The following is a 55,513-nucleotide window of genomic DNA, read 5'->3' on the forward strand; positions in this document are numbered from 1 at the left end:
TGATCTCGTAGCCGTACGCGGGGCGCGCGGCGATGATCGCGAGCACGATCCCCTCGAGCACGCCCTTGAGCATCTCCGTCATCTGCCGGACCACCGCACCTCCACTACTCACTGTCACTGATTACCACTACACAGTAACACTGAGTAGTGGTAGTGAGCAACACTGAATACCGCGCCGGCCGAAACCTCCGGAAACGCAACAGGCGCCCGGGGAGCATCCCCGGGCGCCTGTCACGAGAGGCGACGAGTCGATCAGCGCGCGGCGCTGCCGTCGGTTCACGCAGACCGCTCGCGGTCTGCGACAGAAAACGCAGTCGTTCCGACTACACCGACGGCACCCCCGACGAGTCGATCAGCGCGCGGCGCTGCCGTCGGTTCACGCAGACCGCTCGCGGTCTGCGACAGAAAACGCAGTCGTTCCGACTACACCGACGGCACCCCCGACGAGTTGATCAGCGGGCGGCGCTGCCGTCGGTGTAGTCGTCGTCGGACTGCTGCCACGCGAAGAGCTTGCGCAGCTCGACGCCGGTCTTCTCGATCGGGTGCTGCTCCTCCTTGGCGCGCAGCTCCTGGAACTCGACGCCGCCGTTGTCCTGGTCCTCGATGAAGCGCTTGGCGAACGCGCCCGACTGGATGTCGGCGAGCACGCCCTGCATGCGCTCCTTGACGCCCGCGTCGATCACCCGGGGGCCCGACACGTAGTCGCCGTACTCGGCGGTGTCGGAGATGCTCCAGCGCTGCTTGGCGATGCCGCCCTCCCACATGAGGTCGACGATGAGCTTGAGCTCGTGCAGCACCTCGAAGTAGGCGATCTCGGGCTGGTAGCCGGCCTCGGTGAGGGTCTCGAACCCGGCCTGCACGAGGTGGCTCATGCCACCGCAGAGCACGGCCTGCTCGCCGAAGAGGTCCGTCTCGGTCTCCTCGGTGAAGGTGGTCTTGATGACGCCGGCGCGTGTACCGCCGATCGCCTTCGCGTAGGAGATCGCGGTCTGCCAGGCGGTGCCCGAAGCGTCGACCTCGACGGCGATGATGTCGGGGATACCGCGGCCGGCCTCGAACTCGCGGCGCACGGTGTGGCCGGGAGCCTTGGGGGCGACGAGGATCACGTCGACGCCCTCGGGCGCCTCGATGTAGCCGAAACGGATGTTGAAGCCGTGCGCAAACGCCAGGGTCTTGCCCGGGGTCAGCTTGTCCGCGATCGACTCGGTGTAGATGGCGCGCTGGTGCTGGTCGGGCGCGAGGATCATGATGAGGTCGGCCCACTCGGCGGCGTCGGCCACGGTCTTGACCTCGAAGCCCGCCTCCTCGGCCTTCTGGATCGACTTCGAGCCCTCCTTGAGGGCGATGACGACCTCGACACCCGAGTCGCGCAGGTTCATGGCGTGCGCGTGGCCCTGGGAGCCGTAGCCCACCACGGCCACCTTCTTGCCCTGGATGATCGAGAGGTCGGCGTCGGCGTCGTAGTACATCTCTGCCACTGGGTTCTCCTTGTGTTGTGCGGTTCGTTGGTTCTCGGTGTCTGATGCGTCCGCCGATTGAGCGGAGCCGAAATCGGGGCGGCTGTCTCGCGGTCTCGACTCGCTTCGCTCACCGGGCGGGGCGACTATTCGGTTGTGTTCTGGATCGGGATCCTGCGATCCGCTTCGCGGCCGCAGGATGACTACTGGCTTCGCGGCCGCAGGATGACTACTGGCTTCGCCGGCCGCAGGATGACTACTGGCTTCGCGGCCGCAGGATGACAACCGGCTTCGCCGGCCGTCAGTTCTTGAAGACGCGCTCGGTGATCGACTTCGAGCCGCGCCCCATGGCGATGAGGCCGGACTGCGCGATCTCCTTGATGCCGTATTGGTCGAGCACCTTGAGGAAGGCGTCGATCTTGCCGCTGTCGCCCGTGACCTCGATCGTGAGCGCTTCGGGCACGACGTCCACGACGCGGGCGCGGAAGAGCGTCACGGCCTCCAGCACGTGCGAGCGCGACTGGTTGTCGGCCCGTACCTTGATGAGCACGTGCTCGCGCTGCACCGAGGTCGACTCGTCGAGCTCGACGATCTTGATCACATTGACGAGCTTGTTCAACTGCTTCGTGACCTGCTCGAGCAGCACCTCATCCTCGTCGACGACCACCGTGATGCGCGACAGCCCGCGCATCTCGGTCGGCCCCACGGCGAGCGACTCGATGTTGAACCCGCGGCGCGCGAAGAGCCCCGCGACCCGCGTCAGCAGGCCGGGCTTGTCCTCGACGAGGAGGCTGAGTACGTGGCGGCTCATGATTACTCCTCTCCCCACTCGGGGCTGTGCTCGAGGGCGTACTGGATGTCGCTGTTGGAGGTGCCCTGACGCACCATCGGCCATACCATCGCGTCGGCGCTCACGACGAAGTCGATGACGACGGGGCGATCGTTGGTCTCGAGCGCGAGCTTGATCGCGTCGTCGACCTGGTCCTCGCGCTCGACGCGGATCGAGAGGCAGCCGTATGCTTCGCCCAGCTTGACGAAGTCGGGCACCCGGCGCGAGCCGTGACCGGTGTTGAGCTCGGTGTTGGAGTACCGGCCGTCGTAGATGAGCGTCTGCCACTGGCGCACCATGCCCAGCGACGAGTTGTTGATCACCGCCACCTTGATGGGGATGTCGTTCACCACGCAGGTGGCGAGCTCCTGGTTGGTCATCTGGAAGCAGCCGTCGCCGTCGATCGCCCACACGGTGCGCTCGGGCTCGGCGACCTTCGCGCCCATCGCGGCGGGCACCGCGTATCCCATGGTGCCGGCGCCGCCGGAGTTCAGCCACGCGTTGGGGCGCTCGTACTTGATGAACTGGGCGGCCCACATCTGGTGCTGCCCCACGCCCGCGGCGTAGACGCCCTCCGGCCCCGTGAGCTCGCCGATGCGCTGGATCACGTACTGGGGCGAGAGCAGGCCGTCGCTCGTCTCCTGGTAGCCCAGCGGGAAGCGATCCTGCAGCAGACGCAGGCGCTCCCACCACGCGCTGAGATCGGCGAATTCGCGGCCGAGCCTGGCGGTCGACACCGCGGCGATCAGGTCCGAGATCACCTCTGCGGCGTCGCCCACGATCGGCACGTCGGCCGTGCGGATCTTGCCGATCTCGGCGGGATCGATGTCGGCGTGGATGACCTTCGCATCGGGCGCGAACAGCGCCGCGCGGCCGGTGACCCGGTCGTCGAAGCGCGCACCGAGGGTGATGAGCAGATCGGACTCCTGCAGCGCGAGCACCGCGGGGACGGTGCCGTGCATGCCGGGCATGCCGAGGTGCTGCGGGTGCGAGTCGGGGAAGACGCCGCGGGCCATGAGCGTCGTCACGACGGGCGCGCCCACGAGTTCGGCGAGCTGCAGCAGTTCGTCCGATGCGCCGGCGCGGCCCACGCCGCCGCCCACGTAGAACACGGGTCGCTCGGCGGAGGCGATGAGGTCTGCCGCAGCCTGGATCTGCTTGCTGTTCGCCTTCGTGATGGGACGATAGCCCGCGAGCTCGACGCGGGGATCCCACACGAAGTCGAACTCGCCCTCCTGGGCGTCCTTCGTGATGTCGACGAGCACGGGCCCCGGGCGACCGGTCGACGCCAGGTGGTAGGCGGCCGCGATCGCGCCCGGCACGTCCTCGGGGCGCTTCACGAGGAAGGAGTGCTTCGTGATCGGCATCGTGATGCCCACGATGTCGGCTTCCTGGAAGGCGTCCGTCCCCATGAGGTGGGAGAAGACCTGCCCCGTGATGGCGAGCATCGGCACGCTGTCCATGTAGGCATCGGCAATCGCCGTGACGAGGTTCGTGGCGCCGGGGCCCGAGGTGGCGATGCAGACGCCGACCTTGCCGCCGGCGGCCGCGAAGCCCTCGGCGGCGTGGCCGCCGCCCTGCTCATGGCGCACGAGCACGTGGCGCAGCGATCCGGCATCCATGAGGGTGTCGTAGAGGGGCAGCACCGCGCCGCCCGGCAGCCCGAAGACGTCGCCGACGCCGAGCGCCTCGAGGCTGCGCACGACCGCCTGGGCGCCGGTGATCCGTTCACCGCGAGGAGTTGCGGAGGCCGGTGAGGGTGTTGCACTCGAATCCGAGGTCATTGCTTGCTTTCTCACTAGAGGTTTCGGGCGATGGGACGGGGTGCCGGCGAACGGCGGCGGGATCCGTGCGGGGCGCGGCATCGATCCGGATCCTCGCCGCAGCGAGCGATCCCGATCGAACCCGACCGGGCCGGATCAACCGGTGACGGCACCCTCGGAGGCCGAGCGCACGAGCTTCGCGTACTTCGCCAGAACACCGCGCGTGTATCGCGGGGGAAGCGGGGCCCAGCGGTCTCGTCGGGCCTCGAGCTCAGCGGGATCTACCAGCAGATCGAGCGTTCGTGCGACGATATCGACCCGAATCAGGTCTCCGTCGCGGACCAGGGCGATCGGACCGCCGTCCGTCGCCTCGGGTGCGATGTGGCCGATGCAGAGGCCGGTTGTGCCGCCCGAGAATCGTCCGTCCGTCAATAGTAGTACATCTTTTCCGAGCCCCGCGCCCTTGATGGCCGCCGTGATCGCGAGCATCTCGCGCATCCCCGGCCCGCCCTTCGGGCCTTCGTAGCGGATCACCACGATGTCGCCCTTCTGGATGCGCCCCTGCTCGAGGGCGTCCATGGCCGCTCGCTCGCGCTCGAAGACCCGCGCCGGGCCCTCGAACCGCTCCGCGTCGAAGCCCGCCGTCTTCACGACCGCACCCTCGGGGGCCAGCGATCCGCTGAGGATCGTGAGGCCGCCGTTCGCGTGCAGCGGATCGTCGAGCGTGCGGATGACCTTGCCGTCGAGCGTCGAGTCGACGTCTGCGAGGTTCTCGGCCACGGTCCGACCGGTCACGGTGAGCGCATCGCCGTGCAGCAGCCCGGCGTCGAGCAGCGCCTTCATGATCACGGGCATACCGCCCACTCGGTCGAAGTCCTCGGCCACGTACTGACCGAAGGGCTTCATGTCGGCGAGGTGAGGCGTCTTCGCACCGATGCGTGTGAAGTCGTCCAGCGTCAGCTCGACCTCGGCCTCCCGCGCGATGGCGAGCAGGTGCAGCACGGCGTTCGTCGAGCCCCCGAGCACCATGGCGACGGTGATCGCGTTCTCGAACGCCTGCTTCGTCAGGATGTCGCGAGTGGTGATGCCCTGGCGCAGCATGTTGACCACGGCCTCCCCCGAGCGATGCGCGTAGTAGTCGCGACGGCGGTCGGCGCTCGGCGGCGCCGCCGAGCCGGGGAGGCTCATGCCGAGCGCCTCGGCGACGCAGGCCATCGTGTTGGCCGTGTACATGCCGCCGCAGGCGCCCTCGCCCGGAGCGATCGCGCACTCGACCCGCTTCAAGTCCTCTTCGCTGAGCGTGCCGGCGACGCAGGCACCGACGGCCTCGAACGCGTCGATGATCGTGACCTGCTTCTCGGTACCGTCAGAGAGCTTGACCCAGCCCGGCGCGATCGATCCCGCGTACAGGAACACCGACGCCAGATCGAGGCGGGCGGCCGCCATGAGCATGCCCGGCAGCGACTTGTCGCAGCCCGCGAGCACGACCGTGCCGTCGAGACGCTCGGCCATGACGACCGTCTCGACCGAGTCGGCAATGACCTCGCGGGAGACGAGGGAGAAGTGCATGCCCTCGTGCCCCATCGAGATGCCGTCGGAGACCGAGATCGTGCCGAACTGCAGCGGGTAGCCGCCACCGGCGTGCACGCCTTCCTTCGCCCCCTGGGCGAGACGATCGAGGCTGAGGTTGCACGGCGTGATCTCGTTCCACGAGCTCGCGATGCCGATCTGGGGCTTATCCCAGTCCTCGTCCCCCATGCCGACGGCTCGGAGCATGCCCCGAGCCGCGGCCTTCTCGATCCCGTCGGTGACGTCGCGGCTCCGCGGCTTCATATCGATCTCTGACATGGCCCCCAGTCTATGCCCTCGCCCATGCGGCACGGGCGCGCGCGACCGCGATATCCCATGTCGGGCCGTGCGGCCACCCCTCCCCCGCCGTCGCCCCACCCGGTAGGCTGTCGACATGTCGATCGGCAAGTACGTCACGAATCCCGGCGTCATCGGCGCGGCCCTGGGCGCCGTCAGCACGGCGCGCCGCACGCAGTCCATGCGCCAGGATTGGCGGCGGTGGCTCGTCTGGGGCGCGTGGCTCGCGGGCCTCGCCCTCGCGATCGCCTCCGTCGCCATGCACGAGCAGGATGCGGAGTTCGATTCCGCCCAGAATGCCGAACGGGAGCTCGCCAAACGGCGCAAGAAGCAGCGCGGACGCTAGCCGCGCTCCGTCTCCGTACTCCCGGAGGCGCGCAACACCGCCGCCACGCCCGGGCAGGATGCCCTGATTTCTCACGCCGGGCCGAGCCGTGTTAGAGTATTCTTCGTTGCTCAGCGAGCAGCAGGCGCCTTTAGCTCAGTTGGTAGAGCAGCTGACTCTTAATCAGCGGGTCCACGGTTCGAGCCCGTGAGGGCGCACGCACTGCGAAAGGCCCGACACCTCGTGTCGGGCCTTTCGCGTACCCGGCGGTGCCGTTCACCTCCGGTTCAGTTCCGACTCGAGGAAGCCGAGGCCGATGACCCAGCCGCCGCCCACCCCCTCCGCAGACCTCGCCTTCGCGCTGCGGCTCGCCGACGCGGCCGACGCCGTCTCGCTCCCCCGCTTCCGCTCGGCCGACCTCGCGATCGAGACCAAGCCGGACCGCACGTTCGTGACCGACGCCGATCGGGACGTCGAGGCCGAGATCCGCTCGCGCATCGCGGCCGAACGACCCGATGACGGCTTCTTCGGCGAGGAATCGGGCAGGGAGGATCGGGGCGCGCGCCGCTGGATCGTCGACCCCATCGACGGCACCGCGAACTTCCTGCGCGGCGTGCCGAACTGGGCCACGCTCATCGCGCTCGAGGTGGACGGCACGCCCACGGTCGGCGTGGTGTCGGCCCCGGCGTTCGGCGCCCGATGGTGGGCCGAGACCGGCGGCGGATCCTGGGGACAGCGGGCGGGCGAGCCGGCGCGGCGCCTCCGGGTCTCCGGGGTGCAGCAGCTCGAGCACGCCTCGCTCAGCTTCCAGAGCATCGAGCAGTGGGATCAGGCGGGCCATCTCGAGCCGCTCATCGCACTGACCCGAGCGGTGTGGCGCGACCGCGCCTACGGCGACATGTGGTCGTACATGCTGCTGGCAGAGGGCCTCGTCGACATCGTCGCCGAGTTCGACGTGAAGGCCTACGACCTCGCCGCGCTGATCCCGATCGTGCGCGAGGCCGGCGGCCGCTTCACCGACATCGCCGGCTCGGAGAGCGCGTGGAACGGCAGCTCGCTCGCCACGAACGGCGCGCTGCACGATGCGGTGCGGGAGACGATCGCCGCGTCGCGGGGGCACTGAGATGCCCGGCGCACCGCTGCGCCGCGCGCGCCCGGCGACGATCGCGTTCGCCGCGGTGTGCGACGCGCTGCTCGTGACCCTGTTCGCGGGCATCGGCCGCAGCGAGCACGAGCGCGCGGCGACGCTCGCGGGCCTCCTCGAGACGGCCTGGCCGTTTCTCGCGGGCCTCGCGATCGCGTGGTGCGCGACGTTTGCGTGGCGGCGGCCGCTCAGTGTGATGCGCACGGGCATCCCCCTCTGGATCGGCTCCGTGGCCATCGGCATGGTGCTGCGAGCGCTCACCGGCGCGGGCACCGCACTCCCATTCGTGATCGTGGCGACGCTGACGCTGGGCGCCTTCCTGCTCGGCTGGCGCGCCCTCGCAGCCCTGATCGCGAGGCTCCGCCGCGCGTAGCGCGAACGCGCGGCGGAGCCTCGCCGCCGGGGTCAGCTCGCGAGCTTCGCGAGCATCTGGGCGGCTCGATTCGAGAAGCCCCACTCGTTGTCGTACCAGGCCACGACCTTCACGTAGCGCCCGTCGACCTGCGTGAGGTCGGAGTCGAAGATCGACGAGTACGGGTTGCCGACGATGTCGGACGACACCAGCGGATCCTCCGAGTACTGCAGCACCCCCGCGAGCGGACCCTCGGCCGCTGCGTCGCGATAGGCTGCGAGCACCTCGTCGAGGGTCACCTCGCGCGACACGGTCGCGTTGAGCTCGACGATGGATCCGACGGGCACGGGGACCCGGATCGACGTGCCCTCGAGCTTGCCGTCAAGCTGCGGCAGCACGAGACCGATCGCCTTCGCGGCTCCGGTCGTGGTCGGCACGATGTTGAGCGCGGCCGCCCGCGCGCGGCGCGGGTCGCCGTGCGGCCCGTCGATGAGGTTCTGATCCTGCGTGTACGCGTGCACGGTGGTCATGAAGCCGTGCTCCACTCCCGCGAGCCTGTCGAGCACGTCGGCGAGCGGCGCGAACGCGTTCGTGGTGCACGAGGCGTTCGAGACGATGACGTGCTGCTCGGGATCGTAGAGATCGTCGTTGACGCCGTAGACGACGGTGAGGTCGGCACCGGTCGCCGGCGCGCTGATGAGCACGCGCCGCGCGCCCGCCTCGACGTGCTTGCGGGCCCCCTCGGCCCGGGTGAAGCGTCCCGTCGACTCGAGCACCACGTCGACGCCGAGCTCGCCCCAGGGCAACTGGGCCGGATCGGCGGAGGCGAACACCTTGATGCGACGGTCGTCGACCCGCAGCTCGCCGTCCGCGAAGGAGATCTCGCGTCCCAGGCGCCCGTAGACGCTGTCCCACTCCAGTAGGTGCGCGAGCGTGGCACCGTCGGTGAGATCGTTGATGGCGACGACCTCGAGGTCGCTCCTCTCCGCGAGGAGGGCGCGGAGCACGCCGCGTCCGATGCGTCCGAAGCCATTGATTGCTACACGACCGGTCATGAATTCAGGGTCCCTTTCAGAAGCGCGTTCAGAGGTGTCGGAGTCCAGACTGGCGCACTCCTGCGCGCACGACCAGTGGCTGTAATGCCATAGTTCGAATGGATCACGCCAAAGTCGCCGGAGCCCGGCTCACGACTCCGAGAAGGTGCGCCGGTACTCCGTCGGGGTGGTCCCGAGCACGCGCCGGAAGTAGCGCCGCAGATTGGTCGCGGTGCCGAGACCGACCGTCGCGGCGATCTCCTCGATCGCGAGATCCGTCTCCTCGAGCAGCTCGCGGGCCCGGTCGACGCGCGCCCGCATGATCCACTGCATCGGCGTATAGCCGGTCTCATCGCGGAATCGGCGGGAGAAGGTGCGTGGAGACACGCTCGCATGCCCCGCGAGGCGCTCGATCGTCAGGGGCTCGCCGAGGCGGCGCAGGGCCCACTCCCGCGTGCGCGTGAAACGCTCCCCGTGCGACTCCGGGACGCTCTGGGGCACGTACTGGGCCTGGCCGCCGCTGCGATACGGCGCGGCGACAAGGCGCCGGGCCGCATGATTCGCGCCGGCCACCCCCGCCTCCTTGCGCAGGATGTGCAGGCAGAGATCGATCCCCGACGCCGCCCCGGCCGAGGTGAGCACGGATCCCTCGTCGACGAAGAGCACGCGGTCGTCCACCTGCACCTGCGGGTAGCGCTCCGCGAGGCTCCGGGCGTAGTGCCAGTGCGTCGTGGCGCGGCGGCCGTCGAGCAGTCCCGTCTCGGCGAGCGCGAAGGCGCCGGTCGAGATCGCGGCGAGCCGTGCCCCGCGCTCATGCGCGCGCTGCAGCGCGCGGGTGAGCGCCTCCGGCGGACGCTCGCGATCCGGATACCGGTATCCCGGCACGAACACGAGGTCCGCCTCCTCCAGCGCCTCGAGCCCGTGCGCGACGTGATATGACAGGCCGTCGCCGCCGGCGATGAGCCCGGGCCGTACCCCGCAGACGTCGACGGAGTAGGGCATGCTGGCACGGGTCGTGAAGACCTGGGCCGGGATGCCGACGTCGAGAGGCTTCGCCCCCTCGAGCACGACGACTGCGACTCGCCTCATGGTGCCTCAGTGTATCGGGGCGCTCCTCCGCCCTCGTAAGATGGGGCCATGCCCGCACAGATGCCCATCGGCACTCGACTCGCCAGCGCCGATGCCGAACCGCTCGTCGACACCGGGGAGCCGGCCGCACTGCACGCGCCGCGCCTCAACCGCCACACGTTCTGGTGCGGGCAGAGCGGCTCCGGCAAGACCTACGCCCTGGGCGTGCTGCTCGAGCAGGTGCTGCTGCACACGCGACTCCCGATCGTGGTGCTCGATCCCAACTCCGATTTCGTCCACCTGGGCAGTGTGCACGAGGGCACCTCTGAAGAGGCTGCGGCGGAGCTCGCGCAGCGCGATATCCGGGTGCTGCACTCGGCACCGCCGCGCGACGGCGACGGCGACCGGCTGCGCGTGCGCTTCGTCGACATGGACGTGAGATCCCGCGCTGCGGTGCTGCAGATGGATCCCGTGCGCGACGCCGACGACTTCAACGCGGTGCTGCGCGTCGAGGCCGACTTGCTCAACCACCTCGACCGCCCGCTCGTCGAGTGGCTGCGCGAGAGCGGCGACCCTTCGGCGGATCGGATCGCAACGCTGCTCGAGAATCTCGGCATCTCCGACTGGGATCTCTGGGCCTACGGCGAGCGCGACGTCACCGACGTGATCAACGACCGGGCCGATGCGACGGTGGTCGACCTCGGCCGCTTCTCGTCGGCGGAGCAGATGCGCACGGCCGCGCTCGCCGTGCTCGACCGGCTGTGGGCGCAGCGCGAGGAGCGCGTCGGGCGCCTCATCGTGATCGACGAGGCGCACAATCTCTGCTCCCCCGACGCCGCAACGCCGCTCGAGCGCCTGCTCGCGGAACGCATCATCCAGATCGCGGCCGAGGGCCGCAAGTACGGCATCTGGCTGCTGCTGTCGACGCAGCGCCCGTCGAAGCTCCACCCGAACGTCATCTCGCAGTGCGACAACCTCGCACTCATGAAGATGAGCTCGGCGAGGGATCTCGCGGAACTGGCTCAGATCTTCGGGTTCGCGCCCCAGGATCTGCTGGAGCGCGCCCCGTCGTTCGCGCAGGGCCAAGCGCTCTTCGCCGGCGGCTTCTCACCCGAGCCGCAGCTCGTGCAGATGGGGGCCCGCCTCACGCGGGAGGGCGGCTCGGACGTGCCGATCGAACTCCGCTGAACCGGACGGCGCGTCGGGCCGCGGCAGGGCCGTGAGCGGCTGCGCACATCGGGGGCGCGAATGCGCTACGGGTGCAATGGACGGATGAGCCGATGCCCGACCGCACGCCGACGCTCCGCGGACCAGAGCGCGATGCGCAGATCGACGGCGCCCATCGGCGACAGCGGATCCCGACCGCTCAGCTCGCGAATGCGCTTCAGCCTGTGCCGCACCGTGTTGACGTGCACGAACAACCGATCCGCGGTCTCCTGCAGGCGCTGATCCGAGGCGAGGAAGGCCGCGAGAGTCTTCACGAGGTCCCCGCGTCCGAGCTCATCGGCCTCGACGATCGGGGTCATCAACTGCTCGATGAAGGGGTCGAGCCGCTCGCTGGGCTGCTGTTCGAGGAGCGCCCCGAGCGATGCCAGCTGACTGGGCCCGGCCACGCCTCCCCGGCTTCGCGCGAGCCGCAGCGCCGACCTCGACTCGTTGAGGGCGCGCCGCAGTTCACCGATCTCCACCACGGAGCTGAATCCGCACACGAGTCCGAGTTCACGCAACGAGGTCTCGGATCCCGGTGCGTCGATCACCAGGACCTCGTGCGCGGTGACCCCGATGAGCGCGCCCTGCCAGCGACGCCCGAGCGCCCCCTCGCTTCCGCTCGGCCAGCTGGAGACCCGCAGCCGCTCCTGATCGAGCCCCCGCGACAGGATCTCCGGCAGGATCGCCGCCGGAAGCGCCAGTCCTCCGGCGATCAGATCGAGCAGCTGCCCCAGGCGCAGCTGCTGCTCGGACGACTCCCGCGCGTGCTCCAGACCGGAGAACTCGAGCACGCTCTGCAGCTGCTCGACGAACTCATCCGACACGCCGCCCGGCTCGCCCAGCCACTCGAGACCGCGATCGGATCCGGCCCGACTCAGGCGACCGCCGAGCGCTTCCCCGGCTTCCCGCAGCAGATCGTCTTCGCTCGCCCCCTCCCTGGCCGTTGCCAGGAGGCGGGAGAGCAGCGCGGTCTCCCGCTTCCTCGCCTCGCCCTCGATCTCACTCCGTCGCCTCAACACCGTGTCGTTCACCGCCAGGAACGGCACGCCGTGATCGAGCAGCAGCAGCGGCATGCCCGCTCGCTCGCACGCCGCGACGAGCTCGCCCGGAGGTGCGAGGTGCACCTCCCCGAGTCCCAAGGCGATCCCGGCGACGCGCGCCTCCGACAGGGCTGCGACGAACGTCTCGGCAGAGCGGGGACGCACGAGCGCACTGCCCAGCGTGCAGACGAGCTCGTGGCGGCGAAGATGCGGTCTCGGATCGATCTGTTCGGTCGCGTGCACCCAGGAGATCCGGCGCGCTGCTGCCCCCTCCGGCAGGACAGCCGCCGTGATCTCGAGCGTGCCGTCCGTGATCAGGTCGCCTATCGTGACGAGCGCGCCAGACGCCGCAGCATCGAGGATCATGGATAGATTGTACCTTCATACAACCATTTCGGCGCAAGTTAGAGGTACTTCCCCTTGTAGTCACACCAAGAGTGGAGAAGTGCATAATGATTGCGTTCGCCTCGTCCTGGCCAAAGGAGACCATCTTGACTACGAGCACCGCTCGCCCGGCAGCGGGCACGAACACGCTGCGCAGAGAGTTCAGCTTCGGCGCCGCATTCGCCTTCGCGTTCGCATTCATCTCCCCGATCGTTGCGCTCTACGGCATCTTCGGTCTCGCCATCGCCACCGCGGGGCCCTCGTTCTGGTGGGGCTTCCTGATCGTCTTCGCCGGGCAGTTCCTCGTGGCGCTGGTCTTCGCGATGCTGGTCTCGAAGTGGCCGCTCGAGGGGTCGATCTACCAGTGGGCCAACCGTCTGCTGGGCGCAGGATTCGGCTGGTTCGCGGGCTGGTTCTACATCTGGACACTGGTGATCGCCATGGCCACGGTCGCGCTGGGAGCCGCGGGGTTCATCGCGAACATCATCGGCATGCACGGCGCGAGCGGCACCCAGATCGCACTGATCGCGTTCATCGTCCTGGTGCTCGGCACCGTGATCAATCTCTCGGGTCGCGGGATCCTCAAGGGGTTCATGATCGCGAGCATCATTGCGGAAGTCATCGGCTCCATCGGGCTGGGAATCTGGCTGCTCATCGCGCACCGCGAGCACGACCTCTCGATCCTGTTCGACGGAGGAGCGAGCATCGGCGCGTCGGAGGGGTTCTTCTCGCTCGGAGGCCCGTTCCTGCTCGCGATCGTGTTCATCGGATTCTCCTTCGTCGGATTCGAGAGCGCAGGGTCGATCGCCGAGGAGGTCCACGAGCCCCGCCGCAATCTGCCGAAGGCCGTGCTCTTCTCGATCAGCTTCATCGCCGCGGTCGTCATGTTCTCGAGCCTCGCGATCATCCTCGCAACGCCGGAGAACGCCACCGAGCTCCCCGACTACGACGTGGATCCGGTATACGCCGTGCTCACCGCGCAGCTGGGCTCGCACCTCGCGATCCCCATCCAGGCGCTCTTCGCCATCGGTTTCGTGGCCAGCTTCCTCGCCCTCCAGACCTCCGCCTCCCGCCTCATCTGGGCCAAGGCGCGAGATCGCGCACTGCCGTTCTCGAACGCGCTGTCGCGGCTCAGCCGCACGCAGCGCCAGCCCGTGGGCCCGATCCTCATCACCACGGCGATCGGCACCGCCCTCTTCCTCCTGAGCAACGTCGCCGAGAACCTGTACACGATGATGGTGAACTTCACCTCGGGCGGCTTCTACCTGAGCTTCCTCTTCCCCGTGTTCGCGTTCGCCGTCGCCGTGGTGCGCCGGCGCTGGCGCCCCGGGCCGTTCTCGATCGGCCGGTGGACCGGAGTCGTCGCGATCGCCGCACTGGTGTGGGTGGTGCTCGAGCTCGTGAACATCGCCTGGCCCCGCGCGGTCAACGGCAACACCTGGCTCGACTGGTCGGTGATCCTGGGCGCAGCGGCGCTCACGATCGTGGGCGGGGTGATCTATGCGCGCGTACGCGGTCGGATCGAGAATGTCGAGACGTCAGCGGTGGTCGTCGATGCAGATGCGGGCGATGCGGCGCGGGATCTCGAGGAGCCGCGATGAGCCGGGTCGCAGTGGTGACGGGCGCCGCAGGGGGCGTGGGATCCGCCGTATCGCGACGACTGCGCGGCGCCGGGTGGCTGGTCGCCGGCGTGGATCGCGCACCGGCCCCCGGCGCCGATCTCTCGCTGCCGTTCGACGTGTCGGATCACCGCGAATTCGCGGCCGCCGTCGTATCGGTCGAGCGAGAGCTCGGCCCGGTCGACGCGCTGGTGAGCGCCGCGGGGCACTATGAGAGCATTCCCTTCGCTGAAGTGACCGATGACCAGGCCGAGCGGATGCTGCGGGTGCACCTGGGCGGGTTCTTCGCGGGATCCCGCGCGGTGCTGCCCGCGATGCTCGAACGCGGTACCGGCGCCATCGTCGCGATCGCGAGCGAGCTGGCGGTCGGGGGCGGCGCGCGGGATTCGCACTACGCCGCGGCGAAGGGAGCGGTGCTCGGCGCGGCGAAGAGCCTCGCCGCCGAGGTCGCCCCCGCGGGGATCCGCGTGAACGCGGTGGCGCCCGGGCCGACCGACACCCCCATGCTGCCACCGGATTCCCCCTGGCGCGACACGGCCTACCTCTCGACGCTGCCCGCCCGTGCGCTCGCCCATCCCGACGAGGTCGCACTGTGCGTTCACTACCTGCTCGACTCGGCCGATTTCGTCACCGGTGAGACGCTGCACCCCAATTCGGGGGCGGTGATCTGATGGCGCCGCTCTCCACCTCACCGTCCTCCATTCTGCAGGGATCGAGCGCACTGGTCACGGGCGCCGCCGGCGGCCTCGGAGCGGCCCAGACGGCTGCGCTCGCCTCCGCGGGCGCCCGCGTGCTCGCCCACGCCCGGTCGCGTGGAGCAGCGCTGCAGGCCGTTCTCGAAGCGACCGGCGCGACCGGTCTCACGAAGGATCTGAGCACGCCCGAGGCGTGCCGCGAGCTGATCCGGGACGCCGTCGCCGCAGCAGGACGACTCGACGTCCTGGTCGCCAACCACGCCACCATGACGATGGGTCCGCTCGTGGACGCGGATCCCGCGGACTGGTGGCGCGTCGCGCACACCAATCTCCTCGGGACGTTCGCCATGATCCAAGAGGCCGTTCGTGTCATGCGGGAGCAGGGCAGCGGCGGGCGGATCATCGTCATCTCGAGCGAATGGGGCGTCATCGGCTGGCCCGAGGCCACCGCCTACGCGGCGTCGAAGGCCGGACTCATCTCACTCGTGAAGTGCCTCGGGCACGAACTCGCCCCGGAGGGCATCATCGTCAACGCGATCGCGCCGGGGGTGATCGATACCCCGCAGCTGAACGTCGACGCCGACGCCGCGGGCATCCCGCTCGGAGAGATGCACGATCGGTACGCCGAAGGCATCCCGCTCGGCCGCATCGGTCGCGCCGACGAAGTGGCCGCTGCGGTGGCATTCCTCGCCGACCCCGCGCTGCGCACCATGGTCGGGCAGACCATCCAGGTGAACGGCGGCTCGACCCGCAGCCGGGTCTGACGTCGATAGACTGCATCAAGAGAACAGGATCCTCCAGTGACCACCAGCTCCCCCGCCCCCGTCCCTCCGATCGACGGACAGAGGTCTCCGCGCTACGCGGGCTTCACGACCTTCGCCAGACTGCCCCGGATCGGAGACGCACCGCAGCACGACGTCGCGGTCGTCGGGGTGCCGTTCGACACCGGCGTCACCTTCCGCCCGGGCGCTCGATTCGGTCCGGGCGCCATCCGCGAGGCGTCCCGCCTGCTCCGCCCCTACAACCCGGCGCTCGACGTCGCTCCGTTCGACTCGGTGCAGGTCGTGGACGCGGGTGATGTCGACTGCAATCCGTTCGACATCACCACGGCGCTCCGCGAGATCGAGGCAGGCGTCGCGGCGCTGACCGAGGGGGGTCGCCCGGTCGTGGTGCTGGGCGGAGACCACACCATCGCGCTCGCCTCGCTCCGCGCCCTGCACCGCGAGCACGGACCGATGGCGCTCGTGCATTTCGATGCGCACCTCGACACCTGGGGGCCGTACTTCGACACGCCGGTCACGCACGGCACCCCGTTCCGGGTGGCCATCGAAGAGGGGCTGCTGCTCAAGGAGCACTCCGCGCACGTGGGGATCCGCGGTTCGCTCTACAGCGCGGAGGACCTCACCGACGATGCCGAACTCGGCTTCACCATCGTGCACGCGCGCGAGTTCCACACGACGCCGTTCACCGAGATCATCGAGCGCATCAGCAGCCGGGTCGGCGACGCTCCGCTCTACATCTCCATCGACATCGACGTGCTGGATCCCGCCCACGCCCCGGGCACCGGAACGCCGGAGGCCGGAGGGCTGACCAGTCGCGAGCTCCTCGAGCTGCTCCGCGGCCTGCGCGACAAGCACCTCGTGGGAGCGGACGTGGTCGAGGTGGCGCCGGCCTACGATCATGCGAGCATCACGGCGGTCGCAGCGGCCCACTGCGCCTACGACCTGGTGTCGATCATGAGCGGTCGTGTGAGCGCATGACCCGACTCGCGGCGACCGGGTCGCCGGACCCGCCGATCGGCTGGCCCGGCACTGCGCGTTGCGCGGCCTCCTTCTCGTTCGACGTCGACGGCGAGTCGGCCGCTCTCGCTGCGGCGCCGGCCACCGCCCGGAGCATGAGCGCGATGACGCATCAGGCGTACGGACCTCGCGTCGGCGTGCGCCGGATCCTCGACATCCTCGAGCGAACGGGCGTGCGCAGCACCTTCTTCGTTCCGGGGCTGACCGCCGATCTGCATCCCCGCGCCGTGCGCGACATCGCGGCTGCCGGGCACGAGATCGCCCACCACGGCTACCATCATCTGAAGCCGAGCGGTCTGAGTCCTGTCGAACAGGCCGAGCAGTTGGATCGCGGCAGCGATGCGCTGGAGCGCCTCACCGGCGAACGACCGGTCGGATATCGCGCACCGATGTGGGATCTCTCGTGGGAGATGCCCGAGCTGCTCGCGGAACGCGGCTTCCGCTACGACTCCAGCCTGATGGACGACGACTCCCCCTACGTCCTCTCGACGGCGGGCGTGCGAGGCTCGGCGGAGGCCGAGGGCCCCGCCGAGCAGACGATCGTCGAGATCCCGATCCAGTGGTCGCTCGACGACTGGGAGCAGTACTGCTTCCTGCCTGAGGTCACTGAGCTCGGCCCCATTCAGACCCCGGCGCACGCGATCGAGCTCTGGCGCAGCGAGCTCGAGGGGGTACGTCGCTTCGGCGGATGCTGGGTGCTCACCAACCACCCGTTCCTCTCGGGGCGGCCGGGCCGCGCCGCCGCACTCGAGGACCTCATCGCGGAGGTGGCGGGACTGCAGGACGTGTGGCTGGCGTCGCTGCTCGAGATCGCCGAGCACGTGGAATCGCTGGCCCCGGCACCCCGGACGATCGATCGGAGCACGCCTCGCCGATCTGAGACGGGCGGCGGCAGGCCCTCGCCGATGTGATCGGCGAGCCGCGCCGGGCCGCGGGCACTCCCGAAGCCCGGATCCCCCATCGAGGCGACGCGGTCCTGCTTCCCGCCCTCGGGGCGGCTGCTCACAGCGCGTGATGCGAATGCTCTGGTGGAGCCGCGGGGAATCGAACCCCGGTCCACTTCGACGATTCCGTGCCTTCTACGAGCGTAGTTCGTGCAGACGTTCTGCTCGGCCCCATCCTTTGCCACGAACACCTAGGATGACAGGCCCAGCCTCAGTGAAAGTCCCGGTGCGCCCTGAGACGCGACGCACCAGCAAGCCCCCTTGATGACGCCAGGAAACCGGGGCGGAGGCCCACCCGACCTGACGGACTCGGTCTTACTGCTTAGGCAGCGAGAGCGAAGTCGGTGCGCTTAGCGTTGGCACCTATGGTTTGCGAAGGGCGTTTACGAGATAACTCCGCGTCCTCGGCCCGCTTCTCACAGTCTCAAATCGACGTGTCGAAACCGATCGGCCCCGTGCGATGCGCCTCGTCGGCGCAGTCTGGGGGCATTCGCATCACGCGCTGTGGAATTGTCAACCCGGGATCGCTCCCGGCCTTACAGGATAGCAGTTCCGGAGGGCGAAGTGAAGGCTCCGGCGGCGCACCCCTCATCCGGGCTGCGACGAGATCCCGATTCTTGTCGTCGAGCCGCCGCGGGAGCGACAGGAATCGGGATCTCGGCAAGGTGATGGGGCGTGCGGGAGCCCGTTCGCGTGCGCTGGGATCAGAGCCGGCTGCGCACCGCGGCGCGCAGCTCCCCCGCCTCGAGTCCGAGAGCCCACGCGCAGACGTCGACGACGAACCGCTTGTAAGCCTCGTGTTCGAACGGCGTAGTGTTGTTCGCGTACGTGCCGAATCCATCGACCGCCATGAAGATGCGCACACAGGCGCCGAGCACATCGTCGACCACGAACGCGCCCTCGGCCGCCCCGTCCTCGATCAGCTCGGTCAACAGAGCACGGTCGAGGGCCTCCTGCCGCTCGATGGCGTCGACGAGGGCCGGCATGAAGCGGGCGAGGTGGCGCGCGTTGAGCCAGAGCCTCGCGAGCTCGACCGCCTCCTCCGACTCGACCCGGCGCACGAATCCGATCAGTCGCTCCATCGCGGTGCCGCGAGCGCTGAAGAGCCACTCGCGCTCCGTCGTGATGGCGAGCTCGAACGCCGCGATCACGAGATCCTCCGCGGCGGGGAAATAGTGACTGATCAGCCCCGGTCTCACCCCGAGGCGCTCGGCGACCGCGCGCAGCGTGATCCGCTCGAGACCGTCCTCGAGGGCGATCCGCGCCGCCTCGGCGAGGATCTCCGCGCGACGCTCCTCGGGCGGTTTGCGCACCCTCGGAGCCTTCCGGCTTGACACCGCATCCATCTTCATATTGTATAGGTGCCCAATAGCCCATTGGTCCCATGACCAATAGCAGAGTTGCTCCGCCTGGCCCGGCAACGACGCTCGAGGCTTTGCGAGAGGAAGTCCCCCGTGCGCAAGACCCCCGCCACTGCCGACGAGGCCTTCGTCGATGTCGCCACGCAGCCCGAGACCCGAGGCATCGAGCTCATCTCCGAATCAGAGCGCCACGGGCGCCCGCGAGAGCTCTTCGGCGTCTGGGCGGCGCCGATGGTCAGCGTGCTCAACTTCACCATCGGCGCGTCCCTCACGGTCCTCCTCGGGCTCGAGATCTGGCAGGCGATCCTCGTCATCGCGCTCTCGAATCTGCTCTGGGTGCTGCCGGGGATCGTCGCGATCAGCGGCCCGGCGGCCGGCACCTCGGGTTCCGTCATCACGCGCGCGATCTACGGCGTGATCGGCAACAAGATCTACATCGCCTTCTACGGCTGGTTCATCTCCGGTGTCTTCCTCGCCCTCAACTGGGTGGCCTCGTCGTTCATGGGCGCCGAGCTCCTCGCGCAGATGGGCGTCGACAAGGATCTCGCGCTCGTCCTCGTCACCATCGGCGTCGCAGCGATCACCGTGCTCGTGGCGGTCTACGGCCACGCGCTGATCCTGAAGGCCTACGCGGCGCTCACCGTGGCGCTGCTCGTGATATTCCTGGCCGTCACCGCGTTCATTCTGCCGACCGTCGACTGGTCCTTCCAGCAGCCCGAGCCCCTCGGGGGCATCGAGCTGTGGTCGAGCCTCACCATCAGCTTCGCGATCCTCGCCTCGACGCCGCTCTCCTTCTCGAACAGCGCCGACATGGCCCGGTACCTGCCCGCCGACACGAAGCCCTCCCGCATCGTCGCGGCCACGGCCCTCGGCGGCGCTCTGCCCACATTCTTCTTCACCTCGATCGGCGCGCTGCTCGGAAGCGTGGTCTCGGCCGATGCGCTCGAGTTCGGCATCGAGTTCGCTCTGCTCGACATGCTCCCGGTCTGGCTCGTGCCCATCTTCGTGATCGGCGTCATCGTCAACACCGTCGCCCTCAACGGCATGACCACCTACACCGCCAGCATGGCGTTCCAGTCGATCGGCATCCCGATCCGGCGCATCCCCTCGGCCATCATCATCGGCGTGCTCGGCACCCTCTTCACCGTCTATCTGGTCATGTCGACCAGCCTGCTCGACGCCGTGAACCTCATGCTGCAGGTACTGATCCTCATCTCCGCCCCGGGCATCACCGTCTACTGCATGGACATCTGGCTGCGCCGCAACCGATACGATGGCCTCGATCTCTTCGACGAGCGTCCGGGCGCGAAGTACTGGTACACCGGCGGCTTCAGCGTTCCCGGGCTCGCCGCGGGGATCATCGGCGGCGCTGCCGCCTCGCTCTTCCTCACCACCGACTTCTGGAGCGGCGCGGTCGCCGAGGCCATGGGCTACATCGATCTCTCCGCTCCCGTCGCAATGATTGTCAGTGGTGGGCTGTACCTTCTCTTCACCCGCCGCGGATACACCTTCGGAGACGCTCGATGAACACACCCGCCACCGGCCCCCACCCCGCCCGCTACCCCGGCGCCGCCGCCGGAGAGCCGACGCTCGACGGCTGGCAGGAGGCTCCGCACAACCGCTGGGCCTTCGCCCACCTGAGCGAGATGGTGCCCACGGCGGCGGTCTCCCGGCGCGACCCGGCAACGCCCGCGGAGCCCGTCGTGCGGCTCGACGCGCTCGCGGCGCAGCTCCCCGATCTCGAGCGGCGCCTCGAAGAGACGTACACGGACGCGCTCCTGGTGCTGCGCGGCTCCGAGGTGCTCGCGGAGTACTATCGGCCGGGCTTCGCACCCGACGACCGCCACCTGCTGATGAGCGTCTCGAAGTCGCTGTGCGGCACCGTCGTCGGCGCGCTCGTCGACGACGGGCGAATCGACCCCGCACGACCCGTCACCCACTACGTGCCCGAGCTCGGGGGCTCCGCCTACGACGGGCCCACCGTGCAGCAGGTGCTCGACATGCAGGTCGCCATCGACTACAACGAGGACTACGTCGACCCCGCCTCGGAGGTGCAGACCCACGATCGCTCGGCGGGCTGGCGCTCGCGCCGCGACGGCGATCCCGCCGACACCTACGCCTTCCTCGCGACGCTGCGCGGCAGCGGCCGCACCGGTGAGTTCCAGTACTGCTCGGCGAATACCGACGTGCTCGCCTGGATCGTCGAGCGGGTCACGGGCATGCGCTACGCCGAAGCGCTCTCCACGCATCTGTGGGCGAAGCTCGACGCCGATCTCGACGCGACCATCACGGTCGACACCGCGGGATTCGGCTTCGCGAACGGCGGCGTCTCGTGCACGGCGCGGGATCTCGCGCGCGTGGGCCGCATGATGCTCGACGGCGGCATCGCGCCCGGCGGTCGCGTGGTCTCCGGGGACTGGGTGCGCAGCGTGCTTTCGGGCGGATCGCGCGAGGCCATGACCGACAAGGACTTCACGGGCGCGTTCCCCGGCGGCAGCTACACCCGCCAGTGGTGGTGCACCGGCAACGAACGCGGCAACGTGAGCGGCATCGGCATCCACGGGCAGAACCTCTGGCTCGACCCGCCGACGGACTCCGTCATCGTGAAGCTCTCGTCGTGGCCCGACCCCGATACCGAGCACTGGCACCGCCTGCAGCAGGCGGTGCTGCTCGACATCAGCCACGCGCTCGATACGCTGTAGCCGCGGCGCGCCCCAGCAGGCGATCGACGCTCAGGAGGACAAGAACTGCGGAATCGTCTTCCTGGGCATCGATCGCCTGTCCGGGATCTCCAGCCACCCGGACAGCACCGTGCCGCGGAGCTACTCCCCCATGCGGTTGCGGGTGCGCATCGCGCGCTCGGCCTCCCGCTTGTCCTGCCGCTCGCGCAGCGTCTGCCGCTTGTCGTACTCCTTCTTGCCCTTGGCGAGGGCGATCTCGACCTTCGCGCGGCCGTCGAGGAAGTACAGTCGCAGCGGCACGATCGTCATGCCGCCCTCCCTGGTCTTCTGGTAGAGCTTGTCGATCTCCTGCCGGTGGAGCAGCAGCTTGCGCTTGCGGCGCGGCGCGTGGTTGGTCCAGGAGCCGTTGAGGTACTCGGGAATGTACGCGGCGTCGAGCCAGGCCTCGCCGCGCTCGATGAAGACGTAGCCGTCGACCAGCGAAGCCCGTCCCATGCGCAGCGACTTCACCTCGCTGCCGGTGAGCACCAGCCCCGCCTCGTAGGTGTCGAGGATGTGGTATTCGTGGCGCGCCTTCTTGTTCGAGGCGATCAGCCGCTCGCCCGTCTCCTTGGGGCTCATGTCACATCCTCTCTCGGCCGGGGCGGATGGGCCCGGCGAGAAGTCCCGGGCCCCGCGCTCACGCGCGAAGAACCAGCCTATCGCACACCGCGCCCGCTCCGCCCGCCGCGTCGAGCCGCCCGGCCCCGCGGGGCCCAGACCGAGCCGATCGTTCGAGCCCGAACGGATTTGCGGCGCCGGAGGGCTCGCGCTCGGGCAACGCGCTCGCGCTCGCGCAAGAGTTTGGGCTCGCCGAGATCCGGATCCCGGCTCCCATCTCCCGGATCCCGGTGTCCGGATCCGGTCCCGACTCCGGATCCGGTCCCGACTCCGGATCCCGCATCCGGGCGCGCCCGCTCAGACCAGAACCTGCGGCGACGGCCCGCTACACGCGCAGGTAGCGGGTGATCGCGATCTTCGCCGCGATCGCAGAGAGGATCACGCCCACCAGGATGAGCACGGGTGGCACCACGAGCGCCTGCTCGACGGTGATGTAGCTCGTGAAGGGCACTTCACTCGCGAGGAATCCCTGCACGAAGAAGCGCACGATCGACACCGAAGCGGCGCTCGCCAGCACCGCCCCGAAGAGCGCGGCGATGATCCCCTCCAGGATGAAGGGGGTCTGGATGAAGCGGTTCGATGCACCGACGAGGCGCATGATCCCGATCTCCCGCCGGCGCGAGAACGCCGAGAGCCTGATCGTCGTCGAGATCAGCAGCATGGCGGCGACGAGCATGAGCCCGGCGATCACGATCGCCGTGTAGCTGGCCACCCCGAGGAAGAGGAAGATGCGGTCGAGCAGGCTGCGCTGATCTGAGACGCTCTGCACGCCGGGGATCCCCGAGAAGGTCTCGGTGATGATGTCGGATCGGGAGGGATCCGAGAGCTTGATCCAGAACGTCTGGTTGAGCTGCTCGGGCTGGGTGATGTCGACGATCGGATTGCCGTCGAACTGCTGCACGAACTCCTCGTAGGCCTGCTCGTGGGTCACGAAGAAGAAGTCGTCGACGTAGGGCCGCAGCGTATCCGACTGCAGCGCATTCTCGACCGCGGAGATCTCCTCCTCCCCGGCGTCTTCCCCTGCGCAGGTCGCGCTCTCGTCGTATTCGGTGCAGAGGTAGATGGCCACCTGGGCGCGGTCGAACCAGAAGGTCTTCATCTGCTGGATCTGCAACTGCATCAGGATCGCGGCGCCCACGAAGGTGAGCGACACGAAGGTCACGAGCACCACGGAGATGACCACCGACATGTTGCGGCGCAGGCCGTTCCAGACCTCGCCGAGCACCAGTCCCGCCCTCATCGCACCGGCCCCACATCCGTCTCGTCGTCATCGTTCTTGCGGCGCAGCCCGAGATGATCCGCGAGGCTGCCGGTCTCGGACATTCGCACGGGGTCGATCGGACGATCCGGATCGAGAAAGCTCGGGATCCGGCGCGCCTGCGGCCCGTCGGCGCGCACGGTGTCGTCGCCGTCGTCGATGTCGTCGTCTTCGGCGCCGAACGGGTGCGGCGGCTCGAACACCGAGGCCTCTCGCGCGTCGGATCGGGCTGCGACCGGCGCGGCCGGGCCGGCCGGCGCCGACGGCGTCTCGGGGTCGGCTTCCGCAGCCGTCGACGGGGTGCCGAAAGCGGCCCCCTCGGGCGGCTGAGCAGCGCCCACCGTCGTCACGGGAGCGGTATCGGGGTCGTGCCCGCTCTGCCGGGGCGCGGTGCCGGCGGCCGCGGCCGACGGCGTCCCCGCGGGCTCCGCCTCAGCCACCTCCTCCGGGGCGAGGGCGGCGCGCACGACGGCCTCGGTGGTGCGCAGCACCTGCATGCCCTCGGCGGAGAGGTCCGCGACCGGGATCGACGCGGTCTCGCCGTACCCGCCCCCGACCTCGTCGCGCACGACGACGCCCTGCGAGAGCTCCACCACCCGCTGCTGCATGATGTCGACGAACGTCGCCTCGTGCGTGGCCATGACGACAGTGGTGCCCGCCGCATTGATGGCGCGCAGCAGTTGCATGATGCCGAGGCTCGTTGCGGGGTCGAGATTGCCGGTGGGCTCGTCTGCGAGCAGGATCGCGGGCTTGTTCACAATGGCACGCGCGATCGCCACGCGCTGCTGCTCGCCGCCCGAGAGCTCGTGCGGGTAGCGCTTGGACTTGCCCGCGAGTCCCACCATCTCGAGCGTGTCCGGCACGGCCTCCTGGATGAAGCCGCGGGACTTGCCGATCACCTGCAGCGAGAACGCGACGTTGTCGTAAACGGTCTTGTTCGTGAGCAGGCGGAAGTCCTGGAACACGGTGCCGAGATTGCGGCGGAAGTACGGGACCTTTCGCGAGGAGATCTTGCCGAGGTCCTGGCCGAGCACGTGGATGCCACCCGAGCTCGGTTGATCCTCGCGCAGGATCAAGCGCAGGCAGCTCGATTTCCCCGACCCGGAGGCGCCCACGATGAACACGAACTCGCCGCGGTCGACCCTGAGGTCGATGCCGTCGAGCGCGGGTTTCGCGGTGCCCCGGTATTTCTTGGTGACGTTCTCGAAGAGGATCATGACGCCTCGACAATACGCCCCGCAGCCGGGGGCGCAGCGCAGGCGCGCGGTTCGATGCTCGTCATTCTGCGCGAAGTCGCAGAAACCGCTCAGGTGGATCCTGCGACTCCGGCCGCGGGCGGCCTCTGCGCAGGATGACGGGCTGGAGCCCGCCCTTCAACAGCAGCTCTCCCGCAGCGGCAGCGCTCCCGAGCCGGCGGAGAGAGCGGCGCCGGTCGTTCTCGGCATCGCGCCCCAGCAGGGGACGGAGCGGCCGCTAGTCGCCCTTCGACAGAGAGCGCCAGCGGATGCCCGCGGCGATGAACCCGTCGAGGTCGCCATCGAAGACGGCGTCGGGCTGCGACGACTCGTGCCCGGTGCGCAGATCTTTCACGAGCTGCTGCCCGTAGAGGAAGTACGAGCGGATCTGATCGCCCCAGCTCGCGGTGATGCTGCCCGCGAGCTCCTTCTTCTTCGCTGCCTCCTGCTCCTTCTGCAGCAGCAGCAGGCGGGTCTGCAGCAGGCGCATCGCCGCGGCGCGATTCTGGATCTGACTCTTCTCGTTCTGCATCGAGATGACGATCCCGGTCGGGATATGGGTGATGCGCACTGCGGAATCGGTGGTGTTGACCGACTGCCCGCCGGGACCGCTCGAGCGGAACACGTCGACGCGGATGTCGTTCTCGGGGATGTCGACCTCGGTCGCCTCCTCCAGGAGCGGGATCACCTCGACGCCGGCGAAGCTCGTCTGCCGCTTGTCGGCCGAGCCAAACGGGCTGATGCGCGCGAGGCGATGCGTCCCCGCCTCGACCGACAGGGTGCCGAACGCGTACGGCGCGTCGATCTCGAAGGTGGCCGATTTGATCCCCGCGCCCTCGGCGTACGAGGTGTCGAGCACCTTCGTCGAGTAGTCGTGCTGCTCGGCCCAGCGCAGATACATGCGCAGCAGCATCTCGGCGAAGTCCGTCGCGTCGTCGCCCCCGGCACCGGAGCGGATCGTGACGACGGCGGCCCGCTCGTCGTACTCCCCCGACAGCATGGTCTGCACCTCGAGATCCTGCACGACCGCCTCGATCGCGGCGAGCTCCTCGGCCGCCTCGGTCGCCGAGTCCTCGTCGTCCATCTCCTGCGCCAGTTCGACCAGCACCTCGAGGTCGTCGATGCGCTGTTCGACGGCGCGCAACCGCTTCGCCCGCGCCTGCCGATGCGAGAGGCCGCTGGTCACCTTCTGCGCCGCCGCGGGGTCGTCCCACAGGTCCGGGGCCGCGGCCTGCTGCTCGAGCTCGGCGATCTCACGATCGAGCCTCGGCAGGTCCGTCACCGCCGCGATGTCGGCGTAGGTGGAGCGGACCGCGCGGATGCGTGCACTGAAATCAACTTCGAGCATGATCCCCCTAGCTTACCGGGCCGCCCGCCTGCCGGGCCGCCGCATCGCGAACGGCTCAGATCACGACGAGATCGCGGGCGGGCGGCGGTGCGATTGCGGCGTCGGACCCCCACGCCTCGGAGAGCCGCTCCACCGCGTCGACGAGGGCGTCCTCCGGAGCGGAGAACGGCAGACGCACGAACCGCTCGAACACCCCGGGACTGCCGAAGCGAGCCCCGGGCACGAGGCGCACACCGCGCCGGGCGCTCTCGCGACTGAGTGCCGTGCTGCGGTGCTCCCCGAGATCGACCCATACGCTCACCCCTCCCTCGGCGAGCGAGGGGCGCCAGCTCGGCAGCCGGGCCCGCAACTGCTCGATCAGCACCCGGTGGCGCGAGGTGAGCGCGCGCGACCGGTCGTCGAGCACATCGTCGTAGCGTTCGAGCACGAGTTCGGCGAGCACCTGCTCCCAGGCACCCGTGCCGAGGTCGCCGATCCGGCGCGATACCTCCAACCGGCTGATCAGCTCGGGGGTCGTGCGGATCCAGCCCACCCGCAGTCCGCCCCATACGGTCTTGCCGAGCGATCCCACGGTGATGATCGCGTCCCGCTGGTGCGGGCGATCGGCGGACGCGGCGAAGGGCACGATCGTCCGGGCCTCCCCCAGGGAGAGCTCCGCCGTGGTCTCGTCCGCGATCACATAGCTGCCCCGGGCGCTGAGCTCGGCGATCAGACGCGTGCGCAGTGCGCCCGGCATGCTGCCACCGGTCGGGTTGTGGTGATCGGGGATGAGGTAGGCGAGCCGGGGCGAGGTGCGGGCGACGATGTCGAGCATTTCCGGCGCGCCATAGCCGTCGTGCCCGATCGGCAGCTCGGCGACGAGGGCGCCCGTCGCCGCGAGCGCCTCCCGCGCGTGCGGGTAGCTGGGCGACTCGATCAGGCTGCGGTCGCCGCGCGCGAGCAGCGTGCGCGCGAGCAGGAAGATCGCGTGCTGCGCGCCGAGGGTGACCATGATCTGGTCGGGCGAAGTGGGCAGGCCGCGCCGGGTGTAGCGTTCGGCGATGGCCTCGCGCAGGGCCGGGCGACCGAGCGTGTCGTAGCCGGGGAGGAGGAAGGTCTCGGGGTGCTCGGCCATCGCGCGACCGCCGAGAGCAGTGAGCCCCTCCCACGGCTCGGGGCAGGCCGTCGAGAGATCGATGTCGGCCGTGCCGGTCGCCGGATCCGCATCGCCGTCCGGCCGCCGCGGTGCGCGCACCACGGTGCCCGAGCCCTGGCGCGAGAGCGCGATCCCGGATTCGCGAAGCCTGCGGTAGCAGGCGCTGATGGTCGTGCGGCTGACGCCCAGGGTCTCGGCGAGGGGGCGTTCGGCGGGGAGCGCGGTGCCCGCCGCGATCGCCCCGTCGCGCACGAGCATCTCGATGCTCTCGCTCAGTTCGAGGTACCCGTGGCCGGCGCCGCGCCAGTTGCCGAGCAGTCGCCGCAGTCGAAGTGCGGAGAGTCGCTGCGCAATCATGGGGCCACTGTATGCGATTGGCATCTTGCGCACCAGTCCAATGTCGACTGGACTGATGAGGTGACCTTCCGCATCCTCCGACTCATTCCGGGACTCCTGCTCTACGGCGTCGCCGACGCGTTCATGATCCGCGCTGCAATCGGGGTCGACCCGTGGACCGTATTCGCGCAGGGGCTGTCGCTGCGCACCGGGCTCGGGATCGGACTCCTCACGAACCTCATCGGACTGCTCGTGCTGCTGCTCTGGATCCCGCTGCGCCAGCGCCCCGGCATCGGCACTGTGCTGAACATCCTGCTCGTCGGGCCCGGCATCGAGCTGGGCCTGTGGCTGCTCCCGGTTCCCGAGGCGCTGTGGCTGCGGGTGGTGTTCTTCGCGATCGGACTGGTGCTGCTCGCCCTGGCGAGCGGGATCTACATCGGCGCCCACCTCGGGCCCGGCCCGCGCGACGGGCTGATGACCGGCATTCACGCGCGCTTCGGCACACCGATCTGGGTGGGCCGCACCGCCGTCGAGGTGACGGTGCTCGCGATCGGCTGGGTGCTCGGCGGCGACGTCGGCCTCGGCACGGTCGCGTTCGCGCTGCTCATCGGCCCGCTGTGCTCGGTCACGCTGCCCCTCTTCGACCCGAAATCGCGTCGAGCACGGAGCGCACCGGCCGAAGTCGAGACGGCTTCGGCCGATGCGGCGGCACGTGCTGACGGCAGCGCTCGGCCCGCACCGGGGCCGGCGCAGGGGTAGGCAGCCGTGTGGTAGAGTCGATTCTCGTGCCGCGGGGTGGAGCAGTTCGGTAGCTCGCCGGGCTCATAACCCGGAGGTCGTAGGTTCAAATCCTGCCCCCGCAACCAGCAGAGGCCCCGACCCGGAGAAATCCAGGTCGGGGCCTCTGGCGTTCTCTCCCGGTTCCGCCCGTGCACCTCTCCCCCGCGTTCGGCCCTGCCCGGGCCCTCCTCGGTCTCGATGCCCCCGGATTGCAGGGGGCGCCCGGCCGGTGCGTGCGGCTCTCGCGCGCCAGGCGCCGCTCCGAGCACCGACCGGGCCGCCTCGGCGCCTACCCCTCCTCGGCAGCGGTCTCGGCGGGAACCTTGTTGAAGCCGGTCACGGGCTGCGACTCATCGAACGAGGCCACCTTACGGCGGAAGCCCCGCGTGATGACGGCGAGATAGACCACACCCAGGCCGGACCAGATGAGGCCCACCACGAGCGCGTGCCCGTCGAGGTTGACCCAGAGCAGCCCGGTGAGCAGCGTGCCAAGCGCCGGCATCACGATGTACGTGAAGATGTCCCTCGGCGTGCGGCGACGACCCTTGCGGACCGCGAACCAGGCGATCACCGAGAGGTTGACGAAGGTGAACGCCACCAGGGCCCCGTAGTTGATGTAGGCGGCGATCATCTCGAGCGTGAAGGAGATGGCGAGCAGCGAGATGGCCCCGGTCAGCACGATGTTGAACGTGGGCGTGTGGGTCTTCGCGTTGATGTAGCCGAAGAAGCGTTTCGGAAGCACGTTGTTGCGCCCCATCACCAGCAGCATGCGCGACACCGAGGCGTGCGAGGCGAGACCGGAGGCCAGCGTCGCCGCGAAGCCCGCCGCCGTGAGCACCGCCGCGAAGCCCTTCCCGCCGACGAACTCGCCGATGAGCGGCAGCGTGCTGTCCTCGATGTACTGCATGTCTCCGCCGGGCGCGAACTCCTCCCACGCCGGGAAGCGCGCCTGGGTGAAGTAGCCGGCGATGAGGAAGATCGCTCCGCCCAGCACGACGGTGAGCAGGATCGCCTTCGGCATGATCCTCGGCGTCTTCGCCTCCTCCGCGTACATCGTCACGGCATCGAAGCCGATGAACGAGAAGCAGACGATGGTCGCCCCGGCGAGCACCGCGCCGAACTCGACCCCGCTGTGGAAGAACGGCTGGATCGTCACCACGCCGCCCACGCCGGCGCCGCCGGAGAGCTGCACGAACACCATGACCACGAACACCGTGATCACGACGATCGAGAACACGAGCAGGATCATGTTGACGTTCGAGGTGCCCTTCATCGTCAGATAGATGATGCCGGTGACGAACACGACGTAGACCACCACCCACACGGCCCCCGGCACGCCGGGGAAGAACGCCTCGAGATAGCTGCGGATGATGAGGCAGTTCACCATCGGCAGCAGCATGTAGTCGATGAGCGCCGTCCACCCCACCACGAAGCCGACGTTCGGGTGCATCGACTCGCGGGCATAGGTGTACGCGGAGCCCGCGCTGGGAATGGCGCCGGCGATCTTGCCGTAGCTGATGGCGGTGAAGATCATCACCGTGAGGGCCACCGCATAGGCGAGCGGGACCACGTTGTCGGTGTCGCGGGCGACGAGCCCGAAGGTGTCGAACACGACGGTCGGGGTCATGTATCCCAGGCCCAGGCCCACGATGGCCCAGAGCCCGAGGCTGCGCTTGAGCGTCGCACGACGCGCGACGACGGAGGGGGTGGGAGTCGCCATGCTCTCCTCTTTCGAGATCCGGATCTCACCGAGCAGACGTCTGCGATCCGCTTCGGCGAGGGGCGCTGACCGGCGGACAGCAATCAGAACCATACACCCGATTCACGTGGCCGCCGCACCGCAGCCGACTCATGGGCGGCACAGAGCCCGCACACGCGCAACGGCGCGGGCGGATCGGGCGGCACCGGCATCGCGGGCGGGTACGCCGAAGCGGCCCGGGACCTGGTCCCGGGCCGCCCCCGACGTGCGTTCCGCTCCGCTCACGTTCTCCTGCGGCGGCCGCACCGCGGGCGTGAGCGCACCGCGCTGCGTTCCGCTGCGCTCAGGCCCGCGACAGGCGCTTCTGCTTGTTGATGTTGATCACCTGAACGATGATCACGAGCAGCAGCGCCCCGACGAACACGATCGACGCCAGCACGTTCGCCTGCGCGGGCACGCCCTTCAGCGCTGAGACGTAGATGAACTTCGGGAACGTCGTCGCCGTGCCCGCGTTGAAGTTCGTGATGATGAAGTCGTCGAACGACAGCGCGAAGCTCAGCAGCGCGGCACCGATGATGCCGGGGGTGAGCATCGGAAGGGTGATCCTCCAGAACACCTGCGCGGGAGAGGCGTAGAGATCGCGCCCCGCCTCCTCGATCGCGGGATTGAGGCTCGCGACGCGCGCCTTCACGGCCACGACGACGTACGAGACGCAGAACATCGTGTGGGCGAGGATGACGGTCCCGATGCCCTTCTCGACGCCGGCGAGCAGGAACTGCGCCGCGAGTCCGGCGCCGAGCACGACCTCCGGGGTGGCCATCGGGGTGAACAGCAGCAGGCTGACCGTCGAGCGGCCGCGGAAGCGGTACCGCACCAGCGCGATGGCGATCATCGTGCCCAGCACGGTCGCGATGACGGTCGCCACCACGCCCACCAGGATGCTGTTGCCGAAGGCGGTGCACACCTGCGGAGCACCGCACGGGTTCTGCCAGTTGTCGAGCGTGAACCCGCGCCAGATGATGTTGTTCCGACCCGCGTCGTTGAAGGAGAAGACGATGACGTGCGCGATCGGCAGCAGCAGGTAGATGAGGGCGATCGCGCCGACGACCGGGACGAAGGCCTTCCCGAGACTGAAGTTCTTCACAGCAGATCCTCCGCCCCGCTCTTGCGCACGTACGTCGCCACGATCACCAGGATGATCACCATGAGGATGATCGAGAGCGTGGCCGCCATCGGATAGTTCTGCGTCTGCAGGAAGTTCGACTCGATGACGTTGCCGATCATCGTCGTGCCGGTGCCGCCGAGGAATTCGCGCGACGCGTTCACGTAGTCACCCGACATCGGGATGAAGCTGAGCAGCGTGCCCGAGACGACGCCGGGCATGGACAGCGGCAGCGTGACCTTGCGGAACACCGTCACCGGCGACGCGTAGAGATCCGAACCCGCTTCGATCAGGCGAAGATCGAGCGCCTGCAAGGAGGCGAACATCGGGAGCACCATGAAGGGGATGAAGTTGTACACGAGGCCGAAGATCACCGAGAAGTGCGTGCCGATGAGGTCGCTCGGCAGGATCGACTTCCACGCCAGCGTGCGCAGCAGGAAGCTGATGAAGAACGGCGCGACCACGAGGATCAGCAGGATGCCCTGCATCATCGGCCGGTGCCGTACCTTCACCCCGATGAGGTACGCGAGCGGATAGCTGATGAGCAGTCCGATGATCGTCGCCGTCAGGGCGTAGACGAACGAGCGCAGCAGCTGCGGCCAGTACTCCTGCAGCGCGGCCCAGTAGTTCGAGAACTGCATCGCGGCGACGTACTGGCCGATGCCCCCGCTCTCGGCCGGAGCCTGCAGCGAGGTGATCGCGAGCTGGATGAACGGCGCCACGAAGAACAGCAGCATGTAGGCGATGCCCGGCGCGAGCAGCAGCAGCGCCACCCACCCGCGTTTGCGCGGCGCCTGCTCGACCGCTTTCGCGCCGGTCGAGAATGCGGTGAATGCCATGAGGGCTCCCCTAACTCGATCGCGTGGCGATCGCCCGCGTCGACAGGTCGGCGGTGAGTGCGCCGGTCTCGAGCCGGTCGTCGGCGAGCCCGAAGGTGTGCTCGACGTGCCAGCTGAGCCAGACCTCGTCGCCGAGGCCCGCCGCGGGCCCCGCTTCGACGTTCTGCGAGAACACCTCGACGGCCCCGATCCCCGGCACGTCGACGGTGTATTCGGTGCTCACCCCGATGAACGAGACGTCGGTGATGCGCCCGGGCCCCAGCACGTTCTGGCCGGCGGTGTCCGTGGGCGGCTGCCGGTGCAGGCGCAGCTTCTCGGGCCGGACTCCCACGGTGATGGAGCCGCTCTCGCGCTCGGTCCGCGAGCGGAGCAGCGAGATCGTGGTCCCGGCGAGCGACGCTTGCAGAGCCTGATCGCTGCCTCCCGTGACGTCGACCGCGAAGAGATTGGACTTGCCGAGGAAGTTCGCGACGAAGACCGTCCGCGGCAGCTCGTAGAGCTCCTCGGGCGCACCCATCTGCTCGATCCGGCCCTTGTTCATCACCGCGACGGTGTCGGCCATGGTCATGGCCTCCTCCTGGTCGTGCGTGACGTGCAGGAAGGTGAGGCCGACCTCCTGCTGGATCTGCTTGAGCTCCTGCTGCATCTGGCGACGCAGCTTGAGGTCGAGGGCGCCGAGCGGCTCGTCGAGCAGCAGCAGCGCCGGCCGGTTCACCACGGCGCGGGCGAGTGCGACGCGCTGCTGCTGGCCTCCCGAGAGCTGCGCCGGCTTGCGATCGGCGACGTGGTCGAGCTCGACGAGCCGGAGCGCCTCGTGCGCGCGCTCCAGGGGCGAGGAGACCCGACGGCGCCTGAGCCCGAACGCCACGTTCTCGAGGATCGTCATGTGCGGGAACAGGGCGTACGACTGGAACACCGTGTTCACGGGCCGCTGATGCGGCTTGTGCGCGGTGACGTCCTCGCCACCGATGAGGATCCGGCCCGCCGTGGGGTCCTCGAGCCCCGCGACCATGCGCAGGGTCGTCGTCTTGCCGCAGCCGGACGGCCCGAGCAGCGCGAAGAAGGAGCCGGCGGGGATGTGCAGATCCAGTTCCTCTACCGCGGTGAACCCGGGGAAGCGCTTCTGCACGCCGACGAGGTCGAGGTCAGCGCCCGCAGACGCGTACGAATTCGAATCCATCGCCGTCAGAGCCCCAGCACGCCCTGGAACAGCGTCGAGTACTTGTTGTCCTCTTCGGCCGTGAGCGTGCGGAAGTTGTGCAGGCGGGACTGCATGTCGTCGTCCGGGAAGATGAGGGGGTTGTCGACGTTGTCCGGGTTGATCTTCTCCATCTCCTCCTGCGCGCCCTTGACCGGGGTGACGAACCAGACGTAGTCGGCGACCTGCGCCGCGACGGCGGGATCGTAGTAGTAGTCGATCATCTCCTCGACCATGGCCTTGTTCTCGGCCGAGGTTCCGTTGGGCACCGTGAACGAGTCGGCCGTGATCATTCCGCCGCTCTCGGGCACCTCGAGCACCCACTGGTCGCCGTTCTCGGCGTTCAGCGTCGCGACGTCACCGGTCCACGCCATCGCGGCGAGCGTCGTTCCGGTCTGCAGATCCTGCGTGTAGGAGTTGCCCTTCACGTTGGCGATCTGCCCGCTCTTCAGCGCGTCGTCGAGCCAGGCCAGGGCAGCGTCGAACTCGGCGTCGCCCCAGTCTCCGGCGGGGTCGGTGCCCAGACCCGCCATGATCATGCCCATCGTGTCGCGCATCTCGCTGAGCACGCCGACCTTTCCGTGGAGGTCGGGGCGCAGGAAGTCGTCGAGCTCGCGGATGGGGTCGACGTCCTTCTGCCAGACCCAGCCCGAGGCCGGCAGCTGCCAGGGAATGGTGAACTTGCGCCCCGGATCGACGTCGAGCGCGTCCCACTGGGCGTCGATCAGGTTCGCCGTGACCGTGGGCAGGTTGGCGTAGTCGAATTCCTGGATCTGACCGGCCTCGAGCAGACGGCCGTTCATCCAGTCCGTCAGCGTGATCACGTCGTAGCCCGTGAACTGGTCCTGCGCGAGCTGATCCTTGATCTTGCCGTAGAAGGTGTTGTTGTCGTCGATGTCCTCGATGTAGTCGACGGAGAACCCCGCCTGCTCGACGAATGCGTCGAGGCTCGGGTACCCGCCCGTGGCCTCGTCGAAGTCGAGGTAGTAGGTCCAGTTGCCCCAGACGATGCCGCCACCGCCACCACCGCCGGAACCTCCGGCGCACGACGCGAGACCGAGCGTTCCGGCACCGGCGGCGCCCACCGCTGCGCCGCGGAGGAGCTGCCGGCGGCTGACCTGTGCGCCCCGAATCATGTTGACGATGCTGCGTACGATCGGATCTTCAGGCTGACGTGCCATGAGATATCTCCTTCGGTTCTCCCTGGTCCGGTAACCGACACATGCGCACGAACGGCAACATCGCCGGAGTCTGTGCCTCGAATATGGCACAGAGTGGGAATGCACGACAACAACACACCCCAGGTGATACGAATTCTTCACGAAACAGTTATTTTTCGATGCCGGCCCGACGAAAACTGTGGTCGATATCCACAATCGCCTGCGCTTTTCGTGCCCGTTCGCGCTATAGACGCCGAGAACCGAAGCAGCACGGCCCGTCACCCGCGCACAGGCGCATCGACGGGGAAGGCGTGCACGCGCAGATCGCCGACAGACGGACTCGACGCGCGCGAGCGCGCGTGCGCGAGCGACGACACCACGCGGGATGAAGTGGAGATTGGCAGGATTCCAACCCGATATCTTCGGATTCCTTTGCATTTTCGACGTTTCACTGCAAGAATCAGTGGCGTGAGCAGCAAACGTACAACGCCAGCGCTCGACGCCACGTCGAAAGCGATCATCGAGCAACTCCAGCGCGATGGCCGCCGTTCGTACGCGGAGATCGGGAAGGCGGTGGGCCTCAGCGAGGCCGCCGTGCGCCAGCGGGTGCAGAAGCTCACGGATGCCGGGGTCATGCAGATCGTTGCCGTGACCGACCCCATGCGACTCGGCTTCAGCCGACAAGCGATGCTCGGCATCCGCGTTTCCGGCGACACCAGGGTCGTCGCCGACCACCTCGCAGAAATGCCGGAGATCAGCTACGTCGTGCTCAGCGCGGGCTCCTTCGACATCCTGGTGGAGGTCGTCTGCGAGGACAACGACGGGCTCATCGAACTGCTGAACGAAAAGATCCGCGGAATCGACGGTGTCGCCTCGACCGAGACCTTCGTCTACCTCCAACTCACCAAACAGAAATACGACTGGGGAACACGATAACCATGTCTTTTGATCCCACTGCCGCGGTTGACACCGCCGCGCTCCAGGCTTCGGCCCAGCGTCACATGTGGCCGCACTTCACCAACCGCAAGGTGCTCGACGACGGCATCCCCGTCATCACCCGCGCCGAGGGCCACCACATCTACGACGCGAGCGGCAAGGCGTACATCGACGGCCTCGCCGGCCTGTTCGTCGTGAACGCGGGCCACGGTCGCGACCGCATCGTGGAGGCCGCCGCCAAGCAGATGAAGCAGCTCGACTTCATGCCGCTGTGGTCGTACGGCCACCCGGCTGCGATCGAGCTCTCCGAGCGCCTCTCCTCGTACGCGCCCGGCCAGATGAACAAGGTGTTCTTCACCACCGGTGGCGGCGAGGCCGTCGAGTCCGCGTTCAAGCTGGCGAAGCACTTCTGGAAGATCCAGGGCAAGCCGATGAAGCACAAGGTCATCTCGCGCTCGGTCGCTTATCACGGCACCCCGCAGGGCGCGCTGGCCATCACGGGCATCCCGGACATGAAGAAGTTCTACGAGCCGCTGACCCCGGGCGGGCACCGAGTGCCCAACACGAACTTCTACCGCGCCGAGGAGATGGGCGCCCCGAGCGACGACCTCGAGGCCTTCGGCCAGTGGGCGGCCAACCGCATCGAAGAGGCCATCCTGTTCGAGGGCCCCGACACCGTCGCGGCCGTCTTCCTCGAGCCGGTGCAGAACTCGGGCGGCTGCTTCCCGCCGCCCCCCGGCTACTTCAAGCGCGTGCGCGAGATCTGCGACCAGTACGACGTGCTGCTCGTCTCGGACGAGGTCATCTGCGCCTACGGCCGCGTCGGCGACTTCTTCGCCTCGAAGGCGCTCGGCTACGAGCCCGACATCATCACGTCGGCCAAGGGCATCACCTCGGGCTACGTGCCCCTCGGGGCGATGATCGTCTCGGACAAGGTGTCGGAGCCCTTCAACTCGGTCGAGAACACCTTCTACCACGGCTTCACCTTCGCCGGTCACCCCGCGGCGGCGGCCGCGGCGCTCGCCAACTTCGACATCTTCGAGGAGGAGGACCTCAACGGTCGCGTGCGCGAGAACAGCCCGCTGTTCCGCGCCGAGCTCGAGAAGCTGCTCGACATCGACATCGTCGGCGACGTGCGCGGTGAGGGCTACTTCTTCGGCATCGAGCTGGTCAAGGACAAGGCGACCAAGGAGACCTTCAACGAGGAGGAGTCCGATCGGCTCCTGCGCGACTACCTCTCCCCCGCACTGTGGGAGGCCGGCCTCTACTGCCGCGCCGACGACCGTGGAGACCCCGTCATCCAGCTCGCGCCCCCGCTGACCATCGGTCCGGCGGAGTTCGCGGAGATCGGCGGCATCCTCCGCAGCGTGCTCAAGGACGCATCCTCCAAGATCTGAGCGCACCGACTCCCGCGGCAGCGCGGAACGGCCCCGCACACCTCGGTGTGCGGGGCCGTTCCGCGCTCCGGCGCACCGCTATATCCTGAACCCGTGCCTGCTTCCCGCCGATCCCGCCACACCCGCCACTCCCGCCTGCGCCGCATCGTCGCCTGGACCGCCGCGTCGATCGGCGCGATCCTCATCCTCGCGATCGGCGCGTTCCTCGTCTGGGCCGGCATCGGCAGGATGGACGCGGATCCGGCGGCGGTCGCCGCGCTCGACGCCGATCCAGCGATCAGCGTGGTCCACGAGGACGGCGCCTGGGTCATGGCCCCGGCCGAGGGCGCCGACGGCACCGGCCTCGTCTTCTTGCCGGGAGCGAAGGTCGACGCGATCGCCTACGCCCCCACCTTCCGGGATCTCGCGGCCGCGGGCACGACCGTGGTGATCCCGGATCTCCCCCTGCGCTTCGCAATCCTCGAGACGCGCGACCTGGACGACTTCGCGGCCTACGCGCCAGAGGTCGACCGCTGGGCGATCGGCGGGCACTCGCTCGGAGGCGTGCGGGCGTGCCAGGAGGTCTCGCGGATCCCCGATGCGGCACTGATCCTGCTCGCGAGCTACTGCGCGGCCGACCTCAGCGACGGCGGCGCCGAGGTCCTCAGCATCTCCGGCACGAACGACGGACTGTCCACCCCGGCCGACATCGACGCGGCCTCGAACCTGCTGCCCCCGACCGCCGAGATGGTCGTGATCGACGGGGCCAACCACGCCGCCTTCGGATGGTACGGAGTGCAGCCGGGCGATGGCGAGGCGACGGTCTCCCGGGAGCAGGTCGCGCGCGAGGTGAGCGCGCGCTCGCGGGAGCTCATCGCGGGAGCGTGACGACCGCGATCCACTGCGCGCGCCGGCGACGCAGAAGCGCCCCGCCTCCACGTGGGAGACGGGGCGCTTCGCAGCGGCTATCCGGCGATCACCGGACCCGACGTCGTTAGCGACGCAGACCGAGACGCTCGATGAGCGAACGGTAGCGGGTGATGTCGACGTCCTGGAGGTAGCCCAGGAGACGGCGACGCTGGCCGACGAGCAGCAGCAGACCACGGCGCGAGTGATGATCGTGCTTGTGGGTCTTGAGGTGCTCGGTCAGATCCTTGATCCGCTGGGAGAGCATGGCAACCTGCACCTCGGGGGAACCGGTGTCGCCGGGCTTGGTCGCGTACTCTTCGATGATCGCCTTCTTGACCTCTGCATCCAGTGCCATAGGGATCCCCTCTCTCTTGCTGCGCGGCGCCGTCAGCGGGATGCTGGGGCTCTCTTTATCCGCGGCCGTTCGAACGGCAACCTGTACAGCTTAGCACCTCGCGCACGTTCCCGCCCCTGCCTGACCCCCGCTGCCCCGAAACAGGACCGTGACACACATGTGACGCCGGAGAAACCCTGACGAGACGGCGGCGAAACAGCCCCGGCGCACACTGGTCACACGACAGCGATCCCGGCTGGCCCGAGAGAAAGGCAGCAACATGGAAGAAATGACTGCACCGGAGGTGTGGACGCTCGCGAGCAGCGCGCTCGTCCTCATCATGACCCCGGGCCTGGCCCTCTTCTACGGTGGACTCGTCCGCGTGCGGTCCGTGGTGAACATGATGCTCTTCAGCGTCAGCGCCATGGGCGTCGTCGGCGTGCTCTGGATCCTCTTCGGGTACAGCATGAACTACTTCGCCGAGGGCGAGAGCGGGTTCGCGGGAAGCCCGTTCAAGGACTTCGGGCTGATGAACACGCCGCCGGCCGACTTCATCGGGGTCGGCTTCGGCGCCGTCTTCGCCATGATCACCACCGCGCTCATCTCGGGCGCGATCGCCGACCGCGTCGGCCTCGGCTCGTGGGTGCTCTTCTCGGGGGTCTGGGCGACCCTCGTCTACTTCCCGGTGGCGGCGTGGGTCTGGGGCGGCGGTTGGATCATGAACCTCGGCGCCACGCTCGGCACGCCCGACGTCATCGACCTCGCGGGCGGCACGGTGATCCACATCAACGCGGGCGCTGCCGCCCTCGCCCTCGCCATCGTCGCCGGCAAGCGACTGGGATTCGCTCCTGGCTCGCACAAGCCGCACAGCGTGCCGCTCGTGACCATCGGCGCCGCCCTGCTGTGGTTCGGCTGGATCGGCTTCAACTCCGGCCTCGCGGCGACTCCGGCGGACGCCGGCCTCATCCTGGTGAACACACTGGGCGCCCCCGCAGCCGGCATCGTCGGGTGGATCCTCGTCGACGTGCTGCGCGGCAAGAAGCCCGGCGTCATCGGCGCGGCCTCGGGTGCGGTCGCCGGGCTCGTCGCGATCACCCCGTCGGCGCTCAACCTCTCGCCGCTGTGGGCGCTGCTGCTCGGCCTCATCGCCGGCATCGCCTGCGCCTTCGCCATCGACTGGAAGTACCGTCTGGGCTACGACGATTCGCTCGACGTCGTGGGGCTGCACCTGGTCGCGGGCGTGATCGGATCGCTCTACCTCGGCTTCTTCGCCTTCGACGACGGCCTGTTCACGGGCGGCGACGCCGGGCTGCTGCTGGTGCAGGCGATCTCGGTGCTGGCCGTGGCGGTCTACTCCTTCGTGGTCTCGCTCGTCATCGCGATCGGTGTCAAGGCGGTCACGGGGCTGCGGGTGCCCCAGACCGTCGAGGAGGGAGGCATCGACGCGGCGGCCCACGGCGAGGAGGCCTACGCCATCGATCCCACGACGGAGCCGGTGCCGATGCGCTGACCCGGACGACCCGTCTCCGGGGCGGGGGCTCGCACGCGCGGGCCCCCGCCCCGTCGTGCCGTTAGGCTCGGATCATGACCGCTTCGCCCCCCGCCTCCTCCGCATCCTCGTCCGCCGCATCGGCCCCCGACTCCTCTCCGGCCGCCCTCGCGCGGATCGCGGCCCGCGTCGCCGTGGAAACCGGGGCGCTGATCGCGGAACTGCGGGGTCGCGGGGTGGCGATCGCCGCGAGCAAGTCCAGCTCGGTCGACATCGTCACCGAGGCGGATCGTGCGGCGGAGCGCCTCATCGTGTCGGAGCTGCGCGCTGCCAGACCCGAGGACGGCGTGCTCGGCGAGGAGGGCACGGGAATCGACGGCCGGAGCCCGGTGACGTGGGTGGTCGACCCGATCGACGGCACGGTGAACTACCTCTACGGCATCCCGGCCTACGCCGTCAGCATCGCCGCCACCGTGCGCGACGAGACCGCGTACGCGGACGGACGGCGCCCCATCGCGGGTGCGGTGTACAACCCCTGCACGGGCGAACTGTTCGACGCCTGGGCGGGCGGCGGTGCGCGCCTGAACGGCGACCCCATCGCGGTGACGGGCCTGTCCGACCTGAGCTCGGCCCTGGTCGGCACCGGATTCGGATATACCGCCGAGCGACGCGCCGAGCAGGCGCAGATGGTCTCGCGACTGCTGCCGCTCGCCAGGGACATCCGGCGCATGGGCTCGGCCGCGCTCGACCTGTGCAGCCTCGCTGCCGGCCGCCTCGACGCCTACTACGAGCTCGGGCTGCAGCCGTGGGACTATGCGGCCGGAGTCCTCATCGCGGAGGAGGCCGGCGCCGCGATCATCGGACGCGATGACGCGACCCGCCCGGGAACCCCGTTCCTCTTCGCCGGCGCGCCCACCCTCGTGGAGCAGCTGCGCACCGTGGTGCTGGGCGCCTGACGAGCGCCCCGGCGCGCAATCGTGTCAATAACATTGACACTCGCGTTTACAGGAGGGGTCGAGTGTGTGAGGATGGATCCAGACTCACGCCGCGGAGCGGCACCGTTTCCAAAGGAGGAGACATGCACCGTCACCCGACCGACCCCGTCGTCCAGGAGCTCATCCGCCGGGCCCGGTCCGCGCAGCTCGACCGTCGCCAGTTGCTGCGCGGCGCCTCCCTCGGCGCGGCGCTGCTCGGCGCCGGCTCGCTCGCGGCCTGCGCCGGCCCCAGCGGGCCGGGCGACGGCTCGGGCGGCACGCTGCGCTGGGCGAACTGGACGTACTACCTCGACTACGACGAGGATGCCGGGGACTGGCCCTCGCTCAATCAGTTCATGGAGCAGTCGGACATCCGCGTCGAGTACTTCGAGGACATCGACGACAACAAGACCTTCGTCGCCAAGATCAAGGATCAGCTGAAGCTCGAGCAGGACACGGGCTACGACGTCTTCGTCCCCTCGGACACCACGATCGTGCGGCTGCTCGAGCAGAATCAGCTCATGGAGTTCGAGCGCAGCCGGATGCCCAACGTCGACGCCCAGATGATCGACATGGTGCAGAACGCCTCCTTCGATCCCGACCGCACCTGGACGATCCCCTACCAGGCCGGCATGACGGGCCTCGTCTACAACACGCAGCGCTATCCGAAGGGCGTGCGCGAGGTCTCCGACCTGTGGGCCCCGGAACTCGCGGGCAAGGTCAATCTGCTGACCGAGCAGGACGACACCCTGGCCCTCATCATGCTCGAGCAGGGCGTCGACATCGAGGGCGACTGGGGCGACGACGAGTTCGAGGCGGCGCTCGACGTCGTGCGGCAGCAGATCGGCAGCGGCCAGGTCGCGACGGTCAAGGGCAACTCGTACACCCAGGATCTGCAGCAGGAGACCGTCTGGGCGGGCATGGCGTGGTCGGGCGACATCGCGATCCTCAACGAGGAGGCCGGCGAGGAGATCTGGCGCTTCGTCGTGCCCGACTCGGGCGCGTCCGTCTTCGTCGACTCCTTCGCGATGCCGCTCGCCACGCAGGCCTTCGATCAGGTGCACGAGCTCATCGACTACTACTACGAGCCCGAGGTGGCCGCGCAGGTCGCGGCCTACGTGCAGTACGTGACGCCGGTCGCCGGGGCGCGCGAGGCGATGGCGGCGAGCGATACTCCCGAGCTGGCGGAGAATCCCCTCATCTTCCCGGACGAGGAGATGTCGCAGCGCATCTTCGACATGCGGGCGCTCTCGGCGCAGGAGGACAACCGCTACTCGCAGGCCTACCAGAAGGTGCTCGGCAACTAGACGCCGCCGTCCGTGGTCGTTCCGCGCTTTCGCCGTCATCCTGCGCGGAGGGAGCGCAGCGAGTGCAGTCGCAGGATCCACACGGCCGCATCGCAGGGCCCACCGGTGGATTCTGCGACTCGCTCCGCTCGCGCAGAATGACCGGACCCGCGCGGCCCGCGGTAGACCCGCTCAGCCCGCGGGGTCCGCGTCGCCCGCGGCGGCCTTCCACTCGGCGGCGCGGGCGGTCAATCGGGCGGCGAGTGCTCGCAGCGCATCCGGGTCGTCGGATCGCGCGACGGCCAGGCCGAGCAGAAAGGTGGACAGGGGGGCCGCGGGCCGCGCGACGTCGTGCGCCACGTCCCGGGCCACGTCGAGCACGGTGCCGATCGACACCGATCCCGGTTCGAGCCCCAGCTCGGCGGCGGCGGCGATCAGCCACTCGTCGAGCGCCTGCGGGGGAAGGTGCTTCGGGTCGCTCATGTCGGTCTCCTTCGTTCGGGGTCTGCGGGACGGGTCGGGTTCTGCGGCGGATCGGGCTCCGACCGTTCGTTGCCGCCGCCATCGCCGGTCGAGCGAGCGGAGCGAGTCGACACCCCATCGCCGCCCTCGACCGCCCGCTCGAGGTCCGCGGGCTCGTCGATGTCGGCGGTCGTATCCCCCGTCGCGGCGACGCTGCGCAGACGCAGGCCGTCGAGGAGCCTTCGCAGCGGCGCGTGCGCGAGCTGCCCGTCGAGCGAGTCGACGCGCTCGCGCAGCACCGCGCTGCGGTAGACCCCCGCCAACCACTGGTCCCGACCGGCGTCGTCCCGCAGCACGATTCCGCCCTCATCGCGCGCGTCGGCCAGCTGGGCGCGCAGCAACGCGCACACCGCATCCGGGCGCACGAGGTCGCAGGAGAGCAGCAGCATCCACTCGGCGCGCACGTGCGGCAGCGCGGCGGCGAGCGCGGCGAGCGGTCCGGTGAAGGGTGGATCCTCGCGCACGATCACCACCCCGCCCGTGCCCGCGTGCGCGGGACCGACCACGACGATGCGTCGCGCTCCCGCCCCGCGAGCCGCCGCCACCGCGCGGTCCACCAGCCGCTCGCCGCCGAGCCGCAGCACCGCCTTGTCGCGTCCTCCCATGCGCCGCCCGCGGCCGCCCGCGAGCACCACGGCGTCGATATCCGGCCCCGTCACGGCGCCACCAGGATCACGGGCACCGTATCCCCCGGCGCGACGTCGCCCCGGTCCGCCCCGACGAGCGCGTACCCGTTCGCAGCGCCGTGCCCGCCGACGGCGTGCGAGACGCCGCTCGGGTCGACCGCTGGAACGCAGCTCGGCCCGTCCGGTCCGTCGGCCACGACGACGGGCAGCACCTGCAGGCGTCCCGCGGCTCCGCGCCACCCCGCCGCGGCTCGGGCCGGCACACGGATCCGCTGCACATCGTCGCGACCCTGCAGCGCCAGGAGGGCAGGGCGCACGAAGAGCTCGAAGCTGACCGCCGCGCTCACGGGGTTGCCCGGCAAGGCGAAGACGAGCGCGCCGCTCGAGAGCCGGCCCGCGCACTGCGGCTGACCGGGTCGCACCGCGACCCGCACCGCCCGCACCCGCTCTTCGCGCTCGAGCGCGATCCGGACGACATCGTGCCGCCCCGGCCCCACCCCGCCGGTCGTCACGACGACATCGCTCTCGGCCCCGAGCTCGCGCAGCTGCCGGGAGATGCCGGGCGCGTCGTCCGCGCTGCGGCGCACCGCCACGGGCTCGATGCCGAGTTCACGCAGCAGTCCGGCGATGAGCAGCGAGTTCGATTCGGGGATCCGGCCGCGTTCGAGAGATTCCCCGGGACCGCGCAGTTCCGAGCCCGTCGCGATCACCGCGACCCGGGGCCGTCGCCGCACGCGCACCTGCTGCGCACCGGCGGCGGCGAGCGCGGCGAGCCTCGCGGCACCGAGCGGCTGCCCCGCGTGCGCGATCGCGCTCCCCGCCGCGACGTCTTCGCCGCGGCGGCGAATGTTCGTGCCGACTCGAGCGGGAGCCTGCACCCGCACCGCGCGATGCGCCCAGACGTCATCGCTGCGGTCGCTCAGGGTGCTCTCGACCGGCACCACGGCGTCGGCCGTGCTGGGGACGGGCGCGCCGGTCATGATCCGCACCGCGGTCCCGGGCGCGATCGTCGGATCGGCGTCGCTGCCGGCAGCGACCTCGCCGACGATGCGCAGTTCGACGGGATCGCGCTCGCTCGCGGTCGCGAGATCGGCGGCCCTGAGCGCATATCCGTCCATCGCCGAGTTGTCCCAGAGCGGCAGGGGGTGCCGCGACCGCACGGTTTCCGAGAGGATCATGCCGTGCGCCTCGTGCACCGCGACGACCCGCTCGGGAAGCGGGGTCGAGGCCTCGAGGATCCACGACAGGTGCTCCTCCACAGAGATCCGCATGCCGGCAGCCCCCTTCTTCGCGTCTGCAGCCGCGGACCCGGCCGATGCCGGCCTTGCCCCGACCGTCATTCAATGCTATCCAAGGAGTGTGTCCCGAATCGCTGCTCGTCGCCGAGTGACCCGCCTCTCAGTAGGCGGATCGAGGATGGAACGAGCGGATTTCCTGGCGGTAGAAGAGCCCCTGGAGATCCGGGTCTCCGGTCGCTCCCTCGCCGTGACGATGCGCACCCCCGGCAATGACATCGATCTCGCGGCGGGTTTCCTGGTCTCGGAGGGCGTGATCCACCGCTCCGGCGACCTCATGGCGGCCATCCATTGCGCGAGCGACGGCGAGCCCAACACCTACAATGTGCTCGACGTGGCCCTGGGCCCAGGCGTCCCGCCGCCCGATCCGAGTCTGCAGCGCAACTTCACCACGACGAGCGCCTGCGGGCTCTGCGGAAAGGCCAGTATCGAGGCCGTGCACACAGCCGCGCGCTACACCGTCGATACGGATCCCCTGACCATCGACGCGGCACGGCTCATCGGTTTTCCCGACGCGCTGCGCGCCGGGCAGGCGGTCTTCGAGCGCACCGGGGGGCTGCACGCGGCGGCGCTGTTCGACGGGCGCAGCGGTGACCTGCTCGTGCTGCGCGAGGACGTGGGTCGTCACAACGCCGTCGACAAGGTGGTCGGCTGGGCCTTGCGGAACGACCGGCTCCCCGCGCGGGGGTGCGTGCTCATGGTCTCCGGGCGCGCGAGCTTCGAGTTGACGCAGAAGGCGCTGATGGCCGGCATCCCCATGCTCGCAGCAGTCTCGGCCCCCTCCTCCCTCGCCGTCGAACTCGCGGCCGACGCAGGTCTCACCCTCGCCGGATTCGTCCGCGGCCCCTCGATGGTGCTCTACAGCCGACCCGATCGTGTCACGGACGATGTTGCCGCACCGCCCCCGGACCGTACCGACCCGCGCGCGGAGCACCGCGCGCGCCACCTTCAGGAAGCAGACCAGTCATGACTCCCCACGCCCCGGAAGAGGATTTCTCAGACGCCGATATCGAGGTGTCCGAGCCGAAGACCTACGCGGCCGGGCTCGGCGGAGTGTTCCACTCGATGGAGCCGGCGCTCACGCAGATGGGCCTCGCCCGCACGGTGAAGCTCATGACGAAGATCAACCACAAGGACGGCTTCGACTGCATGAGCTGCGCGTGGCCGGATCCCGACCATCGCAAGATCGCCGAGTTCTGCGAGAACGGCGGCAAGGCGGTGACCTGGGAGGCGACCCCGCTGAAGGTGGAACGGTCGTTCTGGCGGGAGCACTCGATCAGCTCGCTCGAGGACAAGACCGAGTACTGGCTCGGCATGCAGGGCCGGCTGATCGAACCCGTGTACAAGGCGAAGGGCTCGGATCACTACGAGCCGATCGGCTGGGACGCCGCGTACGCGCTCATCGCCGATCACCTGCACGCGCTCGACACCCCGGACGAGGCCGCCTTCTACACGAGCGGCCGGGCGTCGAACGAGGCCGCCTTCATCTACCAGCTCTTCGCGCGGGTGCTCGGCACGAACAACCTCCCCGACTGCTCGAACATGTGCCACGAGTCCACCGGCACCGCCATGACTCACACCGTCGGCATCGGCAAGTCCACGGTCGCCTACAAAGACTTCGAGGAATCCGATCTGATCATCATCATGGGTCAGAACCCCGGCACCAACCACCCCCGCATGCTCACCGCACTGCAGGAGGCGAAGGAGCGGGGCGCGCGCATCGTCGCGGTCAACCCGCTGCCCGAGGCCGGCCTGATCGGGTACAAGGATCCTCAGCGGGTGCGGGGCTACGTCGGCAAGCCCACTCAGATCGCCGACCAGTTCATCAAGATCCGCTCGGGCGGGGACATGGCGCTGCTCCAGGCCGTCTCCAAGCGCGTGCTCGACGCCGAGCGGGCCGATCCGGGCAAGGTGCTCGACCACGACTTCCTCGAGCGGCACTGCGACGGCTTCGAGGCCTTCGCCGCGCACATCGACGGGGTCGATGAGCGCGAGGTGGCCCGTGCCACGGGCATCCCGGTCTCGGAGATCGACGAGCTCGCGGAGCGCTATCTCAACGCCGACCGCGTCATCATCTGCTGGGCGATGGGCATTACCCAGCACCGCAAGGGCGTCGACACGATCCGCGAGATCATCAACCTGCTGCTGCTGCGCGGCAACATCGGCAAACCCGGTGCCGGCGCCTCGCCGATCCGCGGTCACAGCAATGTACAGGGGGATCGCACCATGGGCGTCTGGGAGCAGATGCCCGACTCGTTCCTCGATGCGCTGGGCGCTGAGTTCGGCTTCGAGCCTCCTCGCGCGCACGGCGTCGACGCCGTGCATGGGATCCGCGCCCTCGATCAGGGGAAGATCAAGGTGTGGATGGGCCTCGGCGGCAATCTGCTCGGCGCGATCTCGGACACGAATCTCGCGGAATCGGCGATGCGCAAGACGCGGCTCAGCGTGCAGCTCTCGACGAAGCTCAACCGATCCCACGTCGTCACCGGAGAGGAGGCGCTGATCCTCCCGGTGCTCGGCCGCACCGAGATCGACATGCAGGTATCCGGCCCGCAGTACGTCACGGTCGAGGACTCCGTGTGCGCCGTGCACGCCTCGCACGGCCAGATCGCGCCGATCTCGGATCAGGTGCGCTCGGAGACCGCGATCGTCGCCGGCCTCGGGCACGCGACCTTCGGGGATCGCCACGGCATCGACTGGCGCGCCATGATGCGCGACTACGATGTGATCCGCGATCACATCTCGCGCGTGGTACCGGGCTGCGAGAGCTACAACGAGAAGACCCGCACCCGGGACGGCTTCGTGCTGCCGAACGGTCCGCGCGACGAGCGCCGCTTCGACACCGACACCGGGAAGGCGCACCTCACGGTCAACGAGCTCGAGCACGTCGAGTGCCCGCCCGGGCGCCTGCTGCTGCAGACGGTGCGGTCGCACGACCAGTTCAACACCACCATCTACAGCCTGAACGATCGCTATCGCGGCATCAAGAAGGGCCGCTACGTGATCTTCGTGCACCCCGACGACCTCGCGGAGCTCGGCATCGAGGACGGCCAGAGCGTCGACATCTTCAGCGAGTGGCGCGACGAGCCCGACCGGGTGTTGCGCGGCTTCCGCGCTGTGGCCTTCCCGACGGCGCGCGGCTGCGCCGCTGCATACTTCCCCGAGGCCAACGTGCTGGTGCCGCTCGACAGCACCGCTCTCGAGAGCAACACTCCGGTGTCGAAAGCAGTCGTGATCCGACTCGAGCCGTCGCGGTCCCCGGCCGGCGTCGGCCGCCCCGCCGTGGTGTGAGCGAGCGCGGCACCGCCGGTTGAGCGAGCGCGGCACCGCCGATTGAGCAAGCGCGGCGAGTCGAAACCGCGGATACGTGCACCCGGGCTTCGACTCGCCTCCTCCTCACTCAATCGGCGGTGCGCTCAGCACAGTCCTACTTGTTCGCCGCGGTGGGTGCTCCGATCCCCGGATCGATCTGGACCGGCCCCGCCGCCGACGGCCGCGGATCGAAGTCGAAGATCTCCACCGGGAGGTAGACGGTCGAACACGAGTTGGGAATGTCGACCACGCCCGAGAGCCGGCCCTCGATCGGGGCGGCGCCGAGCAGCAGGTACGCCTGCTCGGGGCTGTACCCGAACTTCGTCAGGTAGTCGATCGCGTGCAGACATGCGCGCTGGTACGACAGGTGCGAGTCCAGGTACTTCTGCTCGCCGTCCAGGGTCACCGAGGTGCCCGAGAAGGCCAGCCAGTGGCTGTACTGCGGATCGACGTTGCCGGGCACGAAGATCGCGTTCTCGCTCACTCCGTAGGTCTCCATCCCGCCCTTGATGATGTCGACGCGCAGGTCGATGAACCCGCCCATCTCGATCGCTCCGCAGAAGGTGATCTCCCCGTCGCCCTGCGAGAAGTGCAGGTCGCCCATCGATAGGTTGGCCCCGTCGACGAACACCGGGTAGAACACCCGCGTTCCCTTCGTGAAGTTCTTGATGTCCTGGTTGCCGCCGTTCTCGCGCGGAGGCGCGGTGCGCGCGGCCTCGGAGCCCACACGCCCCCACTCATCCCTGGGGACGCCGCCGAGGATCGCGTGCTCGGCCTCGGGCGGCAGCGCGAGCGGCGGCACACGATCCGGATCCGTCGCGATCAACGCACCCTCGCGCGCGTTCCACTTCGCGAGCAGCTCGGCCGACGGCGCTGTGCCCATGAGGCCGGGATGGATGATCCCGGTGAACGAGACGCCCGGCACGTGCCGGGAAGTGGCGGTCTGCCCCGAGAAATCCCAGATCGCCTTGTAGGCGTCGGGGAACTGCTCCGTGAGGAAGCCGCCACCGTTGTTCCGTGAGAAGATGCCCGTGTATCCCCAGCCCTGTCCCGCGAGGGGACCGGAATCTTCCTGCGGGATCGGACCGACGTCGAGGATGTCGACGATCAGCAGGTCGCCCGGCTTCGCACCCTCCACGCGGAACGGACCGCTGAGCGTGTGCACGGTCAGCAGCGGCGCATCGAGGATGTCTTGAGCCGAGTCGTCGTTGCGGATCGCACCGTCGAACCACTCACGGCAGTCGACCCGGAAACTGTCTCCCGGTTTGACGGTCGCGACGGGCGGGATCTCGGGGTGCCAGCGATTGTGCCCCAGCTTCTCCTGCTCGGTGAACTTCTTCGACGAGTCGAGCTTGAATACGTGTTCCGGCATGGTTACCTCTCCTTGCTTCCTCGGGATCGGCTCCGTCGCCGATCCGTGTTCGTTGGGCTTCGGGACTCACGACCGCGGCAGTTTTGCGTGCAGCGGGTTGGTGGTGACGGATGGGGGGCGGCCGGGCCCTCGATTCGGCAGCCGATCCACGACGGCCGGCTCGTGCGCGCTGCGCGCTGCGCCGTCGATGAGGCGATACGCCGACGTTCCGGCTGCAGACAGGTGCGGCGCCGTGATCGCGCGCTTCGCCGACGCGCCGCACGCTCGGCATCTCGTCTCGTCGGGAACCTCGGACATCGAATACAGGGCGTCGAAGCGGCACCCCTCCGAGCACTGGAACGAGTAACTGGGCAATGCGATCGGCCTTTCTCTGGGGGTATTGAGGGATGCGCACTCAGCGTTCGACCGGCACCTCCTGCGACTGCACCGCGGCCGGCTTTCCCAGCACCCACGCGAGTCCCAGGAGCACGACCCCGATCACCGCGGCGACGGCCCCCTCGATCGCTCCGGTGACGTAGCTGCCCGTGAGCAGCAGCATCGCGGGAACAGCGCCGGTGAAGATGCCGAGCAGCAGAGTGAACCAACCGGTGCGCCGCGTGAGCGAGTCCTTGCCGCGCGCGAGCACCAGGAAGAAGAGGAACCAGAGCACCGCCCAGGAGAACCAGATCATCCCGAATACCGGATCATCGAACTCAGTGAACTGCAGGATCCCGTAGACCACGGCGCACGCCGCAACGAACAGGGAGAACCATCCGAGCCCCTCCCCCGAGGCTCCCGTGAGCTGATTCCACGCCACGTACAGGTACGTGAATCCGAAGAGATACAGACCGGACGCGCCGAGCACCGCCGCCGGGTCGCCTCCCGATTGCAGAATGATCAGTGTGGGAAAGACGACCTGCATCCCGCCCACGAAGAGGTTCATCGCGGCGGCAGACTTCCCGGAAACGGTCCCGAGCAGCATGAGCCCGTTCACGAACAGTACGGCTCCGACGTACAGCAATCCGACATGACCCATGGTCTTCCACCCTCGCTCCATTGCGTTGACGAAATCGGGGGTGCGACCCGTGGGACACTCCCCTGTGGTGCTGGCCCGTCCGCGTCGCGATCGAAGGTCGGCACGTATTTTGGACGCTACGCCTGTTTCACAGGGAAGTCAACGAGCCCGCGGTTCCATCTCCGCAGATGCGGATCTAGACTGCATATCATGACGCATTTCCGGATAAGCGAGGCCGCAGCCCTGATCGGAGTGAGCGACGACACGATCCGCCGTTGGGCGGCCGACGGGCTCCTGCAGTCCGCCGTCGACGCGTCGGGACGGCAAGTGGTCTCGGGACGTTCGCTCGCCGCCCGGTCGCTCGCGCTGGCGCCCGAGGCCGATGAGAGCTCGCCGATCCGCCGCAGCGCGAGAAATCGTTTCACCGGGATCGTCACGGCGGTCGAGAGCTCCGGTCTCGTGGCCCAGGTCGAGCTGCAGTGCGGGCCCAATCGCGTGGTCTCGTTGATGACCGCGGAGGCGCTGCGCGAGCTCGACCTCGATGTGGGCTCCCGCGCGACGGCGATCATCAAGGCGACCAACGTCGTCATCGAGACCGAGAAGAGGTAAGTCGGCATGCCCGCTGTTCGACGCGCACATACCCGCGCACGCACCCGCATCGCAGCCGCCGCCGCGGTAGGCGCCGCCGCGCTCCTGCTGCTCGGCTGCTCCGCCCCGAGCACCTCCGCCCCGAGCACGTCGGCGCCGGCCGAGGGCACGGCGGCCGCCGGCGGGGAGTTCGAAGGCGAGCTCACGGTATTCGCCGCCGCATCTCTGCAACCCGCATTCGAGCAATTGGCCGAGAGGTTCACGGCGCAGCATCCGCGCGTCACGCTCACGCAGACCTTCGACGGATCGTCGGTCCTCGCGACCCAGATCCAGAGCGGCGCCGGCGCAGACGTCTTCGCATCGGCCGACGAGGCCAACATGCAGAAGGTGGTCGACGCCGGCCTCATCGAGAGCGAGCCGGCGACATTCGCCACCAGCGAGCTGGTGATCGCGGTGGCACCGGACAATCCGCTCGGCATCGAGACGCTCGCCGACCTCGCCCGACCGGCGACCGGCGGCGCGCTCCCGGTCGTGGTGGTCTGCGCCGCGGAGGTGCCGTGCGGCACCGCGTCGCGCACACTGCTCGAGCGCGACGGGGTCGCGCTCGATCCGGCGAGCGAAGAGCAGAACGTGACGGCCGTGCTCACCAAGGTGCGCGGCGGGGAGGCCGACGCCGGGCTCGTCTATCACTCCGACGTGCTGCGCTCGGGCGACGAGGTCGTGGGCGTGCCGATCCCCGGTGCGGAGGATGCTGCGGGGGCCTACATGATCGCCCCCGTCGTCGGATCCGCTTCGCCGGAGGCGGCCGCGGCCTTCGTCGATTTCATGGGCTCGGAGGAGGCGCAGCGCGTGCTCGCCGACCTCGGATTCCGGCCGGCGTGACCCGCTCGAACGGCGGCGAGCGTACGGCGCTGCCCCCCGCGCTCCTCGTGCCCGCGGGACTCGCGGCCGCAGTGCTCCTCCTGCCGCTCAGCGCCCTGTTCCTGCGGGTCGACTGGGCGCTCGTGCCCGCCACAATCGTCTCCCCCGCCGCGCTCAGCGCGCTGGGGCTGTCGCTCGTCACCGCCACGATCGCCACGGTGCTGTGCATCGTGCTCGGTCTGCCCCTCGCCCTGGTGATCGCCCGCGCCGACGGACTGCTCGCGACAGTGCTCCGCGCGCTCACGACGCTTCCGCTGGTACTGCCCCCGCTCGTGGGCGGTCTGGCCCTGCTCTCCCTGCTGGGCCGCGGCGGGGTGCTCGGAGATGCGCTCGAGGGCCTCGGGGTACGGATCCCGTTCACCACAGTCGCGGTGGTCATCGCGCAGACCTTCGTCGCTCTCCCGTTCCTGGTGATCGCGGTCGAGGGGGCCCTCCGCGGCATCGACCGCGGCTACGAGCGCGCCGCAGAGAGCCTCGGGGCACGGCCCTGGACGGTGCTGCGACGCGTAACGCTCCCGCTTCTCGCACCCAGCCTCACTGCCGGTGCGATCCTCTGCTTCACCCGCGCGCTCGGCGAGTTCGGAGCGACCGCGCTCTTCGCGGGCAACGCCGCCGGCACGACACGCACCATGCCGCTGGCCATCTACACGGCGTTCAACGGCGCCGGGGTATCTCAGGACACGGCGCTGACGCTCTCGCTCCTGCTCGTGCTGGTCGCCGTCGTGGCACTGCTCTTCATGCGTTCGCGGCCGGTCGGGGCGGGGCTGTGAGCGGGCGGCTCTCGTTCGAGGCGCGCGTGCAGCGCGGCGCATTCGCGCTGCACGCGACCGGGCACGTCGACCGCGGCGAGGTGCTCGGAGTGATCGGGGCGAACGGCTCGGGCAAGTCGACGCTCATCGGGGCGATCGCCGGAACGCATCGCATCACGGCCGGCCGGATCGCGCTCGGCGATCGGGTGCTGTGCTCGCGCGCGGCGGGCGCACCCGAAATCCAGATGCCTCGATCCGAGCGCCGGATCGGTCATCTCGATCAGCGGGCCAGGCTCTTCCCGCACCTCGATGTGCGCGCGAACATCGCGTTCGGCCCTCGGGCGCAGGGCGCACGCCGCCGCGCGGCCGACGTCGTCGCCGAAGAGTGGCTGGAGCGCATCGGACTGCCGGATCGAGCCCGCTCGCACGCGCATCAGCTCTCCGGCGGGCAGCAGCAGCGCGTCGCGATCGCGCGCGCACTCGCGGCGCGGCCGGATGCCGTGCTGCTCGACGAGCCGTTCGCCGCGCTCGACGTCGTGAGCAGCGAAGAGCTCCGTGCACTGGTGGCGGCGGAGCTGAGCCGGTCGGGTGTGCCGATGGTGATCGTGACGCACGACCCGGTCGATCTCATCGCGCTCGCAGACCGCGTGCTGGTGCTCGAACAGGGGCGGATCGGCCAGTCCGGGCGGGTGGCCGACGTGCTCGCCGCGCCGTCGAGCCCGTTCGCCGCCGAGTTCACCGGTCGCGTGCTCGTCAAGGGGGTCGCCTCGGAGCGGGGCACGCTGCGTCTCGCCGACGCACCGCTGGACGAGCTGCACGGACGCGGCGAATTGCCGGCGCCCGGCGAACCCGCGGTGGCGAGCTTCGCGCCCTCCTCCGTGCGCGTCCGGCCCGCGGACACGGCTCACCCGCGGAGGCTCGAACGGACGCCCCAGGGCCGCACGTGCTGGAACGACACGATCCGCTCCGTATCGGCGAGCGCCGCGGGCGCGGCGGGCGTGCGCCTCGAGTTCGCCGGCTGGCCCGGATTCGCGGCCGAGCTCCCGCTGTCGGGCGCGCTCGAACGGTGGCTCGCCACCGGCTCGCCCGTGCGTCTCGAGCTCTCGGCGGACGACGTGCGCTACGCCGTCCCGAGACGGGCCTCGGAGCCGGGCGAGGTCCCTGCACCGTGAACCCGCCCAGCGCGCGGTGTTAGGGTCTGGGGACGGGTGCGGCGCGCACCGAGCCAGCAGTTCGCATTCGAGGATCGAGGTGGAACGGAGATGTCGACAGCTCCGATACCGGGTGCGCGGCGTCTGCCCGCGACCGGCTTGCGCGATGCGCGCCGCCGGCCGCTCCGGGATCTGCGGATCTCGGTGACCGATCGCTGCAACTTCCGCTGCGTCTACTGCATGCCCAAGGAGATCTTCGGCCGGGACTACCGCTTCCTCGAGCACGATCAGCTGCTCAGCTTCTCCGAGATCGTGCGCATCGCGCGACTCGCCGTGGGGCTCGGCGTGCGCAAGCTCCGGTTGACGGGCGGCGAGCCGCTGCTGCGGAAGGGGATCGAGGAGCTCATCGCCGAGCTCGCCGCGCTCCGGACCCCGGAGGGCGCCCCGCTCGATCTAGCGCTCACGACGAACGGCTCGGCGCTCCCGGTGAAGGCGGAGGCGCTCCGCCGCGCCGGGCTGCAGCGGGTGACGGTCTCGGTGGACTCGCTCATCGAGTCGCGCTTCCAGGCGATCAACGACGTGCGGTTCCCGCTCTCCCGCGTGTTCGACGGCATCGCCGCCGCCGAGGCGGCGGGCCTCGGGCCGATCAAGGTCAACGCGGTGATCAAGCGCGGTGTCAACGACGACGAGGTGCTGGATCTCGCGGAGCACTTCCGCGAGACCGGGCGCACGCTGCGGTTCATCGAGTACATGGACGTGGGCTCCTCGAACGGCTGGGCGCTCGACGACGTGGTGCCATCGGCCGAGATCGTGCGCCGCATCGACGAGGCGCACCCGTTGGATCCGCTCCCCGCAGCGCACCCCGGCGAGACCGCGAAGCGGTGGCGCTACCGCGACGGGGCCGGGGAGATCGGCGTGATCTCGAGCGTTACCGGGGCCTTCTGCGGCTCGTGCACCCGCGCGCGGATCTCCGCGGAGGGCACGCTCTACACCTGCCTCTTCGCCACCTCCGGGACCGATCTGCGCACGCTGCTGCGGGACGGCTCCGATGACGACCGGATCACGGAGACCCTCTCGGGGGTGTGGCGCGCGCGCGACGATCACTACTCCGAGCTGCGCGCCCGCGGCGCCGGGCCGGATACCGGGCGCCGCATCGAGATGTCGTACATCGGCGGCTGAAGCGGCCGGTCCGGCGACCGCAGCGAGTCGAGAGCGCGGCCGCGCACGTTTCGACTCCTCGCAGGCCCGTCGCTCGACCAGCGGGACGGTCTACAGCCCGACCCACTCGGCGCTGCCGTCGGAGAAGTGCTGCCGCTTCCAGATCGGCACCTCGTGCTTGATCCGCTCCACCAGGCGCTCGATCGCTGCGAAGGCCTCTGCACGATGCGGCGAGGCCGCGGCAGCGACCAGGGCCGCGTCCCCGATCGCGAGGGATCCAACGCGGTGCGCGGCGGAAAGGTGGACGCCGGACCGCTCGACCTCCTCGCGCACGAGCGCGGCCAGGATCCGTTCGGCCTCGGGGTGCGCGCTGTAGTCGAGGGAGCGCACCTGCTCACCGCCATCGTGGTCACGGATCACGCCGTGGAAGAGCACGAGCGCACCGCACCGCGGTGATGCGACGGCGGCGCGCACCGCCGTCTCGTCGATCGGTTGCGCGGAGACGCGCGCATATGGCTGCTGCATGGGCTCCCTTCCGCTCGATCGAGCGCTCACTTCACCCTAGACGCTCCGGATGCACGGCACGCGCCAGTCGGCGCAGCGAGTCCGGCCTCGCGAGCGCTCCAGTCGACCGACCAGGCGGTGCTACCGTGAGGTATGACCACGATCCATGCGACGGGCACCAGCACGATGCACTTCCGCGCGGAGCGCGCGACCATCACGGCTCGCGTCACAGCGACTTCGCGCAGCCGATCCGCGAGCATCGACGAGGCGACCCGCCTCCACAACGCCACGGTGCGGCGGGCCGAACAGCTGCGCGCGAGCGGAGACGCCACCTGGCATGCTGCAGACCCCACCAGCACCTGGGCGCACAAGACCTACGCCGAGGGTTCGAAGAAGCAGGTCGTCATCGAGCACACCACCTCGAGCCGGGTGCGCATCAAGCTCGCGAACCTCGACCTCGTGAGCGAGCTGGTCACCGGGCTCGCCGAAGACGGACTGTCGACCGAGGTCACCTGGACGCTCACCGAGGCCACGCGCCGAGTGCATGAGCGGCGCGTGCGGGCCGCAGCCGTCGGCGAGGCCCGCCTCGTCGCCGAGGACTACGCGACGGCGCTGGGTACGCGTATCGGCACCGTGG

The 55,513-nt window shown here is 69.3% G+C and carries 53 protein-coding genes, 2 tRNA genes and 1 other RNA gene (2 of these 56 only partly in view); 28 read left to right on the top strand and 28 right to left on the bottom strand.

Features of this window, described 5'->3' with window-relative positions:
• The 5 genes from EVS81_RS02860 to ilvD form a co-directional block, all read right to left on the bottom strand.
• Nucleotides 1-94, bottom strand: partial view of a PadR family transcriptional regulator gene (locus EVS81_RS02860; protein WP_130109045.1) — the 5' end (the start) only. Its footprint begins 236 nt before the window's first position; the window shows 94 of its 330 coding nt (coding positions 1-94); it begins with the start codon at nt 92-94; the stop codon falls past the left edge of the window.
• 358 nt (nt 95-452) lie between these two features.
• Entirely contained in the window at nt 453-1,469 is a 1,017-nt protein-coding gene (gene ilvC / locus EVS81_RS02865) for a ketol-acid reductoisomerase (protein WP_420813274.1), read from the bottom strand.
• 289 nt (nt 1,470-1,758) lie between these two features.
• On the bottom strand, nt 1,759-2,268 hold the full coding sequence (gene ilvN / locus EVS81_RS02870; RefSeq protein ID WP_130109047.1) for an acetolactate synthase small subunit: 510 nt from the start codon (nt 2,266-2,268) through the stop codon (nt 1,759-1,761).
• A gap of 2 nt (nt 2,269-2,270) precedes the next feature.
• Complete coding sequence (locus EVS81_RS02875; RefSeq protein ID WP_420813249.1) at nt 2,271-4,151, bottom strand: acetolactate synthase large subunit; 1,881 nt, start codon at nt 4,149-4,151, stop codon at nt 2,271-2,273.
• Nucleotides 4,152-4,205: 54 nt separating this feature from the next.
• Nucleotides 4,206-5,897, bottom strand: coding sequence for a dihydroxy-acid dehydratase (gene ilvD / locus EVS81_RS02880; RefSeq protein WP_130109049.1), 1,692 nt, complete (start codon nt 5,895-5,897; stop codon nt 4,206-4,208).
• A gap of 115 nt (nt 5,898-6,012) precedes the next feature.
• Between ilvD and EVS81_RS02885 the strand changes: the two genes are divergently transcribed.
• The 4 genes from EVS81_RS02885 to EVS81_RS02900 all read left to right on the top strand — a co-directional run bounded on the left by EVS81_RS02885 (nt 6,013) and on the right by EVS81_RS02900 (nt 7,757).
• On the top strand, nt 6,013-6,261 hold the full coding sequence (locus tag EVS81_RS02885; RefSeq protein WP_130109050.1) for a hypothetical protein: 249 nt from the start codon (nt 6,013-6,015) through the stop codon (nt 6,259-6,261).
• Between the two features lie 124 nt (nt 6,262-6,385).
• Nucleotides 6,386-6,458 (top strand) — tRNA-Lys (locus tag EVS81_RS02890).
• 98 nt (nt 6,459-6,556) lie between these two features.
• A complete protein-coding gene (locus EVS81_RS02895; protein ID WP_130109051.1) occupies nt 6,557-7,363 on the top strand; it encodes an inositol monophosphatase family protein in 807 nt (268 codons plus the stop codon).
• Nucleotide 7,364: 1 nt separating this feature from the next.
• A complete protein-coding gene (locus EVS81_RS02900) occupies nt 7,365-7,757 on the top strand; it encodes a DUF3054 domain-containing protein (RefSeq protein WP_130109052.1) in 393 nt (130 codons plus the stop codon).
• Between the two features lie 32 nt (nt 7,758-7,789).
• Here the strand turns inward: EVS81_RS02900 and gap are convergent, their stop codons facing one another.
• Nucleotides 7,790-8,791, bottom strand: coding sequence for a type I glyceraldehyde-3-phosphate dehydrogenase (gene gap, locus EVS81_RS02905; protein WP_130109053.1), 1,002 nt, complete (start codon nt 8,789-8,791; stop codon nt 7,790-7,792).
• 129 nt (nt 8,792-8,920) lie between these two features.
• The gene (locus EVS81_RS02910) at nt 8,921-9,859 is read right to left on the bottom strand and encodes a GlxA family transcriptional regulator (RefSeq protein WP_130109054.1); all 939 of its coding nucleotides are present in this window, start codon (nt 9,857-9,859) and stop codon (nt 8,921-8,923) included.
• A gap of 48 nt (nt 9,860-9,907) precedes the next feature.
• On the opposite strand from EVS81_RS02910, the gene EVS81_RS02915 reads away from it, so the two are divergent.
• A complete protein-coding gene (locus EVS81_RS02915; RefSeq protein ID WP_130109055.1) occupies nt 9,908-11,026 on the top strand; it encodes an ATP-binding protein in 1,119 nt (372 codons plus the stop codon).
• A 65-nt stretch (nt 11,027-11,091) separates the two neighbouring features.
• Here the strand turns inward: EVS81_RS02915 and EVS81_RS02920 are convergent, their stop codons facing one another.
• Nucleotides 11,092-12,453: a PucR family transcriptional regulator gene (locus tag EVS81_RS02920; protein WP_130109056.1), complete on the bottom strand. Its 1,362-nt coding sequence runs from the start codon at nt 12,451-12,453 to the stop codon at nt 11,092-11,094.
• Nucleotides 12,454-12,578: 125 nt separating this feature from the next.
• On the opposite strand from EVS81_RS02920, the gene EVS81_RS02925 reads away from it, so the two are divergent.
• Genes EVS81_RS02925 through EVS81_RS02945 form a run of 5 tightly spaced genes read left to right on the top strand, consistent with a single transcriptional unit; the run spans nt 12,579 to nt 17,495 of the window.
• Entirely contained in the window at nt 12,579-14,072 is a 1,494-nt protein-coding gene (locus EVS81_RS02925; RefSeq protein WP_130109057.1) for an APC family permease, read from the top strand.
• The gene (locus tag EVS81_RS02930; RefSeq protein ID WP_130109058.1) at nt 14,069-14,761 is read left to right on the top strand and encodes an SDR family NAD(P)-dependent oxidoreductase; all 693 of its coding nucleotides are present in this window, start codon (nt 14,069-14,071) and stop codon (nt 14,759-14,761) included. Before EVS81_RS02925 ends, EVS81_RS02930 begins: the two co-directional genes overlap by 4 nt.
• The gene (locus EVS81_RS02935) at nt 14,761-15,549 is read left to right on the top strand and encodes an SDR family NAD(P)-dependent oxidoreductase (RefSeq protein ID WP_130109059.1); all 789 of its coding nucleotides are present in this window, start codon (nt 14,761-14,763) and stop codon (nt 15,547-15,549) included. Before EVS81_RS02930 ends, EVS81_RS02935 begins: the two co-directional genes overlap by 1 nt.
• Nucleotides 15,550-15,585: 36 nt before the next feature.
• Nucleotides 15,586-16,545 carry an agmatinase gene (gene speB / locus EVS81_RS02940; RefSeq protein WP_130109060.1) on the top strand — a complete coding sequence of 320 codons (960 nt, stop codon included), beginning with the start codon at nt 15,586-15,588 and terminating at the stop codon, nt 16,543-16,545.
• The gene (locus tag EVS81_RS02945; protein WP_130109061.1) at nt 16,542-17,495 is read left to right on the top strand and encodes a polysaccharide deacetylase family protein; all 954 of its coding nucleotides are present in this window, start codon (nt 16,542-16,544) and stop codon (nt 17,493-17,495) included. Before speB ends, EVS81_RS02945 begins: the two co-directional genes overlap by 4 nt.
• 115 nt (nt 17,496-17,610) lie before the next feature.
• Here EVS81_RS02945 and ssrA read toward each other — a convergent pair.
• Nucleotides 17,611-17,983: a transfer-messenger RNA gene (gene ssrA, locus EVS81_RS02950) on the bottom strand.
• Between the two features lie 249 nt (nt 17,984-18,232).
• Entirely contained in the window at nt 18,233-18,874 is a 642-nt protein-coding gene (locus EVS81_RS02955) for a TetR/AcrR family transcriptional regulator (protein ID WP_130109062.1), read from the bottom strand.
• Nucleotides 18,875-18,982: 108 nt separating this feature from the next.
• Between EVS81_RS02955 and EVS81_RS02960 the strand changes: the two genes are divergently transcribed.
• Nucleotides 18,983-20,416 carry a purine-cytosine permease family protein gene (locus EVS81_RS02960; protein ID WP_130109063.1) on the top strand — a complete coding sequence of 478 codons (1,434 nt, stop codon included), beginning with the start codon at nt 18,983-18,985 and terminating at the stop codon, nt 20,414-20,416.
• Nucleotides 20,413-21,591, top strand: coding sequence for a 6-aminohexanoate-dimer hydrolase (nylB, locus tag EVS81_RS02965; protein ID WP_130109064.1), 1,179 nt, complete (start codon nt 20,413-20,415; stop codon nt 21,589-21,591). The genes EVS81_RS02960 and nylB overlap by 4 nt, the downstream gene beginning before the upstream one ends.
• Nucleotides 21,592-21,711: 120 nt before the next feature.
• Here the strand turns inward: nylB and smpB are convergent, their stop codons facing one another.
• The 5 genes from smpB to yczR form a co-directional block, all read right to left on the bottom strand.
• On the bottom strand, nt 21,712-22,191 hold the full coding sequence (gene smpB / locus EVS81_RS02970) for an SsrA-binding protein SmpB (protein WP_130109065.1): 480 nt from the start codon (nt 22,189-22,191) through the stop codon (nt 21,712-21,714).
• A 364-nt stretch (nt 22,192-22,555) separates the two neighbouring features.
• The gene (gene ftsX / locus EVS81_RS02975) at nt 22,556-23,470 is read right to left on the bottom strand and encodes a permease-like cell division protein FtsX (RefSeq protein ID WP_130109066.1); all 915 of its coding nucleotides are present in this window, start codon (nt 23,468-23,470) and stop codon (nt 22,556-22,558) included.
• Nucleotides 23,467-24,705 carry a cell division ATP-binding protein FtsE gene (ftsE, locus tag EVS81_RS02980; protein ID WP_130109067.1) on the bottom strand — a complete coding sequence of 413 codons (1,239 nt, stop codon included), beginning with the start codon at nt 24,703-24,705 and terminating at the stop codon, nt 23,467-23,469. The genes ftsX and ftsE overlap by 4 nt, the downstream gene beginning before the upstream one ends.
• 256 nt (nt 24,706-24,961) lie before the next feature.
• Entirely contained in the window at nt 24,962-26,071 is a 1,110-nt protein-coding gene (gene prfB, locus EVS81_RS02985) for a peptide chain release factor 2 (protein WP_130109068.1), read from the bottom strand.
• A gap of 55 nt (nt 26,072-26,126) precedes the next feature.
• Complete coding sequence (gene yczR, locus EVS81_RS02990; RefSeq protein WP_130109069.1) at nt 26,127-27,563, bottom strand: MocR-like transcription factor YczR; 1,437 nt, start codon at nt 27,561-27,563, stop codon at nt 26,127-26,129.
• 60 nt (nt 27,564-27,623) lie between these two features.
• Here yczR and yczE point away from each other — a divergent pair, with 60 nt between their 5' ends.
• Both yczE and EVS81_RS03000 read left to right on the top strand, forming a co-directional pair.
• Entirely contained in the window at nt 27,624-28,301 is a 678-nt protein-coding gene (yczE, locus tag EVS81_RS02995; RefSeq protein WP_240739938.1) for a membrane protein YczE, read from the top strand.
• Between the two features lie 30 nt (nt 28,302-28,331).
• A tRNA-Met gene (locus tag EVS81_RS03000) sits at nt 28,332-28,408 on the top strand.
• 203 nt (nt 28,409-28,611) lie between these two features.
• On the opposite strand, the gene EVS81_RS03005 is transcribed toward EVS81_RS03000, so the two are convergent.
• The 5 genes from EVS81_RS03005 to EVS81_RS03025 form a co-directional block, all read right to left on the bottom strand.
• Nucleotides 28,612-30,042 (bottom strand): APC family permease, encoded by a 1,431-nt coding sequence (locus EVS81_RS03005; protein WP_130109070.1) that lies wholly within the window; start codon nt 30,040-30,042, stop codon nt 28,612-28,614.
• 322 nt (nt 30,043-30,364) lie between these two features.
• Nucleotides 30,365-31,165, bottom strand: a complete 801-nt coding sequence (locus EVS81_RS03010) for an ABC transporter permease (protein WP_130109071.1) — start codon at nt 31,163-31,165, stop codon at nt 30,365-30,367.
• Complete coding sequence (locus EVS81_RS03015) at nt 31,162-32,022, bottom strand: ABC transporter permease (protein ID WP_130109072.1); 861 nt, start codon at nt 32,020-32,022, stop codon at nt 31,162-31,164. The genes EVS81_RS03010 and EVS81_RS03015 overlap by 4 nt, the downstream gene beginning before the upstream one ends.
• 10 nt (nt 32,023-32,032) lie before the next feature.
• Nucleotides 32,033-33,202 carry an ABC transporter ATP-binding protein gene (locus EVS81_RS03020; protein WP_130109073.1) on the bottom strand — a complete coding sequence of 390 codons (1,170 nt, stop codon included), beginning with the start codon at nt 33,200-33,202 and terminating at the stop codon, nt 32,033-32,035.
• Nucleotides 33,203-33,207: 5 nt separating this feature from the next.
• A complete protein-coding gene (locus EVS81_RS03025) occupies nt 33,208-34,401 on the bottom strand; it encodes a polyamine ABC transporter substrate-binding protein (protein ID WP_130109074.1) in 1,194 nt (397 codons plus the stop codon).
• Between the two features lie 447 nt (nt 34,402-34,848).
• Between EVS81_RS03025 and EVS81_RS03030 the strand changes: the two genes are divergently transcribed.
• The 3 genes from EVS81_RS03030 (at nt 34,849) to EVS81_RS03040 (ending at nt 37,580) form a co-directional block, all read left to right on the top strand.
• The gene (locus tag EVS81_RS03030; RefSeq protein WP_130109075.1) at nt 34,849-35,316 is read left to right on the top strand and encodes an Lrp/AsnC family transcriptional regulator; all 468 of its coding nucleotides are present in this window, start codon (nt 34,849-34,851) and stop codon (nt 35,314-35,316) included.
• 2 nt (nt 35,317-35,318) lie between these two features.
• On the top strand, nt 35,319-36,713 hold the full coding sequence (locus EVS81_RS03035; RefSeq protein WP_130109076.1) for an aspartate aminotransferase family protein: 1,395 nt from the start codon (nt 35,319-35,321) through the stop codon (nt 36,711-36,713).
• 93 nt (nt 36,714-36,806) lie between these two features.
• Nucleotides 36,807-37,580: an alpha/beta hydrolase gene (locus tag EVS81_RS03040; protein ID WP_240739939.1), complete on the top strand. Its 774-nt coding sequence runs from the start codon at nt 36,807-36,809 to the stop codon at nt 37,578-37,580.
• Between the two features lie 106 nt (nt 37,581-37,686).
• On the opposite strand, the gene rpsO is transcribed toward EVS81_RS03040, so the two are convergent.
• Nucleotides 37,687-37,956, bottom strand: coding sequence for a 30S ribosomal protein S15 (gene rpsO, locus EVS81_RS03045; protein ID WP_130109077.1), 270 nt, complete (start codon nt 37,954-37,956; stop codon nt 37,687-37,689).
• 268 nt (nt 37,957-38,224) lie between these two features.
• On the opposite strand from rpsO, the gene EVS81_RS03050 reads away from it, so the two are divergent.
• The 3 genes from EVS81_RS03050 to EVS81_RS03060 all read left to right on the top strand — a co-directional run bounded on the left by EVS81_RS03050 (nt 38,225) and on the right by EVS81_RS03060 (nt 41,705).
• On the top strand, nt 38,225-39,445 hold the full coding sequence (locus EVS81_RS03050; protein ID WP_130109078.1) for an ammonium transporter: 1,221 nt from the start codon (nt 38,225-38,227) through the stop codon (nt 39,443-39,445).
• 74 nt (nt 39,446-39,519) lie between these two features.
• The gene (locus EVS81_RS03055; RefSeq protein WP_130109079.1) at nt 39,520-40,380 is read left to right on the top strand and encodes an inositol monophosphatase family protein; all 861 of its coding nucleotides are present in this window, start codon (nt 39,520-39,522) and stop codon (nt 40,378-40,380) included.
• 122 nt (nt 40,381-40,502) lie between these two features.
• Entirely contained in the window at nt 40,503-41,705 is a 1,203-nt protein-coding gene (locus EVS81_RS03060) for an ABC transporter substrate-binding protein (RefSeq protein ID WP_130109080.1), read from the top strand.
• Nucleotides 41,706-41,876: 171 nt separating this feature from the next.
• Here EVS81_RS03060 and EVS81_RS03065 read toward each other — a convergent pair whose 3' ends face one another.
• Genes EVS81_RS03065 through EVS81_RS03075 form a run of 3 tightly spaced genes read right to left on the bottom strand, consistent with a single transcriptional unit; the run spans nt 41,877 to nt 44,103 of the window.
• Nucleotides 41,877-42,167, bottom strand: a complete 291-nt coding sequence (locus EVS81_RS03065; protein ID WP_130109081.1) for a DUF6457 domain-containing protein — start codon at nt 42,165-42,167, stop codon at nt 41,877-41,879.
• The gene (gene mobA, locus EVS81_RS03070; protein ID WP_130109082.1) at nt 42,164-42,865 is read right to left on the bottom strand and encodes a molybdenum cofactor guanylyltransferase; all 702 of its coding nucleotides are present in this window, start codon (nt 42,863-42,865) and stop codon (nt 42,164-42,166) included. The genes EVS81_RS03065 and mobA overlap by 4 nt, the downstream gene beginning before the upstream one ends.
• The gene (locus EVS81_RS03075; RefSeq protein WP_130109083.1) at nt 42,862-44,103 is read right to left on the bottom strand and encodes a molybdopterin molybdotransferase MoeA; all 1,242 of its coding nucleotides are present in this window, start codon (nt 44,101-44,103) and stop codon (nt 42,862-42,864) included. Before EVS81_RS03075 ends, mobA begins: the two co-directional genes overlap by 4 nt.
• A gap of 88 nt (nt 44,104-44,191) precedes the next feature.
• Between EVS81_RS03075 and fdhD the strand changes: the two genes are divergently transcribed.
• A complete protein-coding gene (fdhD, locus tag EVS81_RS03080; protein WP_130109084.1) occupies nt 44,192-45,097 on the top strand; it encodes a formate dehydrogenase accessory sulfurtransferase FdhD in 906 nt (301 codons plus the stop codon).
• Nucleotides 45,094-47,418, top strand: coding sequence for an FdhF/YdeP family oxidoreductase (locus EVS81_RS03085; RefSeq protein WP_130109085.1), 2,325 nt, complete (start codon nt 45,094-45,096; stop codon nt 47,416-47,418). Before fdhD ends, EVS81_RS03085 begins: the two co-directional genes overlap by 4 nt.
• Nucleotides 47,419-47,554: 136 nt before the next feature.
• On the opposite strand, the gene fmdA is transcribed toward EVS81_RS03085, so the two are convergent.
• From fmdA to EVS81_RS03100, 3 genes are all read right to left on the bottom strand, one after another.
• On the bottom strand, nt 47,555-48,811 hold the full coding sequence (fmdA, locus tag EVS81_RS03090; protein ID WP_130109086.1) for a formamidase: 1,257 nt from the start codon (nt 48,809-48,811) through the stop codon (nt 47,555-47,557).
• A gap of 66 nt (nt 48,812-48,877) precedes the next feature.
• The gene (locus tag EVS81_RS03095; RefSeq protein ID WP_240740043.1) at nt 48,878-49,108 is read right to left on the bottom strand and encodes an FmdB family zinc ribbon protein; all 231 of its coding nucleotides are present in this window, start codon (nt 49,106-49,108) and stop codon (nt 48,878-48,880) included.
• A gap of 97 nt (nt 49,109-49,205) precedes the next feature.
• Complete coding sequence (locus tag EVS81_RS03100; protein ID WP_130109088.1) at nt 49,206-49,826, bottom strand: AmiS/UreI family transporter; 621 nt, start codon at nt 49,824-49,826, stop codon at nt 49,206-49,208.
• A 189-nt stretch (nt 49,827-50,015) separates the two neighbouring features.
• Between EVS81_RS03100 and EVS81_RS03105 the strand changes: the two genes are divergently transcribed.
• The 5 genes from EVS81_RS03105 (at nt 50,016) to moaA (ending at nt 54,393) form a co-directional block, all read left to right on the top strand.
• A complete protein-coding gene (locus tag EVS81_RS03105; RefSeq protein ID WP_130109089.1) occupies nt 50,016-50,414 on the top strand; it encodes a TOBE domain-containing protein in 399 nt (132 codons plus the stop codon).
• 6 nt (nt 50,415-50,420) lie between these two features.
• Nucleotides 50,421-51,275: a molybdate ABC transporter substrate-binding protein gene (gene modA, locus EVS81_RS03110; RefSeq protein WP_130109090.1), complete on the top strand. Its 855-nt coding sequence runs from the start codon at nt 50,421-50,423 to the stop codon at nt 51,273-51,275.
• On the top strand, nt 51,272-52,084 hold the full coding sequence (locus tag EVS81_RS03115) for an ABC transporter permease (protein WP_240739941.1): 813 nt from the start codon (nt 51,272-51,274) through the stop codon (nt 52,082-52,084). Before modA ends, EVS81_RS03115 begins: the two co-directional genes overlap by 4 nt.
• Complete coding sequence (locus tag EVS81_RS15740; protein WP_165384169.1) at nt 52,081-53,235, top strand: sulfate/molybdate ABC transporter ATP-binding protein; 1,155 nt, start codon at nt 52,081-52,083, stop codon at nt 53,233-53,235. Before EVS81_RS03115 ends, EVS81_RS15740 begins: the two co-directional genes overlap by 4 nt.
• A 90-nt stretch (nt 53,236-53,325) precedes the next feature.
• Nucleotides 53,326-54,393: a GTP 3',8-cyclase MoaA gene (gene moaA / locus EVS81_RS03125; protein WP_130109091.1), complete on the top strand. Its 1,068-nt coding sequence runs from the start codon at nt 53,326-53,328 to the stop codon at nt 54,391-54,393.
• Nucleotides 54,394-54,483: 90 nt separating this feature from the next.
• On the opposite strand, the gene EVS81_RS03130 is transcribed toward moaA, so the two are convergent.
• The gene (locus EVS81_RS03130) at nt 54,484-54,897 is read right to left on the bottom strand and encodes a molybdenum cofactor biosynthesis protein MoaE (protein WP_130109092.1); all 414 of its coding nucleotides are present in this window, start codon (nt 54,895-54,897) and stop codon (nt 54,484-54,486) included.
• 132 nt (nt 54,898-55,029) lie between these two features.
• Between EVS81_RS03130 and EVS81_RS03135 the strand changes: the two genes are divergently transcribed.
• On the top strand, nt 55,030-55,513 hold the 5' portion of the coding sequence (locus EVS81_RS03135; protein ID WP_130109093.1) for an SIMPL domain-containing protein. The gene runs 146 nt beyond the window's last position; 484 of the gene's 630 nt are visible here — the first part of the coding sequence; the start codon lies at nt 55,030-55,032; its stop codon lies beyond the right edge, outside the window.

The sequence above is a fragment of the Leucobacter triazinivorans genome, assembly GCF_004208635.1.
In the GTDB taxonomy this organism is placed as follows: Bacteria; Actinomycetota; Actinomycetes; order Actinomycetales; family Microbacteriaceae; genus Leucobacter; species Leucobacter triazinivorans.

What these genes read in the sequence shown, in the direction of transcription:
- ilvC (WP_420813274.1), bottom strand. Translation starts at nt 1,469, where the DNA reads ATGTACTACGACGCCGACGCCGACCTCTCGATCATCCAGGGCAAGAAG.
- ilvN (WP_130109047.1), bottom strand. Translation starts at nt 2,268, where the DNA reads ATGAGCCGCCACGTACTCAGCCTCCTCGTCGAGGACAAGCCCGGCCTG.
- EVS81_RS02875 (WP_420813249.1), bottom strand. Translation starts at nt 4,151, where the DNA reads ATGCCGCGCCCCGCACGGATCCCGCCGCCGTTCGCCGGCACCCCGTCC.
- ilvD (WP_130109049.1), bottom strand. Translation starts at nt 5,897, where the DNA reads ATGTCAGAGATCGATATGAAGCCGCGGAGCCGCGACGTCACCGACGGG.
- EVS81_RS02885 (WP_130109050.1), top strand. Translation starts at nt 6,013, where the DNA reads ATGTCGATCGGCAAGTACGTCACGAATCCCGGCGTCATCGGCGCGGCC.
- EVS81_RS02895 (WP_130109051.1), top strand. Translation starts at nt 6,557, where the DNA reads ATGACCCAGCCGCCGCCCACCCCCTCCGCAGACCTCGCCTTCGCGCTG.
- EVS81_RS02900 (WP_130109052.1), top strand. Translation starts at nt 7,365, where the DNA reads ATGCCCGGCGCACCGCTGCGCCGCGCGCGCCCGGCGACGATCGCGTTC.
- gap (WP_130109053.1), bottom strand. Translation starts at nt 8,791, where the DNA reads ATGACCGGTCGTGTAGCAATCAATGGCTTCGGACGCATCGGACGCGGC.
- EVS81_RS02910 (WP_130109054.1), bottom strand. Translation starts at nt 9,859, where the DNA reads ATGAGGCGAGTCGCAGTCGTCGTGCTCGAGGGGGCGAAGCCTCTCGAC.
- EVS81_RS02915 (WP_130109055.1), top strand. Translation starts at nt 9,908, where the DNA reads ATGCCCGCACAGATGCCCATCGGCACTCGACTCGCCAGCGCCGATGCC.
- EVS81_RS02920 (WP_130109056.1), bottom strand. Translation starts at nt 12,453, where the DNA reads ATGATCCTCGATGCTGCGGCGTCTGGCGCGCTCGTCACGATAGGCGAC.
- EVS81_RS02930 (WP_130109058.1), top strand. Translation starts at nt 14,069, where the DNA reads ATGAGCCGGGTCGCAGTGGTGACGGGCGCCGCAGGGGGCGTGGGATCC.
- EVS81_RS02935 (WP_130109059.1), top strand. Translation starts at nt 14,761, where the DNA reads ATGGCGCCGCTCTCCACCTCACCGTCCTCCATTCTGCAGGGATCGAGC.
- EVS81_RS02945 (WP_130109061.1), top strand. Translation starts at nt 16,542, where the DNA reads ATGACCCGACTCGCGGCGACCGGGTCGCCGGACCCGCCGATCGGCTGG.
- EVS81_RS02955 (WP_130109062.1), bottom strand. Translation starts at nt 18,874, where the DNA reads ATGGATGCGGTGTCAAGCCGGAAGGCTCCGAGGGTGCGCAAACCGCCC.
- nylB (WP_130109064.1), top strand. Translation starts at nt 20,413, where the DNA reads ATGAACACACCCGCCACCGGCCCCCACCCCGCCCGCTACCCCGGCGCC.
- smpB (WP_130109065.1), bottom strand. Translation starts at nt 22,191, where the DNA reads ATGAGCCCCAAGGAGACGGGCGAGCGGCTGATCGCCTCGAACAAGAAG.
- ftsX (WP_130109066.1), bottom strand. Translation starts at nt 23,470, where the DNA reads ATGAGGGCGGGACTGGTGCTCGGCGAGGTCTGGAACGGCCTGCGCCGC.
- ftsE (WP_130109067.1), bottom strand. Translation starts at nt 24,705, where the DNA reads ATGATCCTCTTCGAGAACGTCACCAAGAAATACCGGGGCACCGCGAAA.
- prfB (WP_130109068.1), bottom strand. Translation starts at nt 26,071, where the DNA reads ATGCTCGAAGTTGATTTCAGTGCACGCATCCGCGCGGTCCGCTCCACC.
- yczR (WP_130109069.1), bottom strand. Translation starts at nt 27,563, where the DNA reads ATGATTGCGCAGCGACTCTCCGCACTTCGACTGCGGCGACTGCTCGGC.
- EVS81_RS03005 (WP_130109070.1), bottom strand. Translation starts at nt 30,042, where the DNA reads ATGGCGACTCCCACCCCCTCCGTCGTCGCGCGTCGTGCGACGCTCAAG.
- EVS81_RS03015 (WP_130109072.1), bottom strand. Translation starts at nt 32,022, where the DNA reads ATGGCATTCACCGCATTCTCGACCGGCGCGAAAGCGGTCGAGCAGGCG.
- EVS81_RS03020 (WP_130109073.1), bottom strand. Translation starts at nt 33,202, where the DNA reads ATGGATTCGAATTCGTACGCGTCTGCGGGCGCTGACCTCGACCTCGTC.
- EVS81_RS03025 (WP_130109074.1), bottom strand. Translation starts at nt 34,401, where the DNA reads ATGGCACGTCAGCCTGAAGATCCGATCGTACGCAGCATCGTCAACATG.
- EVS81_RS03035 (WP_130109076.1), top strand. Translation starts at nt 35,319, where the DNA reads ATGTCTTTTGATCCCACTGCCGCGGTTGACACCGCCGCGCTCCAGGCT.
- rpsO (WP_130109077.1), bottom strand. Translation starts at nt 37,956, where the DNA reads ATGGCACTGGATGCAGAGGTCAAGAAGGCGATCATCGAAGAGTACGCG.
- EVS81_RS03050 (WP_130109078.1), top strand. Translation starts at nt 38,225, where the DNA reads ATGACTGCACCGGAGGTGTGGACGCTCGCGAGCAGCGCGCTCGTCCTC.
- EVS81_RS03055 (WP_130109079.1), top strand. Translation starts at nt 39,520, where the DNA reads ATGACCGCTTCGCCCCCCGCCTCCTCCGCATCCTCGTCCGCCGCATCG.
- EVS81_RS03060 (WP_130109080.1), top strand. Translation starts at nt 40,503, where the DNA reads ATGCACCGTCACCCGACCGACCCCGTCGTCCAGGAGCTCATCCGCCGG.
- EVS81_RS03065 (WP_130109081.1), bottom strand. Translation starts at nt 42,167, where the DNA reads ATGAGCGACCCGAAGCACCTTCCCCCGCAGGCGCTCGACGAGTGGCTG.
- EVS81_RS03075 (WP_130109083.1), bottom strand. Translation starts at nt 44,103, where the DNA reads ATGCGGATCTCTGTGGAGGAGCACCTGTCGTGGATCCTCGAGGCCTCG.
- EVS81_RS03085 (WP_130109085.1), top strand. Translation starts at nt 45,094, where the DNA reads ATGACTCCCCACGCCCCGGAAGAGGATTTCTCAGACGCCGATATCGAG.
- fmdA (WP_130109086.1), bottom strand. Translation starts at nt 48,811, where the DNA reads ATGCCGGAACACGTATTCAAGCTCGACTCGTCGAAGAAGTTCACCGAG.
- EVS81_RS03095 (WP_240740043.1), bottom strand. Translation starts at nt 49,108, where the DNA reads ATGTCCGAGGTTCCCGACGAGACGAGATGCCGAGCGTGCGGCGCGTCG.
- EVS81_RS03100 (WP_130109088.1), bottom strand. Translation starts at nt 49,826, where the DNA reads ATGGGTCATGTCGGATTGCTGTACGTCGGAGCCGTACTGTTCGTGAAC.
- EVS81_RS03105 (WP_130109089.1), top strand. Translation starts at nt 50,016, where the DNA reads ATGACGCATTTCCGGATAAGCGAGGCCGCAGCCCTGATCGGAGTGAGC.
- modA (WP_130109090.1), top strand. Translation starts at nt 50,421, where the DNA reads ATGCCCGCTGTTCGACGCGCACATACCCGCGCACGCACCCGCATCGCA.
- moaA (WP_130109091.1), top strand. Translation starts at nt 53,326, where the DNA reads ATGTCGACAGCTCCGATACCGGGTGCGCGGCGTCTGCCCGCGACCGGC.
- EVS81_RS03130 (WP_130109092.1), bottom strand. Translation starts at nt 54,897, where the DNA reads ATGCAGCAGCCATATGCGCGCGTCTCCGCGCAACCGATCGACGAGACG.